Raw genomic sequence first — 50,422 nt, 5'->3', positions numbered from 1 at the left:
ATCGTCGTTGAAAACATTGTACCCAAGAGGGATTAATTTGACCCTTTTACTTTTTACACAATTATACGGACTTAATCCGATGATCCTAATTTTTGATTAAAAGTTTCTTTTTAGATAAATTTAAAGTAATGCTTGAGGAGGGTTTAATATGAAATGTGGTGCAAAATGCTTTTTAGTGGAGATGGAAGTGAATGGAGTAGTAGAGGTTATACCGGTGAACGCCCGATCACCAATTGAGGCAAGAAAAACTATTCGTTTAGAATATGGGAAAGAAACTAAGGTTCTCACAGTTACTCCCGAAAAAAGTTAGCCAATAATTTATAGATTATTTTTCTGAACGTTATATTAAATGACGCAAAAAATGAGCTGGACCACGTACTCCAAGCTCATTTTTTGATTGTGGTGTTTTAATAAAAACACAGTTATTCAATTTAGTCGACCTTTTTAGTAAAAGCCCAGATAAGACTAATTATTACTGAGCTTAATATAGTTGCCATTAATAAGGAAAATAAACTTACAAATAAAAATGAACCATAATCCTCTAATTCCTTAAACGGATTATCTGTAATGAAAGAATCACTTATCAGAAATACTAATAAAGTTGGGATAAAGATATAGGGAAATAATTTCTTGAAATAGCTGTTGAAATCTAGATATTTAGAGTTTTTTGTTTTGCTTATCATATAAAATCCCCCATAGATAAACTACACCGTTGAGTGTCGCTCCAGAATTGAGTAATGCCACTTATATTCATTACTTTACATATATTAACTTATTCGACATAGTCGGATAAAACCTTCCTCTTCACCATAAACTTCAAAGTTAACCATTTACCCATTACAGAGATTGTTAGGAATCATAGTTTAAGTGAAGCATCTAACAATTAAAACTAAAAACTACCTTTTTCCTCTAAATATATTGAGTCTCCTGAAAATTCTCTTTTATTCGTTAATTATTGTGATATGATAATTTCATCGTAAATTTTAGTCACGGGGGATTATTATGAAAGTTTTTTGGAGATGGATGTTTCAGCTAGGTGTTGCGTTTATTGGTATTGTACTGATTAGTGGATTACCGTTGTTAATTACAGGCTTCCAGCAAGGGGAGTTTTGGTGGAAAGAATATAGAGACCACCTATTTGGATTGTTTCCTTTAAGTAAACTATTAGAAAAATATGCGGGTTTGCATATTGGAGAATACATCCAATATTCTCTCGAGACTTTATTTTTGGCACTTATAGTGGCTGTTCTGTTAGCGCTATTTTTTACTGTGATCACTATGTTATGTAAAGAACGAGTTAGACAGCGGATTAAAACTATTTTTTTCTTTTTGGAATCAATTCCGGATATATTGATTATAATGCTCATTCAGCTTCTAGTAATCATCATTCATAGGCATACAGGAGTATTTGTGAAGATAGCCGTTACAGGTGGGGAGAAAATTTATTTGCTTCCAGTAGTATGTTTGATGATTCTTCCTATGATTCAGCTTTACCGATTAAGTATGCTTACTTTTGAGGCAGAGGAACGGAAAATGTATACAGAGCTTGCAAGATCGCTTGGATTCGGCAAATTGATTATTTTACTCATACATATGTTTAGAAATGCGATTATTAGTATCTTTTTTCAATCGAAAAAAACGATGTGGTTTATGCTTTCCAACTTATTTATCCTAGAACGTATGTTTAACATGCCAGGTATTATGTTTTATTTGAGTGCCAATATAACTGGAGAGTTATTTTTTATAACAGTGTGTAGCTTCTTTTTCCCAGTGTTCCTCCTGTATAGCTTTGGTGAATGGTATTTTCTACGTCATGTGAACAAGGGGAGAGCAATAGGATGAAGCAAAAATCAGTGTGGAGACAGCCTTATTTTGTGTTTGGATTTATTATATTAGCCTTCTTTTTATTAGGCAGTTTTATATTTGAATGGATTTTTGGACCAGATCCGAAGCAAACCTACTTTTTAATGGAGAATGGCAGAGTTATAGAAGCTGCGCCACTATCCCCTAGCTGGATGCATCCACTTGGGACGGATCAGTATGGCTATGACATGTTTGCTAAAATCATGCTTGGTGCAAAATATACCATCATATCGGCAATGGGTGTTGCAGCTGTCCGAATGCTCATCGCAGTACCGTTAGGGTTTGCAATCGGTACTTATTGGCAGAAGAGACGTACGCTTATTAACAGTGCTATTGATCCTCTACATTATATTCCCATGACGATCTTTTCTTATCTAATGCTTTACCCTGTGTTATGGGAGCCGATGGAGGGATTTTCTACAACAGTATGGGAGCGAATTATTATTCAAGTGGTATTAATGGCAATCATTACGGTACCGATAGTAGCTTCACTTATAGGTAATGAGGCTAACCTTCTCTATCAGGAGGAATATGTTTTAGCTTCTAAAACACTGGGTGCCGGCCGACCAAGAATTATTACTCGTCATCTATTTCCAATGATGAGAGAGAAGTTATTTGTTTTATATGGCCAACAGGTAGTAGAAACATTAGTGGTGTTCACACATCTAGGATTGTTGCAATTATATATTGGAGGTACGGCAGTTAGCTATGATCCTATGTTTGGAGACCCTCCAAAATCGATTGCCTATGAATGGGCTGGACTTTTTGGATCATCTTTCCGATATCTACAAGGTGTGCCTTGGCTCCCACTAGGTCCTGCTATATGCTTTGCCTTAGTTATCTTAGCAATTTCCGCCATGATAGAAGGTTATACTCGGGCTGTGAATGGACAAGTCAGAATACCAAAGAGAAAGAAAGTGGCGTTTGTATCTGAGGACATCGTGGAATGGAATAAGCAACAGCTGCAAGAAAAAATGCAGCTTTTACAAGAGGGTAAGGAAAAGCAGAAAGTCTAGGAAAACCTATTAACCTCCTCTCATGTAAGCCAGAGGTCACTACGTAGAATGAATGAAGCTAGGCTCAGAACAAAGACAATCCTATGTTGTAACTAATGAGTTTACTTCAGAGGCGCAAACATAGTAAACACATAGTAAAGTGCGCTTGAATTCATAATGTAATTCACAGTGCGTTTTTACTGATTTAATTTTTGGGATTTAGTAAGTCAATTACACACGAAGGGCAATGGATATTTATGTTAAAATGATATCACGGATACTGGAAAGATTGTAAAATGGTGTTCTTGCGCTAATCGGGCAGGTTAATAAAATGGGGGTAAATTTTTGAAGAGAAGCAAAGTACTAATTTTCATTATATCTGTGATTTTTTTATTGTGCTTAGTATGGATTTTGTTTCCTAATAAAAGTGCAGAAGTAAAAAGTTTCAACTATGAGATAGAGGAAAACAATGATGACCTTATTTTTGAAGTTAACTTTCAATTCATTAATTATACAGGTGATTTTAGTTATGCAACTATTGTTTTAGACAGTTTTTTTTATCAGCGACTTAAGAATCCAGAATCTGTTGAACCCATTTTTTTAAACGGTTTAGTATCTGGTTCTACAACAATAATTATTAACAAAGAGGATTTAACTCCAGACTTTATTGAATCGTTAAAATCAAAGGAAAGAAATCCTTTTCGTGCTATAAGTATCGGGGAAGAAATTATTTTGTAATAAATCAACTAATTGAGGCATTCGTTAAAAAAGATAGAAAAGATCTGTGACATAACTAGTCAATAAATTAAAAGACGTGAGATCAGCAACTTGATTTCATGTCTTTACTTTTTTAAGATAACTGATTTCTAATAAAAAATAATTCCTCTCTTCTCATTGGTTGGAGCAAAGCGACGAGGAGATTGAAATCGTGCACCGCAGAAAGCGCCAGCCGTAGCGGAAAAAAGCTATATTGTATTTTGAAGAGACTTTTGTTGCAACCTTTTTTATCTTTGAAATATACTGTGATTCATTTTGTGAAATACTGTGTTATTAAGACGGTCATTTTACGTTTTGCACCTCACAAGTAAACCCGTAATTGTAATGAGTTTTTAAATTTAAAATGGCCATCCGAGCAAAGGTCAGCCAGTCCGATACACCTCCTCCTCCAATGGTCTACATTACCATTGAATAAGAACGTATGTTTGTAATATACTAAGAAGAACAAATGTTTCTTTTGGGAGGAGAAGCTTTTATGTATGAGGGCTTAGAAAATCGAAGCATTATTTGTATAGACATCCGAAGCTTTTTTGCAAGCTGTGCTGCGGCAGAGGCGGGGCTTGATGTGATGAATACGCCTATTGCGGTTATTGGAAACTTGGAGCAGAAGGGAAGTATTGTGCTTGCTGCTTCACCTCCGATGAAAAAAAGGTTTGGTGTTAAAACGGGGTCCAGATTATTTGAAATACCAGACGATCCATCCATCCATCTGCTAGAGCCGAAAATGGAGTTTTTTGTTCGGGTTTCAATGGAGATAACACGTTATTTAAATCAGTTTGTCCCAAGTGAATCTATTCATGTGTACAGCGTGGATGAATGCTTTGCTGATTTAGGAGGAACCGAAAAGCTTTGGGGACCAATTGAGCGTACAGTCAAACGTATTCAGGATGGCCTGCATTATCAGTTTCAGCTTCCATGTGCAGTGGGATTGGGGCCGAATATGCTTGTGGCAAAGCTGGCACTTGATTTAGAGGCCAAAAAAACTGGCTTTGCCAAATGGACATATAAAGACATCCCTAAAAAGCTGTGGCCTGTTTCCCCGTTAAGTGAAATGTGGGGGATAGGATCACGATTGGAAAAAACGTTAAATAATATGGGGATTTTCAATGTAGGGCAGCTCGCAAACACTTCCTTGGATCTACTGGAGGAAAAATTTGGAGTGATGGGAAATCAGCTGTACCACCATGCCTGGGGGATAGATCTCTCGGAACTGGGAGCACCCATTGTAGATGGTCAAATAAGCTATGGAAAGGGTCAAGTATTGTTTCGCGACTATCGAACGAAAAAAGAAGTAATGGCAGTCATACTGGAAATGTGTGAGGACGTGGCAAGGCGAGCAAGAGAAGCTAATATGGTTGGACGCACTATCCATCTATCGGTCGGTTATAGTAAGGAGGTTTTTGGTGGTGGATTCAATCGTTCACGCTCTATAGATGAACCAACGAATGCGACCATGAAAATCTATAAAATATGCGAGCAGATTTTTGATGACTTTTACGACCGCAGTCCGGTAAGGAAACTATCCATTTCGATCACCAATCTAGAGCCAGAGAACTCGATGCAGCTAAGCCTTTTTGAGGAAGGGAAGTGGAAGGAACGAAAGCTTGGGAAAACGATGGATTATCTTCGGAACAAGTATGGTTCAACCGCTGTTTTACGTGCAGTTTCCTATACGGAAGCTGGAACTGCTGTTAAGCGGGCGGGCCTACTTGGAGGACATAAGAAATAAAAAAAGGAGGACTTGGACGTTGGTCACAAGCCTCCTTTTTTACATACTAGAACCACTATTTTAGTCTAGCTTAATCATGATAGTGTCATAAGGCATTACTTTCATACTTGGCTTAATGCATTGGTCATTTACCAAAATAGAACCGCTTTTTATTTTATCAACGACAACAGTCCTACTCCAATCAGGTATTTGTTGAGAAAGAAGAGAGTCAATACGATACACTCCTTCTATAGATTTAATCATTATATGAACTTCCGGTACTCGATTTTCTAGATAAAGATGGACGGGTATTTCTGTCAAAATGCTTTTTTGATGTACAGGCTCTCGTCCATAAACCCTCTCATGCTTACGAAAAGCTTTATAAATGTCTAGCTTTTTATTCCAAGTGTGGTTTTTTTCACATTTGTAAATAGCAAATCGGTATATATGCTTCCCATTAGAATTATGTCTTCGTATGTTAGTGTCGGTAAACGTAGAGTTTCTCCCACACATTTTGCAATGCTTTACCTCTGAACGAACTGTTTGCTTCTTTAGAATTTCCCAATCATGACGTATAACGGTCATTTCCTTCACCTCTATAAGATAAAGGAACAATTGCATCCGTTTGGACATTGGTAGAATCGTTATTAATTTGTACAACAAAAAAGAGACCCCAAAAGGATCCCTAAAAGCATACGAAACTACTGGTGTGCTCTTGTTCCTTTGTAATGGTAGATGGGCAGACTAATCCCTTGGTTAAAATAATCAGGAAAAGTGCTATCCAATTTAGTTGATCCATTACAAAGTAAATGTTGGCATAAGAGTTTTGTATCCTTTCTCCAAACAGATTTAATCGTATTGTAGCATAAATTTTTTATTTTTAGAATAGTTAAATTAATTGACTCTGTTAAAGGCTAGAGTTGTTTTTTCGTGAAGCGATTTAGTTTGTGAATGTTACACTTAAGCTAACGCAGCGGTTTAGTTAAACAAGAGGTCCTTTTTATAGCTTTAAAGAATATACATGTAACAATAATTATAAATGGGGGATGTAATGGAGTTTAGTGGGAAGGTAGGTTTAAGTGTTGGTTGGATAACATTGTTTTTAATGGGTATTGACTTATTTGTAGTATCTCCTTTACTACCGTTCATTTCGGAAGCCTATAATGTTAGTTCAGCGATGACTGGATGGATGGTAACAGTTTTTGCAGTCACATATGCTTTTTCCGCTCCTTTCTTTGGATGGCTTTCAGATAAAAATGGACGGAGACCATTAATTACATTTGGCTTATTGTTGTTCGTTATTTCTAACATACTAACTGCTTTTGCTCCTTCATTTTTTTGGTTAATTGTTAGTCGTATTTTAGCTGGTTTATCCGTTGCTTCAATTACTCCTTTGATTTACGCAATCATTGGAGATGCTGCACCACCAAATCGGACAGGGACATGGCTTTCGATTGTTGTTTCAGGACACTTAACAGCTCTTTGGGCAGGAGCTCCATTCGGTATGTTATTAGAGCATTTTCTCGGTTGGCGTTCAGTATTTGTTATAATGGCTGTTATAGGAGCTATATTGGCAGTAGTAAATTTCAACACCTGGAAATATGTTCCTAGAATCTATTTAACAAGGAATCTATTTGAAGGAAATTTGCTAAGAATACTTGGTTCGGTAAGTGTTACAACCTTTTGGGCGATTTCAATGTATGCTCTTTATGTTTACTTAGGAGCTTCTCTTTATTCTGAAAATAGATTCTCATCAACAGAAATCGCATTAGCTATAACTTTTTATGGTATCGGAGCTGTTTTAGGAAGTCTTATAAGTGGACAATTAACAGATAGATTTGGAGAAAGGAATATATCGAAAGTTACGCTCATGTTCTTGACTCTAATATTTGTTTGTTTAGGTATATTCTTCACATCAGGTGATTGGATCTATTTCTTCTTGTTCTTATGGGCTTTAGTTGGGTATGCAGGATTTACTTCATACCAAGCAAGATTAGCGGTTGAATATTCAAACGAACGAGGAATTGTCATGGCGTGGAATAATACCGCTTTGTATATTGGTATTACCCTTGGCTCAATGATTGGTGGTTTTGTCATTTCTAAATGGGGATACTCTTTCCTTCCGTATGTTTGTAGCATTGCAGCAGTTCTTAGTTTTGTCCTTAGTACCCAAAAAGTCAAAGAAACAAAAAAGGCATCAGCTGTTTCAGATACATGACCTCCGAATAAAGTCTTTTTGTTGAACTAACGGGTGCTTAATAAAAAATCAATATCAAAGCAAAATGAGCCAGGAGGAAATATCCTAGCTCATTTTTTATGTGTATTTAAAATCAACCTTTACCTTTAACATAGCTAATTAATTTAACTGTTTGGTCATTAAAAGGTGGGGAATACCATCCTCCATGAAAGGATCGGAGGCTGTGTGATAACCAAGTTTCGCGTAGAAGCCCTCGGCGTGCGTTTGACCGTGAAGCTTAACCTTAGAAAGACTCATATCCTTCGCTATTTCCTCTAGGGAATGGATAATGACTTTTCCTAATCCGAGTTTACGGAATGGCTCTAAAATGCAGATGCGTTCTAGCTTTCCTACTCCATCGACCGCTCGAATACGACCCGTGCCTACTGCTTTATGATCGATAGACACTAAAATATGCTGGCACTGCCCATCCCACTGATCAAATTCATCAAATTCATCCTCTAAAGGGACACCCTGTTCTTCAACAAACACACTTTTTCTGATGTCAAAAGCTTCTTGTAATGAAGCATCAGATGCAATCTTTTCTATGTACATTATCATCATTCCTTTATAAATCAATATAAATCTATTATTTCATAAATTGAATCTATTTCCCAATTCGAGTTTTCAGTTAACGCTGTTTTTAAGAAGGTTTTTAACCTACGAATAGCGCATACTAAATTTAATCGTGAAAGTATTCTTCTTACAAGGAAGTGGAAGCTTAGTTGTTCACTAACCCTAAATATTACTAGATAAGGCTGCCAACTTCTTCAGGCAGCTTTTTCATTTTGATTGGGGATTGCGGGAAATTGGACTTAAACGGCGTTAAACACAATGGAAGTCTTTGGGGATAAGGAAGGTATTTTGCACATAAACAAAGAATTATTAAAACTAGGGGGTGAAAGCTCTGTATTTAATTGTCGCGCTAATAATAGTAATAACCTTTATAGTTTCAACTTTCTTATCCTTGTTTGTGTTAAAAAGGTGGGGTCGACGGAAGGCAATGCTGACAAGCTGTATAGTAAATGTGTGCTTTTTAGGAATAGCCGCGGCTAATTTGTATGCAATGGATGCTAAGGTATTTGTGAAGCTCACAAATAGCTCTTTAATTATCCTGTTATCCGTACCTATTCTCACATGGATCAATTGCTTCGTAATCATGCAAAAAAGTAAAAGATAGTAGTATTTTTATCATTATTTCAGAGCAATGGATAGACAGGAAGGGGGAGATATTTAGTTGAATGAAATTGTAGAAAACCAAATAGACATACATATTTTTAAGTTACTAGAGCTTGCCACGTCAACGGACAAAGTAATAGAAGAATATAATGCTTATCAACAAATAGAAACAAGAATGCTTTATGGCTGGAAAACCAATGACGTCTATGTTGCATGTATAGGAATAGAAATGATAGAGAGACATCATGCAGAAATAAAGCATATAGCAGTTACCCCAGATAGTCGAAAACAAAAGCTAGGAAGCAGGATGCTAGATTATGTCGTGCAGGAGTTAGGGCTTCATCGATTAACCGCGGAAACAGACTGTGAATCGGTAGGTTTTTATCGGCGATGTGGATTTACTGTTTCGAGTCTTGGTGAAAAGTATCCTGGGGTAGAGCGGTTCTTGTGTGTGTGGGAAGAAAAGATCCTTGTTCATCAAACGAGATAGTGTGTCTAAGCATAATAAACGTATGAAGCAGGAGACAAAAACCAATATACAATCAAGTTAAATAACGGAGGAAAGCTAATGTTTTTTGAAATGACGGTCCAGATAAGAGTATCCGATTTCCAAAAAGGTCTTCAATGGTATAAAACGTTATTAAAAAGAGAGGCAGAGCTTATTCCACATGATGGGTTTGTGGAATGGGAAGTAATCTCAGGATGTTGGCTTCAACTTTCAGTAGGCGTTCCAGCAAAGGGGAGCGGTCCATTGCGTTTAGCTGTGAAGGATTTGGAAGCAGAACGTGAACGAGTGATGAAGGAACTTTGTGTAGAATACTTCGAAATTCACTCGAGGGAAGAAGTTGGGGCCAAATGGGCTACTTTTATGGATCCATGGGAAAACCAAATTGGCTTTTTTGAATACATGGATAAACAGGAAGAAAAAGAGCGAATACAGTTGTTGAATAAGAATCAAAGTAATTAATAGCTCGTCTTAAGGAAGAGGGATTTTTTAAATGAACATTAGTATTGAAAGGCTAAAGATGGAGGATATAGAAGAGCTATATCTTTTTGAATCCAAAAACAGGACTTATTTTGAACAGACCGTACCTTCAAGGGGTGGAGATTACTATCACCACGAAATATTTATGAGGAAGAATATTGCTTTGTTAGAGGAACAAGCAAGGGGAGAATCCTATTTTTTTCTCATCAAGGAATCCGAATCTATAATAGGGCGTATTAATTTAATAGATATTGACAAACAACAAAAAAAGGCGGATTTGGGCTACAGAATTGGAGCAGAGCACACAGGGAAAGGGATTGCTAGTCTAGCAGTAGCAGTGTTGCTACAAACCATTTCATGGGAAGAAATTAATCAAGTGAATGCTAAAACCACAGCTAATAACATCGCTTCACAAAAGGTTTTAGAGAAAAACGGATTTCAAAAGGTCCAAGCTAAGGAATTTTACATAGCCGGAGAAAGTATAGAGTTCGTTCATTATACGTTAATAGGTGGACATATTTGATTCCCGATCAGCGCTAAGCAATCTATACATAATAACTTTTACAGATCAGTAGCTTAACGCACCTACAATTAATAGTGAAGTCAGTTCCTAGTGTAATCCTCAAATAATATAAAAAAATATAAAAATCCTTTCACCCTCTTATATAAAAGAATGAAAGGATTTTCTTAGTTTAGAAGAGGGACTCATGCCTCATAGATCATCTTTTTTGTCATGCCGCCGTCAACTGTTACATTTGTGCCTGTTACAAAGTTGTTAGCAGGATCCGTCAAATATAGACAGGCCTTAGCGATATCACTTGGTTTTCCTACACGACCCGAGAAATGCTGAGCATGGTCTACCTCCCGGAGGTCATTATAATCCCCAGTTTCAATCCATCCGGGAGATATACAATTAACTGTAATATTGTCCTTAGCTAATGAACTTGCTAAGGAATGGGTCAGTGAAATAATGCCGCCTTTAGTAGCAGCATAGGACTCGGAGTTGGGCTCGGACATAAAAGCTCTTGTAGAAGCCATCGATACGATGGAGCCACCGAACTCATTAGTTCTCATAATTTTGGCTGCTTCACGACTACAAAGGAAAACACTTCGTAAATTTGTATGAATGACGTCATCCCACTCATCCAACGATAAGTCGTAAAGCGAGCTCGGTTGAAATTTCCCTGCATTGTTAATCAGTATGTCAATCGTTCCGAATTCTTTAGTAGTTTGTTCCATTAGATTTATAACGTCTTTTTCCACTCGGACATCCGTTTTTATAAAAAGACAAGAGTACCCCTGCTGTAAAAGAGATTCCTCCGTTTCTCTACCAAGCGATTCATTGCTATCAGCTAAAATCACGTGAGCACCGTTCTCTGCGTAAACTTGCGCAACTCCTCTGCCAATACCCTGAGCTGCTCCAGTAATGATTACTACCTTGTCATCAAACATTTTAATGCCGCCTTCCTATGTTTTTTTATTGTTTAGGAAATTATAAAATTGTGAACCTGTCGGTAAATTGATGTCTAGCTTCATCGCCTTGCCCCTCGGGGTCAAATGGATAAAAGCTCCGGTGGCTGTGGAAATGCCTCCTCGCTTTTTCCCATTTGCCTGTCGGGGCAGAGACAGGCGATTGCGCTTTTCTTGATGTCTAGCTTCATCGCCTTGCCCCTCGGGTCAAATGGATAAAAGCTCCGGTGGCTGAGGAACTGCCTCCTCGCTTTTTCCCATTTGCCTGTCGGGGCAGAGACAGGCGATTGCGCTTTTCTTGTTAAATGTATCATAGTTATAATTTCTTGTACGAACACAATTGATATTATTTAATAAAATATTTCTGTTTCCGAATTATTTTGTTTTTCCATCTTTCGTAATGTTCAAACATTTGCTAAACTAGTAAAGTCTTAATTTGTAATATGGGGGAAATATAGTGAAAGTATTCTTGGAGTTGGGCTGGTATTTTAAACAAAGGAAAAAGCAATATTTATTTGGCGTTTTAATGCTTCTATTTGTTGCATTTTTGCAGCTTTTTCCACCAAAGATTATTGGGTTAGTAGTAGACGAGATTCATGCGGGGACACTTACTAACGAGTTTTTATTTAAATGGCTTACTATTTTAGCCTTAGCAGCAATAGGGATGTATGTTCTACGTTATTACTGGCGTATTATGATTTTTGGTTCTTCTATTTATCTCGCTAGGTTATTGAGAGAAAAGCTATTTAATCATTTCACCAAAATGGCTCCTTCCTTTTACCAGAAAAAACGGGTTGGAGATTTAATGGCACATGCGACAAACGATTTGTCTGCAGTGCAACAGACGGCTGGATCAGGTGTTTTAACCTTGGTGGATTCCTTGGCAACGGGGGGCTTTGTTATAGCTGCAATGGCAATTACAATTAACTGGAAGCTTACCATCATTGCCTTACTGCCATTACCGTTAATGGCCATTTCTACTAGTTATTATGGAAAGCTGCTCCACCAACGTTTCCGTTTTGCACAGGAGGCTTTTTCTAGTTTAAATGATAAAGCTCAAGAAAGTATTTCCGGGGTAAAAGTCATTAAAACATTCGGACAAGAAAAAGAGGATACAGACGATTTTGTTAATCTATCAAAGGAAGTTGTCGCTAAAAATATGCATGTAGCCAAGGTAGATTCTCTATTTGACCCAACGATTTCTTTAGTCGTGGGAATGTGTTTCTTCTTGTCTATTGTGTTTGGAACACGTTTTATATTAGCTGATGAGATGAGTATTGGAGACCTATTTGCTTTTACATCCTATTTAGGATTACTAGTTTGGCCGATGCTAGCATTTGGCTATCTATTTAATATTGTAGAGCGTGGAAGAGCTTCCTATGATCGAATAAGAAATATATTAGAGGAAGAAATTGAGATCGATGACCATGCAGGAGCACTGAATGTAAAGCCTAAAGGTGATATTCAATTTAATATTGAAGATTTCAAATTTACTGGTGACGATCGTGTTGCTTTGCACAATATCCAATTTACCCTAAAGCAAGGTGAAACATTAGGAATTGTAGGGAAGACTGGCTCTGGGAAAACAGCAATTTTAAAATTGTTAATGAGAGAGTTTGAGGGGTATCGCGGTACTATTATGTATGGCGACCATTCCATAGTTGCCTATAAGAAGAGAGCTTTGAGAGAGGCGATTGGTTATGTTCCTCAAGATCACTTCCTATTCTCTACGACCGTTGCTGGTAATATAGCGTTCGCAAATGCAGATGCAACGATGGATGAAATCTATGAAGCAGCAAGATTGGCCAATATCCACGAAGATATCCTTCAATTTACGGACGGCTATAACACGATAGTAGGAGAGCGGGGAGTATCGTTATCAGGTGGACAGAAGCAGCGTATTTCTATTGCCCGTGCCTTGATGATGAAGCCAGAATTACTAATACTCGATGATTCTCTTTCAGCTGTTGATGCGAGAACAGAGGAAGCAATATTAGAATCATTGAAGAAAAGTCGTACAGATGAAACGACTATTATTACTTCCCATCGTTTAAGTGCCATTGCGCATGCTCATCAGATTATTGTGATGAATGAAGGCACTATTATAGAAAAAGGGACGCATGAAGAGCTAATGGAGCTAAAAGGAATGTATTATGAAATGTATCAATTACAGCAATTAGAGAATCTTGTGGAAAAAGGGAGGGACGTCTGATGAATGAAAAACAGCCAACACTTACAGGGAAAGATCAATGGCTAGTTCTTAAAAGACTGCTAACCTACTTAAAACCACATAAAAAAATGATTGCTTTTGCATTGTTTTTATTAATATTAACGGTTACTGGAGATATCCTTGGACCATATTTAATAAAAACGTTTATGGATAATTATTTAACACCTAGAGAATTTCCTACTGGACCACTCGTTGGTCTGGCATTGGGATATATATTTATCCAAATTGGAAATGTTCTCGTAAGTTACTTCCAGTTGTTAAAGTTCCAAGAGATTGCATTAAAAATCATTCAACAGATGCGTATTGATGTCTTTTCGAAAGTCCATCGCCTAGGAATGCGTTATTTCGATAAGACTCCTGCAGGTAGCATCGTCTCTAGGGTTACCAATGATACCGAGGCAATTAAGGATATGTTTGTTAGTGTATTAGTAGGCTTTGTACAAAGTGGGTTCCTAGTTATTGGAGTCTATATTGCTATGTTCTTATTGAACGTAAAGCTTGCATTAATTACTACCATTTTGTTGCCTATTTTGTTTGTCATCATCATCACCTACCGTCGATACAGCTCGGTAGTTTACCAGGACTTGAGAGAACGACTAAGTCAGTTGAATGCGAAGCTGGCAGAGTCTTTACAAGGGATGACTATGATTCAAGCATTTAGACAGGAAGATCGGTTGCAGGATGAGTTCAATGATATCAACGAATCACATTGGAAGGCTGGAAGAAGAAATATAAAACTAGACAGCCTGTTACTGCGACCAGCAATCGATATGGTATATGCTTTAGCAATTATTATTCTCCTCAGCTATTTTGGAGTCACTTCCATGGATAATATCGTGGAGGTTGGGGTGATCTATGCTTTTGTTACTTATATAGATAGATTTTTTGAGCCAATCAACCAAGTGATGCAAAGGTTATCGATTTTTCAATTAGCCATTGTTGCTGCCTCTAGGGTATTTAAGCTGTTAGACGAGAGTGATTTGGCGCCTACACAGAAAAACGTGGAAACAGCTACGATTGACAAAGGGAAAATAGAGTTTCAAAATGTTACTTTTTCCTATGATGGAAAAACGGATGTCTTAAAGAATATCTCATTTACTGCTGAGCCAGGCCAAACTGTAGCATTAGTAGGCCATACTGGAAGCGGGAAAAGCTCAATTATAAATCTACTTATGCGTTTCTATGAATTTGAACATGGAGATATAAAAATTGACGGGTACTCTGTGAAAGATTTCCAGACTGCTGAAATTCGAAACAAGATGGGGTTAGTGCTTCAAGATCCATTCCTTTTTTATGGGGATATTGAGAGCAACATAAGACTTCACGGTCACGATTTGACTGACGAAGAAGTGAGAGAAGCAGCTGAATTCGTGCAAGCCGATAAGTTTATAGAAAAATTACCAAATGGATATAAGCAGAAAGTGTCGGAAAGAGGGTCTACGTTTTCGAGTGGTCAAAGACAGCTAATAGCGTTTGCAAGAACTATCGCAACGAATCCTAAAATCCTTGTTTTAGATGAAGCAACTGCAAATATCGATACTGAGACTGAGGTTGCCATCCAAAGCAGCTTAGAAAAAATGCGTAAAGGAAGAACGACTATTGCTATTGCGCATCGTCTAAGTACAATTCAAGATGCAGAATTGATCCTCGTTCTTCACCATGGGGAAATAGTAGAAAGAGGCACGCATCAGCAATTATTGAATGAGAAAGGTCTATATCACAAAATGTACCTGCTTCAAAATGGGGTAGTCGAGGATATAGCATAAAAAATTCAAAAAGCTGTCACAAGCTTTAATAGGGTAAAAGTAAAGGAAATTTGATACGATAGGAACAGTAATTTGGAAAGGAAGACTGCCGTGAGTACAGATCTTAACTTACTACTGGCGTTCGGTGCTGGGTTTTTAAGCTTTATTTCCCCATGCACTTTACCGTTGTATCCTGCATTTTTATCCTATATAACTGGTATGTCACTAGAAGAAATTAAAACAGATAAAAAGCTAATGCAAAAAAGAGGCATGCTACATACATTATTTTTCTTGCTTGGTTTCTCAGCTATATTTATCGCATTAGGGTTTGCCACATCGTTAATTGGTACATTTTTTATCCAGTATGATGACTTAATCCGTCAAGTTGGTGCAATTTTTATTGTTGTATTTGGATTAATAGTCGTTGGAGTTTTTAAACCGGAATTTTTAATGAAAGAAAAAAAATTACATTTTAAAAACAGACCATCTGGGTACCTAGGGACTTTTTTAATAGGTATGGCTTTTGCAGCAGGTTGGCAGCCTTGTACTGGTCCGATTCTAGCGTCTGTATTATTACTAGCTGGATCTAATCCTGGTTCAGGCGTCTGGTATATGCTTGCATATGTTCTAGGCTTTGCAATCCCATTCTTTGTTCTGTCCTTCTTTATCACTAGATTGAACTGGATTCGTAAAAATAGTAATCTGATTGTTAAAGTCGGTGGCTATATTATGATTGCTTTAGGGATTCTATTGTTTTTCGACGGATTAACTTATATAATTCGTATATTAAGCCCTATTTTTGGAGACTTTACTGGATTTTAAATAAGGAGGCAACGATATGCCGACAGTTTTAGTAGTGGATGACGCAGTATTCATGCGTACAACGATTAAACGAATGCTAGATGATCATCCATTTGAGATAGTGGGCGAAGCCGCTAATGGGCTTGAGGCTATCGAGCAATATAGAAAGTTAAAACCAGATGTAGTCACAATGGATGTTACTATGCCAACGATGACGGGACTCGAAGCAGTAAAGCATATTATTGCAGAATTTCCAGAAGCCAGGATAGTAATGATTACTGCACTTGGGCAGCAAAAGCTTATTGTCGATGCGTTGGAATACGGAGCAAAGGATTTCATCACTAAACCGTTTGATCCGGACCAACTCATCAATGTGTTACGCAATGTAACAGACATATATTAAATCTACAAAATGAAGAAACTAAAAGATATGGGGAATACCAATGTTAGAAAATATTCCGGCCAATGTTATGATTATTGTCTCAACAGTCATTGCGCTAGGTATGGGGATTCTAGTAACAACCTTACGGGCAAAATCAGCAAAAAAACCAGCAAGTGCTAAAAAAATATTATTGCCCCCTTTGTTTATGTCAACCGGGGCATTAATGTTTGTGTTTCCCTTCTTTCGAGTAACATTAGCGCAAATAGGTGAAGCTTTGTTAATCGGAATGTTATTTTCTATTGTTCTGATATGGACATCTAAGTTTGAGCATAAAGATGGAGAAATCTATCTGAAACAGTCAAAAGCATTCATCTTCATATTAATCGGGCTTTTAATCATTCGTTTAGTTGGTAAGATTGTTCTTAGTTCTACAATTGATGTGGGAGCATTAAGTGGAATGTTTTGGATTTTAGCATTTGGGATGATTGTCCCTTGGAGAATTGCAATGTTCATACAGTTTAAGAAAATGCAAAAACAGCCAATATAAAAACGAGCATCCTTTTTACGGGGTGCTCGTTTTTTTTCGATCCTCTGACAAAGCAAAATACTTTTCAAATGGTGAAACATCTACTTCCATTTCCTTGAGTTTCTTACGTAAAAACTTATGATCTCTTTTAGGAGTAGCGATGATATAGCCACGTATCAACAGTTCCTGTGTGATAGCCTTGGCATTTTCTTTTAAAGCAATTTCTCCAATTTTCCCAGCTATTTTTTGTTTTGCAACAGGTCTGAATAAATCAGGTACTGGAGTAACTAGCTCATTTAATAAAGCTTTTTGTTCATCGTTCCATAGGTGTATCGTTTTATCTACATAATATTCTTCCCAGTCGAGATCAGATTTACCATCTCTTTTAGGCATCGATTTGAGGAACTTTCGGAACATGAAAAATCCGCCTATTCCCATCAAAGACACTAAGACAACAACCCAAAAAAGTATAAACCACATAAACCATCCTTCTAACAATCTCTTCACCTCATTCTTCTATCTATTAGTATAAGGTGTTTGAAATAATTTTTCATCAGGAATGTATCCTTTCGAGTAAAAACTTTCTATATAGAGAGTGAAGGGAGGTGATTCAGATGGCTAATTTAGAACACAAGCATTCCGTATTAAGAATTACTTTTGAAGCTGGTATGGGTGAAAATGGTAAGTTAAAAACAAAGTCAAAAACGTATCGAAATGTAAAAGCTAGTGCTACTGCAGACCAATTAGAAGCTGCGGTAATAATTCTCTCAGGCTTATCCGCAAGTCCATTTATCATAGCAGAGAAAGTACAAACATCTAATTTAAACTAAAAATAGGGAGGGTAAAACATGGCTAAAACATTACAACTTCAATTTGAAACAGATAATGGGAAGGAATTGACCTTATCAGTAGACGAGCCTCGCGAAAATCTAACTCGTGAGGAAATAGAAGCAGGGATGCAATCACTCATTAACAGCAACACTTTTCATGTAGATAGCTTTAGTCTAAGCGGTATTAAAGGTGCTAAAGTTGTGGAACGTAATGTCAATTCTATAATCTAACATGGTTAGGGGGGTATTAAGAGAGAACTGCTCTTAATACCTTTTCAATTTTGAACCGGAGATTGGAAAAATAGCAGAGAGCATGTTTGAAAAATGGCTTGGATCTTCTAGTAAATAGTGTTATAGTCGCTTGTACTTTTGGAGAAGATGAAAAGGAGGTTATCCCTATGGACCAGTGGCTTTCAGTTATTCAAGATGTAGGCTTTCCTATTTTTGTGTCATTCTATTTAATGCACAGAGTAGAGAGCAAGCTTGAAGAAATTAAAAATGCACTGTTATCCTTGAGCAATGTATAGACACAAAACTGTTGAAATCTAAAAGACAGAGTAGTTGAACGCAATATCCACATTGGTTAAGATTAGGCTAGGATGTTATAAAGGAGTCATACAATGAAAAAAATATTGGGTATTATAATGATAAGCTTAATGGTACTAGCAGGTTGTGGAAGCAGTGACTTTAAAGCCCAAACAAACTGGGAAATAGAAGAATTTGAGTTTGACAATCAACGAGGCGAAGAAACTTCTTTAGAGGATTTAAAGGGAACGGTTTGGTTGGCTACTTTTATCTTTACGAATTGTGAAACAATTTGTCCGCCAATGACCTTTAATCTTGCAGAAATACAAGGAATGCTAAAGGATAAAGGTATAGAGGATTATAAAATTGTGGGATTCAGTGTAGACCCTGAGGTGGATACGCCGGAAGTTTTACAAGAATACTTGGACATGTTTGAAGTGCCTGATCAAAGTAACTGGGAGCTTTTAACTGGTTATTCTCAGGAATATATCTCCCAATTTGCCGAGCAATCGTTTAAAGCACTCGTTCGAAATAATCCAAATGATGACCAAGTAATTCACGGATCTCGTTTTTATTTGATCGATCAAAACGGTGTTGCAGTTAAAAATTACACCGGATTCGAAGACGTACCTAAAGAAGAAATTGTAATTGACATGGAAACATTGATTGAAGAAGGTAAATAAATTTATACTTAAAACCTATTAAAGATTCCTTGGAGTTTTTAATAGGTTTTTTTATTGCCTAATTAGAGTGAGCTTTCAGCTCAAGTTCAAATCAAACTATTTTTAACAACCACAGGCTTTTAAATTCAACAAAAAAAGAGGCTACCTCCAATTTTTGATATTAATCAAAGCTTGGGGCAGTCTCTTTTTTTAGAAATGATTTTTTAAATCCGTGTTAGCTTCATTAAAATTATTTACGCATACTTTTCAAGATTAAACTTAAAATAGCAACTAGGATAATAGCACCGATTAATGCTGGAATAATTGCCATGTCCCAAATTACTGGTCCCATATCAGGGAAAATCATTCCACCGATCCAAGCACCAATGATACCAGCGATAATGTTTCCTATAATTCCACCAGGAATATCCTTACCAAGAATTAGTCCTGCTAGCCAACCGATGATCCCACCGATGATTAAGTATAAAATTAGTCCCATTTTCTTTCATCTCCTCAAATATTTATTATTTCGATTACACTCTTTGTATAGCCAACATGAGAAGACGTTAAACCTCATACTTTTTAATTTAAATATTCCGTCTTTAGTTTCCCGGAAAATTCATGATTTACTTCTCGAATAGCATACTGAGAAACACACAAGCTAAAATAACATAATCATATTTCTCAATATAGTTTCTAAGAGTATAATGAAAAACACTAGGATAATTGGTTACCGACTTCTATAAAAGGACTTAACTATGGAATAGAAAACGATTAACACACCATTCTAATAAAAACCAAATAATAGTGATTCCATGGTGATTGCCTTAATCGCATACCAATACCGAGCGTGTCCGATTATACGAAAGGGAAACAATTAATTCACCTTTTGAAAAGTACATAGATATTAGAAGTAAAATAAGCGAAGTATAACGAGAGAAAAGAAATTAGATTGTAAGGTTGTATAGTGGGTATAAGTATAGATATATACAAAACATAGTGTAGTGGAGGTAAATAATGTTTCTTGAAAAAAACAATACAATACGTGCAGAGCTTTTTAGACTTGTAGATTCATTAAGCGAGGAGGAGTTCAATCAAAAACCTGATCAAAACTCTTGGTCACCAAAAGAGATTATGGAACACTTGGTTAAAATGGAGAATACGATTGTAAAAGGGATTAAGTCGGAGTTAGCTGATCCTAATAGTCCGCATGCGAAAAAAAAGCCGATTCAGGTTTCGACCCTTCGTTTGATCAAAGTTAAGGCACCAAAGTATACCGTGCCGAAGCCCGATTACGAGACAAAAGAGGTGATGAAAAGTCAATTACATGCAGCTAGAATGGAATTATTAAAAGTATATGCTAATAATGATTATCAAGTTTTTCAAGATAAGTCACTAAAGCATCCCTTATTCGGCAGGGTACCGCTAGTGCAATGGTTTCCATTCGTTGGTTTACATGAAAAAAGACATTTAAAGCAATTAGAGAAAACAATTAAAAAGATAAAAGGTCATAAGAATTAATTATTACTTATAATAATTTTAATGTAATTTACTTATCGCTAGAGTTAAGTTATGATTAATGGTGGAGAAAAGTTACTTGAATAGAGTCTTTTCAATAGATATTAGGAGGAATACAAATGGCAAAAGATAGCTTACACAATAGCCGTACTTCTTTCACGCTAAATGGAAAAGAATATACTTATTATCGTTTAGCTGCTTTAGAAGAAGCAGGAATCGCAAACGTATCACGTCTACCATACTCAATTAAAGTATTACTAGAGTCTGTGTTACGTCAACATGATGGATATGTAATTAAAGATGAGCACGTTGAACAATTAGCAAAATGGGGTAAAGATGCGGATCCAGAAGCAGAGGTTCCATTTAAGCCTTCTCGAGTTGTCCTACAAGATTTCACAGGAGTACCAGTAGTAGTTGATTTAGCAGCATTACGTTCTGCGATGAACGAAATGGGCGGAAATCCAGATAAAATCAACCCTGCTATTCCAGTTGACCTTGTTATCGACCACTCCGTACAAGTAGATAAATACGGTACTGCATCAGCTTTACAAGCAAACATGGATCTTGAGTTTGAACGTAATGCAGAACGCTACAATTTCTTGAAATGGGCACAAACTTCATACGATAACTTCCGTGCTGTACCTCCAGCAACTGGTATCGTTCACCAAGTTAACCTAGAGTACTTAGCACCAATCGTTCATGTGAACGAAAGTGCTGACGGAACACTAGAAACATTCCCTGATTCAGTAGTAGGTACTGATTCACATACAACAATGATCAATGGTCTTGGTGTACTTGGATGGGGTGTAGGTGGTATCGAAGCTGAAGCAGGAATGCTTGGTCAACCTTCTTATTTCCCAATCCCAGAAGTTATCGGGGTAAAATTAGTAGGAGATCTTCCAAATGGAACTACTGCAACTGACTTAGCGCTTAAAGTTACTCAAGTACTTCGTCAACGCGGTGTTGTTGGTAAATTTGTTGAGTTCTTTGGTCCTGGTGTATCTAAATTACCACTTGCTGACCGTGCAACAATCGCTAACATGGCTCCAGAATATGGTGCAACATGTGGATATTTCGCGATTGATGAAGAATCTCTTGAATACTTACGTCTAACTGGCCGTGAAGAAGAGCATATCGAAGTTGTTGAAGCTTACCTAAAAGCAAACGACATGTTCTTTGATCCAGCTTTAGAGCCTGTTTATACAGATGTAATTGAAATTGACCTTGGAGATATTCAAGCCAACCTTTCAGGACCAAAACGTCCACAAGATTTAATTCCTCTTACTGATATGAAATCTCGTTACCGTGAAAGCGTAGTAGCTCCTCAAGGTACACAAGGCTTCGGATTATCAGAGAAAGAATTTGATAAATCTGCAACTGTTAAATTTGAAGACAAAGATGTTGTTATGCCAACTGGTGCTGTGGCTATTGCTGCAATCACTTCTTGTACAAACACATCTAACCCATACGTAATGCTTGCAGCTGGTTTAGTTGCGAAAAAAGCAGTAGAAAAAGGATTGAAAGTTCCTGCTTACGTAAAAACTTCATTAGCACCAGGTTCTAAGGTTGTTACTGGTTATTTACAAGATTCAGGACTAGACAAATTCCTTGATGAAATCGGATTTAACACAGTTGGATACGGTTGTACAACATGTATCGGTAACTCTGGTCCATTATTGCCAGAAATCGAGAAAGCAATTATTGACGAAGATCTTTTCGTAACTTCAGTTCTTTCTGGTAACCGTAACTTTGAAGGCCGTGTACATCCATTAGTAAAAGCTAACTACTTAGCTTCACCACCATTAGTTGTTGCTTATGCTCTTGCTGGTACTGTTGATATCGATCTTCAAAAAGACTCATTTGGTAAAGATGCAGATGGCAATGAAGTATACTTTGCTGATATCTGGCCATCAACTGAAGAAGTTAACCAAGTGCTTTCTAAAGTAGTTACTCGTGAGCTATTCCAAAAAGAATATGCACGCGTATTTGATGAAAACGAAGCATGGAATGCAATTGAAACTTCAACTGAATCATTGTATTCATTTGATGACAAATCAACTTACATTCAAAACCCACCATTCTTCCAAGGATTATCTAAGGAGCCAGGTTCAATTGAAACACTTGCTGGACTTCGCGTAGTTGCGAAATTCGGTGACTCTATTACAACTGACCATATCTCTCCAGCAGGTGCTATCGGTAAAGATACACCAGCAGGTAAATACTTGCGTGAAAATGGCGTAGAAATTCGTGATTTCAACTCATACGGTTCACGTCGTGGTAACCATGAAGTAATGATGCGTGGTACATTCGCTAATATCCGTATCCGTAACCAAATTGCTCCTGGTACAGAAGGTGGATACACTACTTACTGGCCAACGGGCGAAATCATGTCTATCTATGATGCTGCTATGAAGTACCAAGAAGAAGGTACTGGTTTAGTAGTAATCGGCGGAAAAGATTACGGGATGGGATCATCTCGTGACTGGGCAGCAAAAGGAACAAATCTTTTAGGTATTAAAGCTGTTATTACAGAAAGCTTTGAACGTATTCACCGTTCAAATCTTGTAATGATGGGTGTTCTACCACTTAACTTCTTACCAGGAGAAAATGCTGAAACATTAGGATTAACTGGTAAAGAGGAAATCAGCATTAACATTGCTGAGGGAGTTAAACCTCGTGATATTCTGAAAGTAACAGCTAAAGCTGAAGATGGTTCTGTAAAAGAATTCAACGTGCTTGCTCGTTTCGATTCAGAGGTTGAGGTAGATTACTACCGTCATGGTGGTATCCTTCAAATGGTATTACGTAACAAAATGCTAGAAGCTTAATAAATAGATTAAAGAACCTAAATCTGAAATGATTTAGGTTCTTTTTTTTGTAATAATTATCAATATTTTCTACATAAGAACATATGTCCGTATTATAAACTAAATTATAACCATCGTGGGATTTTATGGAAATGGATACTTTCGTAGAGATAGGCGTTAACTTTAGCGGGGAAGTGAAGCAGATAAGAGATCCAACGCACGCGAAAGCTTCCACCTAGAGTAAAAATATCGAAACTGCTAATCTTTCTTTGAAAATTGACGATATAATGGTACACAAAGGTGTATAATGACGGGGCAGTTTAGTGGAAGAAGAGGTAATATAATATTCCATTTAATTGTTAAAGGAAGTGAAAAAATGTTAATGTATTATGCGATACTAATTATCGGGGTTTTGTTAGTAATAGTGGCATTATTTACATTTATTGCAATGTATAGTGGTAAAGATTACACAATATTAAATGTAGGTAAAATCCTTTTAGCCTTATTACTTGGTGTTTTATGTTTAGTGATTACTCTCCCAAGCCTTAAATATGTTGTGCTAAAGGAATATGATGTCGTTAGTGGGAAATGTGTTATCGAAATAGATTCATCAGGTCGTACTTCTGAAGCGGACTTAAAAATGCTTAATATAGATGAAGTGTTTAGTTTCAGAGATATTCCTGCACTTGATGCTTATGGAAAGTCAATTCCTTATTATTGCGAGGTGACAGTTACAAAAGACCATGAGTTTGGAGTTAGTTATAAAATATATGATGCTAAAACACGAAAGTTAATATTAACAAGCAAATAGCTTATGTTTGCTGTTATAAATGTTCTTATTCAACTAAACCAGCTAATAGTTTGTCAATATGTTTCTATTAAAACTTTAAAAAACACATGATATACTAAAAAATGGTATGACAAATAATCTTCCAAAATTTTAAATTGGAGGTTTTTGGTATATTTAAATATTTATATGTATCAGGCTAAATCTTGAAATGTGGTTTTGTTTTTTAATAAGGCAAAGATCCAATGTAATAGTTTATTAACACAAGCTATCATGGCTACTTTATAGGGTTTTCCTTCCTCACGTTTCTTATCATAAAACTCACGTAATTTCTTGTTACCGGGAATCACTATATCGTCTGTTTTAGTCTTCCGACAATCCCGTATTGCACAACGTACAGCCATAAATAAGGCATGTCTAAGCCTACTTGACCCTCGTTTCGTAATTCGATTCTTGGACGCTGAAAACTTGCCGGACTCGAATACGCTAGGGTCAACTCCAGCGAATGCTACAAACTTTTCACCGATACCGGGGGTAGATTGGATGATAGTATATTCTTCAATTTCTTTAGCGAGGGCATCTATTTCTGACTCTAATTTTGATAGATGCTCTTTGTATTGAAGAAGAATATTTATATACATATCAAGACTTAAAATATGACTCTGGTAAACTGTTTTCTGCTTAGTGAACTACGAGGTGCTTTACTTCAAAAAGGTATAAAGTCTTTATTACTGTCGAATTATTTAATAATGTATTATTAAAAGGGGAGTAATTTATGAGTGAAACAAATCGAAAGAGATTTAAATATTATTTGAGGATTTTAGTTACATTTACTATAACATTTCTTTTATGTTATATACTTAAAGCTCCCGTACAATTAGTCACTGTATTAATAATTGTATTATTATTTAATATTCTTTTAGTTGAAATGAAAATAAGAAAAGAACAAACTTATTTTTGAGTTTATTGTCGACCAACTAACGGGTACTTAACTTCAAGAAGGAGTGAGTCTATTTCTTATTGAACTTAACGGAACAGGTAGCGTTAGTAAAGAGGAAATCAAATTTAAATGAGCTAGGAAATTTCCTAGCTCATTTTTTGTCTAAAATCAACCTCAACCTTTAACATAGCCTTATTCTTTAACAATTCTCTACATGAGCTAAGTCTGGTATAGGGTACTTCACTTCCGAAAAGTTATGGATTAGCAACTCTTCTTTTATCATTTGACCTGTTCTTTTATCTATAGTCTTTCTCCAAATCTCGTTTTGACGAAAGTTTTTCCCGTTTTGTTTTAAAAATTGATGATTTCTTTCATCAATATGATAGGAATATGGCATTTCTTCTTTGGAGAAAATGGCACCCTTCAAGTGTTTATCAGTTACCCAAACCTTTATTTGAAATGAGCTAGGTGTCGGATTATAAAATCGTAAATCAACGTAATTGTAAAAAACACTGGCTCCACTACCAAAAGGAAGCGTACGTCCCGAATCAGGAAAAGGATCAAAGCTATGATGATGTCTTTCGGTAACAACAAGAGGTGTGTGTAGCACCATCCAATATAAGAGGTTTGCAAGCTGACATATCCCACCGCCAATTCCCTTCTGCACCTCTCCTCTGGAGAGCTGCATACCTTCAATATAGCCTTTTGCTTTTGTAGTTTTTCCAACAAGTCTCCAAAAAGAAACAATCTCACCAGGTTTGATGATGATTCCATCTATTTTACTAGCAGCAATCTTCAAGTTTGTTATTTTATTTTCTTGCAATTGAGGGTCGCTTTCACCTAATGTCCTTCTCAGCAATGATTGGTGTTTTTTGCAAGTGTATGGAAATGTGGTTGACAGTAACTTGCTGGTAGCTAGCTTTTGCCCATCTTTTAAATTGATTAGTGCTCTGACTAACCTTTTCTGCTGGATTCGTATGTGATAGAAGAGTGGATGGAATTCAGATAGTCTCAATTTTATTTTCCTCCCTGCTTTTTACTTGAAGTTTTTATCATGAAAAAGCAATATAAGTTATTTACTTATTTTCTCCATTCAGGCTGTATAATAGAAAAAATGAAAGCATCATGTGATTCGTTATCTTGATAAAGATAGCCTTTTAAGACACCTTCTTTTTCAAAGCCCAATTTTAAAAGTAAAGAGAATGATGCCTCGTTTTGAGGAAAGGTTACTGCTCCTATACGAAAAAGTTTTAATTCATTAAAGCAATAATCGATTACTGCTTCTACAGCTTCAGTCACAATTCCTTTTCTCCAATGGGCGGGCAATAGCTCATAGCCGATCTCCGTTCTTTTGCTATTTAAGGATAGGTTATTTAACCCTACTGTACCTATTAATTCTCCTGTTTCTTTCCAAACGATTCCCCACCGCATGGATCTTTTTTGCTCAAAGCCATTTGCAAAGGAATTTACCATTGCTGCTGCTTGGTCGACGCTAGTTAATGGGGACATTCCGTAATATTGAATGACTTCTTCATTGGAAAAAATGGAGTAAATGCTAGCCACGTGCTCTTCATTTATTTCTATTAAATTTAATCTCTCTGTCATTAATACTGGAAAATTCATTTTAATATCCCCTTTTCTAAAATTCATATAATTTAGCATAACTGTAATTATCTATCTATTCAATTAAATTTTATGTTAGGATATGTTTAAATAAACGGTTTCTTTAGGGGGGATTAGATGGAACAACCAACAATATTAGTATCTAAGCTTACACCACCGATTCCTTCTTCTAATTACATGAGAAGGTCCTCTCTAATTAAAAAGCTAAAAAGTAAAGCAGATAAAAAGGTTTGTCTTTTACATAGTGGTGCAGGATTTGGAAAAAGCTCTGCGCTTGCTCAATATTTCTACGATACAAAGGAAGCGTTTTCATGGTATTCAATATCAGAGGAGGACGATAATATTCTTCCTTTTCTACGTTATCTAGTGCATAGCATACGAAGAGTGGTTCCAACGTTCGGGAGTAGTCTACTAGAAGACAATATTCATTTCATATACCCAAAGGAAACCGAGCTGACTAGGTGGTATTCTCTATTTTGTAATGAACTAGCCCTAATTAATACACCTTTTACGATTGTCTTAGATGATTATCATTTAGTTGACCATGTATTCCATATAAATTATGTAATCGAAAAAATAATAGAATTTCTTCCTCCTACTATTAATCTCGTTATAGCTTCTCGGATTCGACCGAAGTGGACTGTGTTACTCAAGCTTAAGTTAAATGGTCAACTAGTTGAGCTAAAAGAACAGGACTTTATGTTTAGCGAGGAAGAAATTCAAGTGTTCTTTGAAGATTATCATGAAAAGTCGATTACTAACGTTGAAGCGGAAAATGTATTAAAGCTAACGGAGGGATGGGCGATTGCCATCCAATTGATTGCTGTTCAATTAGTAGAGTCTCAGAAAACGATAGCTGATCTTACTAATTTTGCGCTTAATGATTTGTTTTCCTATCTTTCTGAAGAAGTGTTTTCTAATATGTCACCAAAAGATCAGCTTTCTTTATTGAATTTCAGTATATTTCCTGTTTTTTCTGCTGAAGAAATAGATGAATTCTTTGGAAAGGAAGAATTTGCTCAGTTTGAGATGTTAACCTCTAGTCATTCTTTTATACAAAAGTTAAGTGATTCCAATACGTATAGGTTTCACGCTTTGTTTCAACAATTTCTAGAAGATAAGTGGCTCCAAACGAATTCTATCGGGTTTTATGAAACACATAAAGAAGTAGCTAATTTTTTTAAAGAGAAAAATAATATCGTCCAAGCTATATATCACGCCGTAAAATCTAAAAACGAGCAATTTTTAGCTGAGATGATTATTCCGAACGCCAACTCAATGATTTTGGCTGGTCAATTCGATTGGCTGCTGGAGTTGATGAAGGACCATTTATCTCCTTCTACTAGAGAACATTTTTATGAACTCTATTATTTTGAGGGAGAATGTCATCGATATCGAGCGTTTTATGAAAAAGCGAGGAAATCATATGAAAAGTGCTTAGCAATGGCTCAGGCAAAGCAGAATATTCTTTTCATGAGCAGAGCTAATGCAGGGATTGCCCATATTTATCTAGATACGATTCAACCAGCATTAGCAAAATCATTTTTAGAGGAAGCTATTAAATGGGCAAATGATAGTAAAGAAATATCAAATGACGAGCAGAATTCTCTAAAAAGACTCCATGCGGAGAATCTAGTTAATTTAGGCAGGTCGAAAGATGCTAGCGAGTGGGTTACAAGGGAAAAATTAGACCCATTTATTTTAAGAAAGGGTAACTTGGATGCCCGAATTTATTTAAGAACTGGAATGTTAAATGATGCTGTGCGAGTTTTAGAGCTGAGACTAGAGGATGAACTAGCAATACCTGATTCTCATCGTGAAACTGCCTTACTGCTCTCCTTCATTTACTCATTGACAGGGGACACTGAAAAAGCGAAAAAAGCAGCAAACAAAGGAATTGAAACTGGCATTAAGGAAAAATCGGGCTTTGTTGAAGCGGTGGGATGGATTAGAAAAGGTCATGCGGAAATATTACATAATCCATTTGACCTTCATACTCCTGAAGCACTTTATTTAAAAGCTGTTCAGCGAATGGAAGATTTGAATGTTTCAAGAGCTAAAGCAGAGCCTTACTTGGGACTTTCCATTTTAAAGTCCAGGCAAGGAAAATTTCAGGAAGCTATTAGTTATGGTGAAATGGGATTACGTGAAACAATCAGAAGTAATGATTATTGGTTATCTGCATATATAATGCTTGGACTGTCCATTGTTTATTATGAAAATGAAGATTTAGATAAGGCAGAAGCAAGGTGTCAGGAGGCAGCAGCATTATTTTATGAAAATGGAGATATATATGGAGAAATGACCAGTAATTATTGGCTTTCTCGTATTTATGCTGACCTTCACTTGAAAGAGTTATTTGTAAGTTCCATGGTTACATTCGCAAAAATATGTGTTGAAAATAACTTTCTTTTCTTTTTACTGAAAGAAACAGTATTTGGTCCAGTCGACTTACAGATAAATTTTCCCCTTATAAAAAAAGGCTTACTTCTAACAGAAAATAAAAATACTTTTTTACAAACGCTGAGAGAAAAATTAGTTATACGAGAGGAGATCGTCTATCCTGGATATTCTTTAAGACTTCAACTTTTAGGCTCCTTTACTTTATATATGGGAATTCATGAAGTAGAGGAAAGAAGGTGGCAAAGGGAAAAATCGAAGGAGCTTCTTACTTATTTATATTTGAATAAAAGTCGTTTTGTACCTAAAGAAGAATTAATAAGAAGCTTATGGAAAGAAAACGCCGATGAAAAATCATCTGATCGAGATTTTAAGGTTATTTTAAATGCATTGCTAAAAGTTATCGAACCAAGTAGGGAAGCTAGAGGAGAATCATATTTTATAATCCGAAAGCAATCGATGTATAGATTAAACCCAGAGGCAGTGGTGAAAAGTGATTTAGAAACTTTTTATGATTACGCAACACTCGGTATGCTTGAAAAAGATGCTTCCTTAGCATTAGAGCATCTATTGAAGGCAGTGAGACTTTATAATGGCAGCCTTCTAGAAGGAAAGCCAGCGATTGAGTGGATTTCCCATGAGCGGGAGAAAACAGAACAACAGTATATATTGGTATTAGAAAGATTAGCGCAAACGAGTACACGTTTGAAGGACTTTGAGAAGACAATTTACTGGTCACAGAAGCTTATCCACTTAGATCATACGTGGGAAGAGGCCTATCGTTTACTCATGTTTGCTTATTATCAGCTACAAAATAGAACACAGGCTGTTAAATGGTATGAACGCTGTGTAGCAACTTTGCATGAGGAGCTTCACGTAGAACCTATGCAAACGACTATTCAAATGTATGAAATGATTATTAATTATGGGTAAAATTTATTCATCTAATTTATAGGAGGAGAATTGTTGAAATTAAGTAAAGTAATTCTTATTACTTTTTTAAGTATGTCTTTGTCCGCTTGTAATATAGCTCCAATTACTGTAGTTACAAATTCTGTTTCATCATTTGGTTGTCCAGACGCAGAAATTGAATGGATTGATATGGTTATGATTAATGACATCAAGTATATGCATCATTTTCCTGAGCCGTCTGATGAAGAAGTGACCTTATCTATCGAAACAGGTAATAAACTTGGTGAGGTTACCTATAAGTGGCAGGTAGTGCATGTAGTAATCATAAGATGACAAACGGCGATGCGACCTACGCGGAGAAAGAGTCACCAATTTACGAGATAAAGGGAATTCCAGCATCTTTAGCGGTGCAAGTAAATGACAGGGTATTTGTAGTGGAAACCAATAAAAAAGCAAAAATGGCGGGAGAACTCTACCCGTTAGTAGGGTTGGTCAGCAAAATATATATTGAAAGTACAGAGGATGGAAGAAGAATTCACGAGTTCAGTCCGGAGTCGGTTCAACAGTTTATTGATACATGGAATACATTAACACTAGAAGATGTTGAATCTATAGAAAGGGATGGTTCTAGAGTCTTTTTGCAAATCGAGTTACACAATGGCATTCATTTTAGACAAGTTTACTGGCGTGAACCCAATACCTTTAGCAATGGTGCGATAGGCACGATCAAAATGAAAGAAATTATCGATTATGAATTATCCACTATCGAATAAAACTTAAAAAGGCTTCGAAAATTTACGAACAGTAAAATTTTCGAAGCTTTTTCATTTTACTAGCCTGTCATTTTTTCACCCAAGAACTTTGTAACTTATATGTAACTCCTATTTTGTACAGTTAAAACGAAGCATGAGAGCGCTTACAAAATAATTGGGAGGTTAAAAACATTGAAAAAATGGATTCTATTTCTAACGCTATTATCGGTTGTATTTTTTAGTGCAGCTTGTAGTGATGAGGCTGCTGAAACTAATGAGGAGTCAGGTGGAACTACTCCGGTTTCAGGCGAGGTGCAGGAAGGCGAGACTATTAAAATTGGTGTACTTGCTTCGTTGACTGGAGCACTTGAGTCGTACGGGAAGCAAACTAGAAACGGTTTTGAACTTGGTTTAGAGTATGCGACCGGCGGGACAATGGAGATAGCTGGCAAGAAAATTGAGGTTGTTTACGAGGATACAGAGACTAAACCTGAGGTTGCTGTTCAAAAAGCCACGAAGCTTTTGGAAGAGGATGAAGTAGACTTCTTAGTTGGTTCCTCTAGTTCTGGGGATACGTTAGCTGTACTGCCACTTGCAGAGGAATATGAAAAAATTATGATCGTAGAACCTGCTGTAGCTGATAGTATCACGGGTTCTGAATTTAATCCATATATATTCCGTACGGCTCGTAATTCTTCTCAGGATGCAGTGGCAGGAGCAGCAGCGATTGCTAAAGAAGGAGTGAAGATAGCGACCTTCGCACCAGATTATTCCTTCGGCTGGGATGGAGTCACAGCGTTTAAAGCAGCAGCTGAAAAGCTGGGGGCAGAAATCGTATTAGAGGAATACGCTGACCCTGCTGCAACAGATTTCACATCTAATCTACAAAAGGTAATTCAAGCAAAACCAGATTATCTTTTCGTCGTTTGGGCTGGTGCTAACTCACCTTGGAACCAAATCGCTGACTTAAAGTTACAGGATAAAGGGATAAAAATCTCTACTGGTGCACCAGATATCCCTGCTCTTTCTATTATGGAGCCGTTAATTGGTATGGAGGGTTTCTCGGTTTATTATCACACATTACCAGACAATGAAATTAATGATTGGTTAGTTGAGGAGCATAAAAAACGTTTCAATGGAGATGTCCCTGATCTTTTCACTCCTGGTGGTATGTCAGCAGCCATTGCTATTGTAGAAGCATTAAAAAAATCTGAGGGTAATACAGATGCCAACGAGCTCATTAAGTTGATGGAAGGTATGTCATTTGAAACTGCAAAAGGAAAAATGACGTTCCGTGCGGAAGATCATCAGGCACTTCAATCTTTATATTCTATTAAGCTAGAAAAACAGGATGGCGTCCCATACCCCGTTCCTGTTCTGATTCGAGAATTGTCACCAGAAGAAACGGAGCCACCAATTATAAACAAGAAGTAACGATATTAAAAAATTGAAGAAACTGACTGCCTAATAGGATTAGGAATGAAACTAACCTTGTTATAGATCTTTTCTAAAGCAAGGTTAGTGTTTAAGAGAGGAGTCAATTCGAATGGAACCTATATTAAGAACGGAAAACCTGACGATTAAATTTGGAGGTCAAATTGCAGTAGATCATGTGAATTTTGTTATGCCAGAAAAGCATTTCAAATCCATTATTGGGCCAAACGGAGCTGGAAAGACAACTTTTTTTAATTTAATTAGTGGTGAATTGAAGCCAACAGAAGGAGATGTATTTTATAAAGGTCAATCTTTGGCTAAGTATTCTTCTATCGAGAGGACGCGACAAGGCTTAGGTAGATCCTTTCAAATTACAAATGTATTCCCAAATCTAACTGTCATGGAAAATGTAAGGCTTGCGGTGCAATCGAAACAAAAAGTCCGTTATCAAATGCTTCGTCATTTTAGTAGCTACCATAAATTTCAGGAAGAGGCAGAACAGCTGCTGGAGATGGTTTTGCTGTCTAAAAAAGCATATGCCTTTGCTAATGAGCTTTCTCATGGGGAAAAAAGAAAATTAGAAATTGCCATGCTTCTTGCTTTAGATACAGAGGTGCTGCTGTTGGATGAGCCGACCGCCGGTATGTCTTTAGAGGAGGTTCCAGCAATATTAGATGTGATCAAGCAGATTAAACAAAAGGGAGACAAAACCATTTTGTTGATTGAACATAAGATGGATATGATTTTGGACCTCTCCGACTCTATTATGGTTTTGTTCAATGGAAGGCTGCTTGCAGATGGTAGCCCTGATGAAATCATGAACAATGAAACCGTTCAAAATGCATATTTGGGAGGTTTATACGATGAGCACCTTGCTTAAATTAGAGAACGTTCACACTTATATTGGTCAATATCACATTTTGCAGGGAGTCTCTTTTGAAGCGAGGGAAGGAGAAGTGAGTGTACTGCTTGGTAGAAATGGAGCTGGGAAAACGACCACTTTAAAAACGATTATGGGCCTTACCCCCGCCTCCAAAGGAATCATAAAATACGATGACTCATCAATTGCCTCGCACGCTACTCATCAGATTGCCTCAAGTGGTATCGGCTATGTACCCGAGGATCAAGGTATATTCGGAGCATTAACCGTTGAGGAAAATTTAAAAGTAGCCATGAGAAAGGAGGATGATGCAGCAAAAGAAAGGCAGGAATATGTCCTAGAGCTATTCCCAGATCTTAAAAAGTATTGGAAGAAGGATGGGGGGCATTTATCCGGAGGACAAAAACAAATGCTTTCGATGGCTAGGGCTTTCGTTAATGAAAGTAAACTTCTCTTAATAGACGAACCTTCAAAAGGTCTTGCACCGGTCGTTATTGAAAAGGTGATGGAAGCAATAATAGAGATGAAGAAGCAGACTACTATTATCCTGGTAGAACAAAATTTTATGATGGCAAGTAAAATTGGGGATACATACACACTAATCGATGATGGAGAAACTGTTCAATCAGGACAAATGAGTGAGCTAATCCAAGATGAAGAATTGAAGAGAAAATACCTCGGTATCGGGTAAAGGAGGAAGCTATATGGAGTTGATCATTAATTTATTGATAAACGGATTGGCAACTGGCATGTTGATATTTTTATTGGCAGCTGGATTAACCTTAATATTTGGGTTAATGGATGTCTTAAACTTTGCGCATGGAGGCTTATTTGCCTGGGGTGCTTTTTCTGGAGTATGGTTTTACAGTTTGACCGATAGCTTTACCTTAGCTCTGATAGGAGCTGTTTTAACTGGAGCTTTATTGGGATTTATAACAGAAAAGCTAATTATCACACCTGTTTACGGAAACCATGTACAGCAAATATTAATTACTCTAGGTTTCATGATTGTTCTTTCTGAAATGCTGAAGGTCGTTTTCGGACCAAACCAAATTCCAGCAAAAGTACCTCCTCTGTTAGCTGGAAGCTGGGAGGTTGGGGATGTCATCATTATTAAATATCGTTTATTTATCATCACCATTGGATTCATCGTGTTTGGTATTTTCCAATTCATTTTAAAACGAACAAAAATCGGTCTAACTGTACGCGCTGGTGTGATGAACAAGGAAATGGTGCAGGCGTTAGGAATAAATATAAAAAAGGTTTTTTTATATGTTTTTATGACAGGTGCAGCACTTGCAGCATTAGGTGGTGCTTTGATGGCACCATATTCAGGTGTGGTATACGCTGAAATGGGCATGGAGTATGCAATATTAGCCTTCATAGTAGTGGTCATTGGAGGGATGGGTAGCTTTCCAGGATCATTAATGGCAGCTATTTTAGTAGGTTTGTCAGGGAGCTTCATGGCGTATTATGTTCCTGCTCTATCACTTGCGGTAAATATGCTGCTAATGGCAGTCGTATTAATCTTCCGTCCGCAAGGTTTGTTTACTGCGAAAGGATGATACAAGGATGAAGTTAAAATCTACATTTCAAGTTAAACATGGCGTATTGTTGCTAATTATCGCTGCATTTACCATATTTCCATTTGTCTCAGATTCTAGAACATGGACTATTCTGCTGACTCAAATATTCATCTTTTCCATATTAGCGATGAGCTATGATATTCTGCTCGGTTATACAGGAATTGTATCCTTTGGTCATGCTATGTTCTTCGGTATGGGAGCATATTCCACGGCTATTATGTTAAACCACTTTGAGTCAACAGTCGGAATATTTATACTATCAATTGCTGTAGGGATGGTTATTGCAGGGGTTATTAGCTTTTTAGTTGGATTGTTAACGCTACGTCTAAAAAGCCATTTCTTTGCCATGCTTACAATGGCGGTATCCGGACTATTTCTTGTCCTTGCAGAAAAGTGGAGAACTCTTACCTATGGAAATGATGGCTTTACATTTAGAGCTCCTGAAATTTTTAGAGATCGCATGGTGTTCTATCTATTGGTTTTGGGGTGCCTCGTCCTAGTTTATCTATTCCTAAGAAGATTTGTTAATTCTCCTCTAGGTAAAGTGTTGATTGGAGTTAGAGAAAACGAGCAAAGAACAAAGTCACTTGGATACAACACGCTCTATTATAAGGTAATCGCTTCAGTAGTTGCCGGAGTAATTGCCAGTCTAGCAGGATCGTTATATGCGATATCGTTACGCTTTGTCAATACCAGTGTACTGACGATGGATATCACACTTGATGCATTATTAATGACAATTATAGGCGGTGTGGGCACACTTATTGGTCCTATTATAGGAGCAGGAGTTATTGAATTAGCACAGCATTATCTTTCTGGGCTAGCTAAGGAACATCCGATTTTTGAAAGATGGATCATATTCTTCGGTATTATTTATATTCTCGCCGTTATTTTCTTCCCTAGAGGCATAGTTGGAACCATTCAATATGCTTTCTGGAAACGGAAAAACAAAAAAAGTAATGTGGAAGTGGCTACTAAAAGGAGGGAGTTAGCAAAATGACGATAGGGATTGTCAGTACTGGAATATATATTCCAACAGATGTAATGACTGCTGAAGAAATCGCTTTCCGTTCCAAACTCCCTATTGAAGTAGTCAAAAACAAAATGGGTATTTCAAAAAAGCCAATTCCAGGGAAAGATGATCATACAGTTGCAATGGGAATATGGGCAGCGGAGAAAGCATTGCAAAAAGGAAATGTGGATCCCAAATCTATCGATCTAATAATCTATATTGGGGAAGAGCACAAGGAATATCCCCTTTGGACAGCTGCCATTAAGATTCAAGAAGAGCTTGGCGCCTTTCACGCGTGGGGTTTTGATGTGGCGCTTCGTTGTGGAACAACTATTATGGCAATGAAAGTTGCAAAGAGCATGATGCTCGCTGACCCTTCTATCCAAACAGTTTTGCTTGCGGGAGGTTATAGAAACAGTGACTTTATTGACTATACAAATGATCGGACGCGATTCATGTTCAACCTAGGTGCAGGTGGAGCAGCAATGATTTTAAAAAGAGATTACGAGAAAAATACTGTTTTGGAGACGGATATAATCACGGACGGCTCTTTTTCAGAGGATGTATTGGTGCCTGTTGGAGGAACTAAGCAACCTTTATCACCTGAGCATTTGGAGAATGGTTTGTATCGATTAGATGTAATGGATCCCGAGGGTATGAAGGCAAGGCTAGAACAAAAATCGATGGACAATTTTTTAAAGGTTGTTAGGAATGCGCTTTTGAAAAGCGGATACAGTGACATGGATATCGATTATCTTGCCATCCTTCACATGAAAAGGTCTGCACATGATTATGTCCTAGGTGAGCTGGGTTTGAATACGGAACAATCAATTTATTTAAGTGATTATGGGCACGTCGGACAGATGGATCAAATTATATCATTGGAATTAGCTGAAAAATCAGGGAAAATAAAAAGTGGAGATATTGTCGTTCTAGTAAGTGCTGGCATTGGCTACGCATGGGGAGCAATAGTTATTAAATGGGGAATGGAAGGGAGAAACATATGATCATGACATTACAAAAAGTAACATTGGCAAATGGGGAGTCAATTACTTATAGGGAAAGAGCAGGGGGTAACCGGATCCTCGTACTTGTTCATGGCAATATGACGTCATCAAAGCATTGGGATCTACTAATGGATGCTTTGGATGATTCATTTACTGTAATTGCTTTGGATATGAGAGGTTTTGGAGGCTCTACTTATCATACACGAGTAAATGGGATAAAGGATTTTTCAAATGATTTAAAAGGTTTTGTTGACCACCTTTCCCTTAAGAAGTTTGACTTGATTGGCTGGTCTACTGGGGGCGCAGAATGTATGCAGTTTGTTGCTGATTTTCCTGGATATTGTGAAAAGCTGGTTCTATTGGCGTCAGCATCCACAAGAGGATATCCATTCTTCGGTACGAATGCAGATGGCACACCTAACTATAATGAAAGGCTACAAACGATTGAGCAAATCGAGGAAGACCCATCAAAAACGAAGGCGATGCAAGGATTGTATGATACAAAAAACAAAGAGGGCTTAAGGGCTGTATGGAATGCTGCAATCTATACACAAAGTAAACCGAATGAGCAATTATATGAAGAATATCTAGACGATATGCTGACACAACGAAATTTAGCTGATGTGTATCACAGCTTAAATATATTTAATATTGGTAAAGAGCATAATGGAGCCGCAAAAGGAACAAACCAGGCTAAGGATATAACTATACCAGTTCTTGTTCTTCGTGGAGATCGAGATTATGTAGTATCAGAGCAAATGACACAAGAAATCGTTGCAGATTTGGGTGACAATGCTACATACATCCTTTTAGTTAACTGTGGCCATTCTCCCTTAATTGATGATTTGGAGCAATTGCTAAGTGCTGTCGAACCATTTTTAAAGGGGGAAAATTAATTATGAGACTTCAAGATAAAGTAGCAATTATTACTGGAGCCGCTAACGGTATTGGATCCGCGGCTGTTCAACGGTTTGTTGAAGAAGGAGCAAAAGTAGTTTTGGCTGATTTCGATCAACAGGCAGGCACATCTCTAGAAAATGAATTAAGAGAACAAGGTTATTCGGCATTCTTTATCCAAGTGGATGTGGCAGATCGTAAAAGTGTTGATGCAATGGTGGAACAAACGATTGAACGGTTTGGAGAGATTCATATTTTGATAAATAATGCAGGGATCACTCGTGATGCCATGCTAACTAAAATGACAGAAGAAGATTTTAGTAGAGTGTTAGATGTAAATCTAAAGGGCGTATTCAATTGCACGCAGGCTGTTGTTCCACACATGGTAGCAAATCAGTATGGAAAAATTATTAATACTTCCTCCGTTAGTGGAGTTTATGGAAACGTAGGTCAGACCAATTACGCTGCTTCAAAGGCTGCGGTGGTAGGAATGACGAAGACATGGGCAAAAGAACTAGGTAGAAAAGGCCTCAATGTGAATGCAGTAGCCCCCGGGTTCACTTTAACGAAAATGGTAGCGAAAATGCCTGAGAAAATTATTGAACAGATGCAGTCTGTTGTGGCTCTCCAACGTTTAGCAGAACCACGCGATATTGCAAATGCATATTTGTTTTTAGCCTGCGATGAATCTAGTTATGTTCACGGGCATGTACTACAAGTAGATGGCGGTATCATGATGTAAGGAAAGGGCGTTGCCAAGATGTTATCTGAACAAGCATGGATTTATAAAAGGGCTATCCTCTCTCCAACTAAGAAGGCTTTAATAGATAGTAGTAGCGGCAAGGAATGGACCTATGAAACATTATGGGAACAAGTTAGTGGATGGGCGAACTATTTTGAGCAACAAGGATATAAAGCTGGGGAGAGAATCGTGGTTCTTTCTCATAATAGAATAGAACTATTTGCATTATTGTTCGCCTGTGGTTTGAAAGGACTTATCTATGTGCCGTTAAATTACCGGTTAAGCACCAAAGAATTACAATATATACTAGACGATTGTTCGCCGGTGGCCGTCATTTACGATGACGAGCATAGATACTTAAGTGCATTTTTCCCTACCTTTAATACAATTATTTTGTCGAGTATAACACTCTCCAATAATAGTGACTTCCATCTGAACACGGATTGGAAACCGGATGATCCTTGGCTCATTATTTATACAGGCGGGACAACTGGAAGTCCTAAGGGAGCAGTACTATCCTTTGACAATGTCAATTGGAATGCGATTAATACAATCATCAGCTGGGGATTAAACGAAGAGGACTGTACATTAAACTATATGCCTATGTTTCATACTGGAGGACTAAACGCATTATGCATACCTATTTTAATGGCGGGGGGTACCGTGGTCACAGGCAACAAGTTCCAAGCAGAGGAAGCTTTAAAATACTTGGACTCCTACAAGACTACTCTGTCTTTGTTTGTGCCGACGATGTATCAAGCAATGTTAGAAACAGAGTATATCAATAAGTCGCTGTTCCCTACAGTTAAGTGTTTCTTATCAGGTGGAGCGCCTTGTCCTCACACAATCTATAATAAGTTTGAAGAGATTGGAATTTTGTTTAAAGAAGGCTACGGTTTGACGGAGGCAGGACCAAACAACTTCTTTGTCCGTCCTGAAAAAGCTATGCTTAAAAAGGGGACGGTAGGCAAGTGTATGCAATTCAATGAAGTAAAAGTAATAAATGAAAAAGGAGAACCTTGTCAAGCAAATGAAGTAGGTGAGCTATACGTTTCAGGGAGACACGTTTTTAAGCATTATTGGAATAATGATGGAGAAACAGAAAATACATTTGAGGGAAAATGGTTAAAAACTGGAGACCTTGCAATCTTTGACGAGGATGGTGATTTCTTTATAGTGGGTCGTAAAAAGGAGATCATTATTTCAGGAGGAGAGAATATTTATCCTTTAGAGATCGAGCAACGCCTTGCAGAGCATCCAAATGTAAAGGAAGCAGCTGTACTTGGGTTAGAGGATGTAAAATGGGGAGAGTGTGTGACTGCATTTATTTCTTATGCTAATTCAGCTGTGTCAGAGCAGGAGCTAATCGATTATTGTAAAGTTACACTAGGAAGCTATAAGGTTCCTAAGAAGATTTATTTTCTAGAAGAATTGCCGAGGACAGATGTAGGTAAAATTAATAAGAAACTATTAAAAGAGATGGCTTTAAAAGCTGTGGAGTAACACTTTCCAGCTTTTTTTGCTATCTTTTTGTATAATAGAGGTTGAGGTGACTAAGAAATGTTTATAAGTGATAAAGAAATTGAAGTACGATACGCAGAGACCGATCAAATGGGAGTAGTGTATCATGCAAACTATTTAGTTTGGTTAGAGATGGGACGAACTCAGCTTATACAAGATTTGGGTTTCTCTTATGCAGGTTTAGAAAAGGATGGATACTTATCACCAGTAACCAATGTAAATATTAATTATAAAACACCGGTAAAGTACGGGGATAAAGTAAAAGTACGAACATGGATTGAAAAGCATGGAAGACTAAGAACAACCTATGGTTATGAAATTGTACATACAGATGGCACATTGTCTTCTACGGCAACAACGGAGCATGTCATCGTTCGAAAAGAAGATTTTAGACCAGTATCACTTGCGAAGATAGATGCAGCTTGGGATAATAAATATAAAGAAATCGTGAAGGAATCTTAACTGTGGCTTTTGGTATTAATAGAGATGAGCTAAAAAATTGGAAACAGTCAGTGGAAAACAAGGAAATCGCTTTTCTTACTCACTATTGGTTGGATGAACGCTTTCCAGGATGCAAAACGGTTACTAAGGTTGGATGTAGCGATATTAATAAGCTCATCGAATGGGGAAAGCAGTATGACTTAAAGGAAGAATGGATTGACTATAAGGAAGGTTACCCCCATTTCGATCTTTTTGGTAAATATGAACATGAGATTATGAAAAAAGAGAATTTGTTGGAGCAGCTAGAAAGGTTTCGTTAAGAAAAATAATCTCTTTTGAATATGTAATCGTATAAAAAAGGTCACCAGAAAAAGGTGACCTTTTTTTACGTATTACTTGTTCTACACATTTTGGTTAACTTTTTTATTGAGGAGACCATTGATCAGGAGGATGCCAGCCATTAATGAAAAGAAAGCAATCACGTAGTTTAGAATATTTTTCTCAATCTCCAGTACGTTTAGAAGATATAGAAAAATAATGCTCCAGACGATGAAAAGAGTTATTTTCGTAATGACCACCACCTGGCTCTCATTTAATTCTTTTTTATGGACATTTTCATTTAGTTGGATGCTCTCTCGTCTTTTAAAATACTTGACGTAATTCAATCTGACCTTCGCCATATCCTTGAGGGTCAGGCATTTGCATCGCCCACTCAACCGCTTCTTCTTTGGACTCCACTTCAATCAGTATAAATCCTGCAATTAGATCTTGTGTTTCCGTAAATGGACCCTCCGAAACAACTGGCTTTTCTCCAGGGATAGGGAATGAAAGACGAATCCCATTGGAACTTGGATGTAGTCCCTTCGCCATAACCCTTACGCCTGCCTTAACTAAATCCTCATTGAATTTTGTCATGGCTTCCATAAGCTCAGGGCTTGGGAGATTTCCAGCTTCAGAATTCTTTGAGGCTTTAACGATTAACATAAATAGCATGATAAATTCCTCCCACTTTTTAGAAAAGTCATATTCCAAACAATTAAATATTAGTGAAAACTATAATATCTCAAATTGTACTATAATTCTAATTTTACCACAATAAGGATTATTGTTGGTTTTTAGAAAATCAGCAGGGTAGTCAGTATAAAAATTAAAATGCCTAAAAAACTTACAATGGAATGTCTAATATCAGCTCTTTTTTTCAATGGCTATGTAAAAGGTAAAGATTGATAAAAATACACATAAAAGATGAGCTAGGATATCTTCTCCTGGCTCATTTTACTTTGAGATTGTTCTTTGCTAACACAACCCGTTAGATGACTAAGTATCTTCATCATATATAGTCTATATAATACTCCATCCATATGATAAAATTTACCAGAAAAGGAGGCTGCATTATGATTTCATTTTCATACAAAGCAATGGGCTTTGTTTTCCTATTTTTATTAGGATTTATTTATTCATGTTTGCGAATTGGACAACTGACGGGAGAAGTATCCGAAGCAGTAACCACACATATACTTTTCAAATTACTTTTTTCTATCTTTTTTATAATAAGTTTAATTATATTTATTTATGGGTGGAAGAAGGATAAGTAAATATATGCCTTAAAATATTTAACACAATAATGCTCCTTCCTCCTTAAACTAAATTTTCGACGTTAGTTTAAGTGTAACATTCTAAACAAAACCATCGCACGAATATCAATCCAAGCCATTTACATAGCCTTTTCAATAAAAAAGGCAGTAACGCTTTGAAAACGTTACTGCCTTTGGCTATCTAGCTTTTTTTATATGAGTATTCAAGCTCGTTTGATTGGTCATTAAAGGATACATAAAGGTCATGCCCAGTGAAATACCATTCATCTCTCTCCTCTATAAAGAACATGATATCTTCATGTAAGAGAGTCACAGATGGTTCGAATGGAGTATCCTTTGTCACACCTAATGAGAAAGCCTCTTGTATCGGACTTGAGCCTCCATATCGAGCATAGAAACGAATTTTGTCTCCTTTTTCTGCTTCCATTTCCTCGCGGAACCATTTTAAAGCATCATCAGAGATATTGATTTTCATGCGAACCACCAAGCTTTCTTTAAATTTTACGATATTTTTCATGGGTTTAGTCTAAAGCTTTTCAATAGGTTCCGCAAAGAATTTGTTTAACTCTTTAGCTGCAGGATGCTTCAATTCAATAGTTAAATCCATTTGACCTTTGGCTCAGTTCCATTTTTAATGCGCTCTATATTCGAACGATGACGATAGAAAATAAAGATAGCAAGTAAAAATACGATTACGATTAGTGGCCAATCTTCTTTGACCGTAAAATAGTAAACAATAGAGTAGATGAGTGCAATGATCGCTAAACACATAGAGGTTAGAGATACCATTTTTGTTATTTTTAATATAATAAAAAATCCTACAACTAAGATTACAAATATCGGCCAGTTATAGCCTAATAGGATCCCGCCTGATGTAGCCACTGCTTTTCCACCTTTAAACCCAGCGAACACAGGATAAATATGTCCAATGACAGCAACTACACCTAAAATAAGAGGATGCACGTTTGTTGAAGCAAAAAATGGAAGCAAACCTAACAAAGTGGCTGCTGTCCCTTTAAGAATGTCCATAATTGTTACGGCCAACCCAGCCTTTTTACCGAGCGTTCGGAAAGTGTTAGTTCCACCTAGATTGCCACTACCATGCTCACGAATATCAATGTTATAAAATAGCTTTCCAACCCATAGACCAGATGGGATTGACCCGATTAAATAAGCAAGCAAAAGTAAAATGAGTATTGTCATAGTGTGCTCCTTCTATATCTATCTATTAATAATATAATAACTTTCTTATTTTACCATGTAGATGAGTTGTTATTCAATGACAAGTAATGCAGTTCTAAAGGATAGTTCTAGCATAATCTATGCCAGATTATCCTGCAAAGTAAGCACAAACACGATTATTAAAAATTTTTAAATGGGTTCCTACTGAAAAAATCCAAGTTTATACGATATACTTAATATACAACTGTTCTTTTAACAACTGGATTAAAACATTGTTTAAAAGTAAAGAAGGAATTAACTAGGTGAATAGAGAATGCAAGAAAAGGGTAGATTGCATTCTAATTGAACTTTCACTACAATTGAAGTCTGGCCTGTCCTTCAGCGCTATTGACATAATGACAATCTGTTTGTAGGCTTAAATAGAAAGAAGAACAAACGTTTTGTTTTTTTGGAGGGAACGAATTGAGTAAAAACAATAATTTAACAAGCTATGGCGATGATGATATTCAGGTGCTTGAGGGCTTGGAGGCTGTAAGAAAAAGACCGGGAATGTATATTGGATCAACAGATTCTAGAGGTCTTCACCATTTGGTCTATGAAATAGTAGATAATGCGGTGGATGAAAGCCTTGCTGGATTCGGTGAACATATTATAGTTACAATCCACTCAGACCAAAGTATAACTGTAAGAGATTTTGGACGAGGTATGCCAACTGGTATGCATAAAACAGGCGTTCCTACTGCGGAAGTAATATTCACTGTACTACACGCAGGTGGTAAGTTTGGACAAGGCGGCTATAAAACTAGTGGAGGTCTACATGGTGTAGGTGCCTCTGTTGTTAATGCTCTCTCATCATATGTGGATGTAGTTATTCATAGAGATGGAAAAAAGTTTGCACAACGCTTTGAAAATGGTGGAAAAGTAGTCGAATCACTAAACCAAATAGGGACTACAAAAGAAACAGGAACATCCGTTCATTTCTTACCTGATAGCAAAATCTTCTCCACTACTAAATTTAACTATGAAACACTTTGCGAAAGACTTAGAGAATCAGCTTTCCTCTTAAAAGGATTAAAAATCGAATTATTTGATGAACGTACTGAAGCCCATGATGTGTTCTATTATGAAACAGGCATAGAAGCTTTCGTCGCCTATTTAAATGAAGAGAAAGATGTACTACATCCTGTTTTTTATATGGAAGGTAGTCATGAAGAAATTGAAGTAGAGTTTTCTTTCCAATTTAATGACGGTTACTCGGAAACCATCTTATCCTTTGTAAATAATGTTAGAACAAGAGATGGCGGTACACATGAAACAGGTGCTAAATCAGCATTAACACGTGTATTCAATGATTATGCCCGAAAAACAGGATTATTAAAGGAAAAAGATAAAAACTTAGATGGCTCGGACATTCGAGAAGGAATCTCCGCTATCGTATCTCTTAGAATTCCCGAGAATCTATTGCAGTTCGAGGGGCAAACAAAAGGGAAATTGGGTACTAGTGAAGCAAGAAGTGCGGTAGATTCTGTTGTGTCTGAAAAGCTACAATACATCCTCGAAGAAAACTCCGAGTTATCCGCCTCTTTAATCCGAAAAGGGATTCGTGCTCAGCATGCTCGAGAAGCAGCAAGAAAAGCGCGTGAAGATGCTCGTAATGGAAAAAAACGAAAACCATCCGAGTTATTATCAGGTAAACTTACTCCTGCTCAATCTAGAAATGCGAAGAAAAATGAGCTATATCTAGTAGAGGGTGACTCTGCTGGTGGTTCTGCTAAGCAAGGTAGAGATCGAACGTTCCAAGCAATCCTACCGCTTAGAGGAAAAGTTATTAATACAGAGAAGGCTAAGCTAACTGACATCATGAAAAATATTGAAATTGCTACGATTATCCATGCAATTGGTGGTGGGGTTGGAGCAGATTTCAAGATAGAAGATATTGCATACGACAAAATCGTCATTATGACAGATGCCGATACCGATGGAGCACATATACAAGTATTATTACTTACGTTCTTCTATCGATATATGAAGCCATTGATTGAAAACGGCAACATCTATATTGCCATGCCTCCTTTATACAAGGTATATAGAGGGATGGGTAAAAAAGAAGTCTCCGAATATGCTTGGACTGAAAAAGAGCTTAATGCTGCCATGGAGAGAATCGGAAAAGGTGTTATGCTTCAACGTTATAAAGGTCTTGGAGAGATGAATGCCGATCAATTATGGGATACAACTATGAATCCTGAGACGCGAACTTTAATACGCGTGACGATTGAAGATGGGGCACGTGCCGAGAGACATATCACAACATTAATGGGGGATAAAGTAGAACCTCGAAGAAAATGGATAGAAGCCAATGTTAACTTTAGTTTAGATGATGATTCAAACATCTTAGAAAATGAAAGAATTCACACGGAGGATGAATTAGTATGACACAAACCGAAAGATATCAAAATTTACCGTTAGAAGAAGTAATAGGTGATCGGTTTGGACGTTATAGTAAATACATCATTCAAGACCGCGCTTTACCTGATGCTCGCGATGGACTAAAGCCAGTTCAACGTCGTATTTTATTTGCAATGCTTCAAGAAGGAAATACAAATGACAAAGCCTTCCGTAAATCAGCTAAAACGGTTGGAGTAGTAATAGGTAACTATCATCCTCATGGTGACTCCTCTGTCTATGAGGCAATGGTTCGTATGAGTCAGGATTGGAAACTACGCCATATGCTAGTCGAAATGCATGGGAATAACGGTTCAGTTGACGGGGATCCACCTGCTGCTATGCGTTATACTGAAGCAAGACTTTCCTCCATCTCACATGAGCTATTAAGAGATATTAACAAAAATACGGTGGATTATATTCCTAACTTCGATGATTCGGATATGGAGCCTATGGTTCTTCCTGCTCGTTTTCCTAATTTACTAGTAAACGGTGCAACTGGAATTTCCGCAGGATATGCGACAGATATACCTCCACATGCTCTACATGAGGCACTTGATGCAGTTTTAATGCGCATGGAGAATCCAGCATGTACTGTGGACGAACTCATGACCGTTATTAAAGGGCCAGATTTTCCAACAGGTGGGATTATCCAAGGCGTAGAGGGGATTAAAAAAGCTTATGAAACGGGCAAAGGCAAAATCGTTGTTCGCTCTAAGGCTGAAATTGAAACCATCAAAGGCGGTAAAGAACAAATCGTCATAACTGAAATTCCATATGAAATCAATAAGGCTAATCTAGTCAAAAAAATTGACGAGCAACGATTAGACAAACGTTTAGATGGAATTGCAGATGTTCGAGATGAATCAGACCGAACTGGATTGCGTATTGTAATAGAGATGAAAAAAGAAATTGATGCTCATGGTATATTACAATACTTATTTAAAAATACAGATTTACAAATCACCTATAATTTTAATATGATCGCCATTCATAATCGAAGACCAACTATGATGACATTGCCTTTATTACTTGATGCATATATCAATCATCAAAAAGAGGTTGTTACTCGTAGAACAATTCATGATCTGAATAAAGCTCAAGAGCGCCTCCATATTGTCTCAGGTTTGATGAAAGCCTTATCTATTTTAGATGAAGTTATTAAGACGATACGTGCTTCTAAGGATAAAAAAGATGCCAAAAACAATCTGATTAAATCCTTTGACTTTTCTGAGGCACAGGCGGAGGCAATCGTTTCCTTGCAGCTATATCGTTTAACTAATACAGATATAACGGAGCTACAAGAGGAAGAGAAAAAATTAAATCTGCTAATCACGAGTTTAGAAAACATACTTGCGAAGGAATCTGTTTTGATGAAAACCATCAAGAAAGAACTACAGGTTGTTCGTAAGCAGTTTGCTGAACAACGTAAATCAGTTATCGAAAATGAAATCGAAGAGATAAAGGTTACTTTAGATGTGCTTATACCATCTGAAGAGGTTATCGTTACGGTTACAAAGGATGGCTACATTAAACGAACAGGCATGAGATCCTTTAACGCATCCAGTGGACAGGACTTTGCTATAAAAGAGTCTGATTATCTTCTTTATCAGGAGTCCATCAATACGCAGCATCACCTGCTATTGTTCACTTCTAAAGGAAATTACATTTATCAGCCGGTGCATGAATTACCTGATATTCGCTGGAAGGATCTTGGACAGCACATATCTAGCATTGTTCCTCTTGATACAAATGAGACCATTATCAATGTTATTGGAATTGAATCATTTGATTTAGACTTATGTGTTTTAACTGCAACAAAAGAAGGTCAGATCAAACGATCACTTCTTTCGGATTATGTAGTGCAACGCTATGCTAGACCTATAAAAACGATTAAACTCAAGTCAACGGATGAGGTTATATTAGCTCAGCTAGTAGCGCCATCAGATGAAATACTTATGACAACGCATTTAAGTTATTCTGTTCGCTTCTCTTTAGACGAAGTGCCAATAACAGGAGTAAAAACTAGTGGCGTTAAAGGGATCAATCTTAAAGAGGATGATTATGTCGTAAGTGTAAACGTAATATCACAACAAAGTACGGAAGACATTATGCTGATCACTCAGCGTGGTTCCATTAAACGAATGCACCTTTCTGAAGTCGAGCCAGGAGCTCGGGCAAAAAGAGGACTTGTGACACTTAGAGAATTAAAAACTAACCCGCATCGCGTGTTTGCAGTTGTTCTAGCTAACAAGTCAGAAGGCTTAGTAGTAGAAACGGTAAAAGGACATCAGGAAACGATTGAAGTGAATAGCTTCCGTCCGACAGATCGTTATTCTAATGGCTCATTTGTGATAGATACAGAGAAGGATGGGCAACTTCTAAGAGCTTGGAAGAAGCCAGTAGAACAAGAATCCTAAAAGAGGGAAAAAGGATATGTGGAGAAATAGAAACGTTTGGATTGTTCTAATAGGGGAATTAGTTGCTGGCTTAGGACTTTGGAGCGGTATAATAGGAAACCTGGAATTTATGCAGGAAAAGGTCCCCTCTGATTTCCATAAGTCCTTGCTGCTTGCTAGTGGTTTACTTGCAGGAATTCTTGTAGGCCCGCTAGCAGGGAGAATCATCGACCAGTCCAATAAAAAAAAGGTATTAATCCTTTCTGGTATCGGTCGACTATTTAGTGTGTTATTTATGTTTGTTGCTATTGCTACAGGATCCATTTGGTGGATGTTATTATTTCTAATAAGTCTGCAGGTATTCGCGTCCTTTTACTTTCCAGCTTTACAGGCTACTCTGCCGTTAATTGTTAAGGATGAGGATTTACTTCAGTTAAATGGTTGGCATATGAATGTTTCCACTATTGCTAGAGTAGCAGGTACTGCAATTGGAGGTCTTGCATTAGTTTACTGGCCCATCCAATCTCTGTATATTATTTCAATGATTGCTTATGCAGGTATTCTTGCATTTACTTTTATGCTCCGAATCGACGAAACTGCTAAAGAAAAAATACTAGTGAGTAATGGACCTAGAAGAGATGGTTTTAAAGAGGTTTTTCCTATGCTTAAAGGGAATATGCCTGTCATGCTTACACTACTCCTAACCTTAATACCTGTTTTATTTTTAGGTTCCTTTAACTTGATCGTCATTAATATTAGTGAGATTCAAGATTCATCTTCTATAAAGGGAGTCATTTATGCAGTCGAGGGTGTAGCCTTCATGATTGGTACCCTTGCTATTAAGTATATTGGGAAAAGATATAGCACTAAATCTATTCTCTTCACTTTCGTATTTGTCATTGGTCTTGCTGAGATATCTATGTATTTTGTTGCAAACCCAATATTAACACTAGTAAGCTTTGCTTTGTTTGGTTTCTCTATTGGCTGTTTTTATCCAACAGCATTAACCATTTTCCAAAAGCAAGTTCCGAAAGAGTATCATGGTCGATTCTTCTCTTTTCGAAATATGCTGGACCGAATTTCGTTCCAAATTGTTTTGTTATCGACAGGTGCCATGTTAGATTTAATTGGTCTTCCGTACATGATGGTCATATTCGGTGTATTTAGTATAGGATTAACAACTATTTTTCTTTTGCAAATTCAAAAAAGAAAGCTATCGTTTCAGATACCAACTGCATGAACATAATAAAAAGCATTTCCATCGGGGTATAAACCTTGTTGGAAATGCTTTTTATGTTTGTTATGAAGGTGATGCAATTTTTCCTTTTTAGTCTTAGTTTTTCTAACATGAGTGCTGAATTCAATGTCATTTCTCAGCGATGATACATCTTTTCCAGTTGTTCTTAGCTGATGAAGTCTTTTTTTCTTGGCATGTGATTTAGTCATATGAATCTCTCCCTTTATAATAGTTTACATCTTCCATATTAGAGAGATTGATTGTAAAATTCAATCTTTATCGTAATTCTATAGAATGTGGTATAAGTAATAGAGAGCACTATATTTATTTAAGCATACATACTACTTTGGAGGTCAAACTTATGAAAAAAATATTAAGCTTAATTGCGATCTGTTTATTTCTATTTGGAGGGAAAGCTTTTGCTCATACAGGTTTAGAAAGCTCAAATCCTTCGGATGGCAGTACAATCACAGATCCAATAGAAGAAATAACACTTACTTTTTTAACTAAGATAGAACAAACTAGTTCTTTTAAGATAAAAGGAACAAATAATAAAGAGATTCCGGTAAAAGACATTGTTGTGGTCGATGATCTAATGACTGGAACAGTAGAAGGTATGGATAATGGAGAGTATACACTAACATGGAATATCATAGGTGCTGATGGACATCCGATTCAAGGAGACCTATCATTTACCGTAAATCTTCCTGTTGTTGAAAATCCAGTGGAGGTAACTGAAGAAGCTGAGACTGATGTTGAAGAAACTGCTCCTATCGTAGAGACAAACGAGGTGGGAAGTGACTCATCCTCCAACGGTTTCTTTATATGGATGATTATCGGTTTAGTAATTGTTTTAGCGGCTAGTTTTTGGGTGATAAATGGGCGAAATAAAAAATGATGGTGCTTTTATCAACCATTAGCGAAGCCTTTCTATATGCCTGCTTTGCATTGTTAATGGGGAGCTTTATATTTTCACTCATCCCAGAAGATCTAAAGCCAACGATTGTAGTTTCTAAAAAGGCAAAGTTAATGGCAGTTGCTGGTATAGCAGTATTTTCCTTTATGCCAGTATTCAATATAATGATTTATTTGCTAGAGGAATACAGTTTTCTCTATGTATTAGAATCAGTATTATTGACGTTTGAAATAGGTAAGGCTTGGATCGTAATGATTGTGATCACCATTTTTCTAGCAGTCTTTATTTGTTTATTTGACGATAAAAATTCACCTACCTATCCTATTTTGGGGATTGGATTACTGCTTGGGATGGTCGCAGCAATGAGCTGGACTACACACTCACACTCTGTCTATGGTATACAAGGCTTTATCACGCATTTTATCCATTTTGGGACTGTGACTGTTTGGATAGGCGTATTAACAATGGTAGCTTGGTT

Annotated in this window: 53 protein-coding genes and 1 pseudogene (1 of these 54 running past the window's edge); 41 read left to right on the top strand and 13 right to left on the bottom strand. The window is 37.0% G+C overall.

Annotated elements, in window-relative coordinates; translation table 11 throughout:
* The first annotated feature begins 148 nt into the window (after positions 1-148).
* Positions 149-310 (top strand): hypothetical protein, encoded by a 162-nt coding sequence (locus HF876_RS06290; protein ID WP_169359217.1) that lies wholly within the window; start codon positions 149-151, stop codon positions 308-310.
* Between the two features lie 121 nt (positions 311-431).
* Here the strand turns inward: HF876_RS06290 and HF876_RS06285 are convergent, their stop codons facing one another.
* On the bottom strand, positions 432-683 hold the full coding sequence (locus HF876_RS06285; RefSeq protein ID WP_169359216.1) for a hypothetical protein: 252 nt from the start codon (positions 681-683) through the stop codon (positions 432-434).
* 319 nt (positions 684-1,002) lie between these two features.
* On the opposite strand from HF876_RS06285, the gene HF876_RS06280 reads away from it, so the two are divergent.
* The 4 genes from HF876_RS06280 (at position 1,003) to HF876_RS06265 (ending at position 5,364) form a co-directional block, all read left to right on the top strand.
* Complete coding sequence (locus tag HF876_RS06280) at positions 1,003-1,842, top strand: ABC transporter permease subunit (protein WP_169359215.1); 840 nt, start codon at positions 1,003-1,005, stop codon at positions 1,840-1,842.
* Positions 1,839-2,879: an ABC transporter permease gene (locus tag HF876_RS06275; protein ID WP_169359214.1), complete on the top strand. Its 1,041-nt coding sequence runs from the start codon at positions 1,839-1,841 to the stop codon at positions 2,877-2,879. The genes HF876_RS06280 and HF876_RS06275 overlap by 4 nt, the downstream gene beginning before the upstream one ends.
* 324 nt (positions 2,880-3,203) lie before the next feature.
* Positions 3,204-3,596: a hypothetical protein gene (locus HF876_RS06270; RefSeq protein WP_169359213.1), complete on the top strand. Its 393-nt coding sequence runs from the start codon at positions 3,204-3,206 to the stop codon at positions 3,594-3,596.
* A 514-nt stretch (positions 3,597-4,110) separates the two neighbouring features.
* The gene (locus HF876_RS06265) at positions 4,111-5,364 is read left to right on the top strand and encodes a Y-family DNA polymerase (RefSeq protein ID WP_169359212.1); all 1,254 of its coding nucleotides are present in this window, start codon (positions 4,111-4,113) and stop codon (positions 5,362-5,364) included.
* 60 nt (positions 5,365-5,424) lie between these two features.
* Here HF876_RS06265 and HF876_RS06260 read toward each other — a convergent pair whose 3' ends face one another.
* The gene (locus HF876_RS06260) at positions 5,425-6,006 is read right to left on the bottom strand and encodes a DUF1062 domain-containing protein (RefSeq protein ID WP_481900280.1); all 582 of its coding nucleotides are present in this window, start codon (positions 6,004-6,006) and stop codon (positions 5,425-5,427) included.
* A gap of 388 nt (positions 6,007-6,394) precedes the next feature.
* On the opposite strand from HF876_RS06260, the gene HF876_RS06255 reads away from it, so the two are divergent.
* Positions 6,395-7,561, top strand: a complete 1,167-nt coding sequence (locus tag HF876_RS06255; protein ID WP_169359211.1) for an MFS transporter — start codon at positions 6,395-6,397, stop codon at positions 7,559-7,561.
* Positions 7,562-7,699: 138 nt separating this feature from the next.
* On the opposite strand, the gene HF876_RS06250 is transcribed toward HF876_RS06255, so the two are convergent.
* Positions 7,700-8,134, bottom strand: a complete 435-nt coding sequence (locus HF876_RS06250; protein WP_169359210.1) for a GNAT family N-acetyltransferase — start codon at positions 8,132-8,134, stop codon at positions 7,700-7,702.
* Positions 8,135-8,816: 682 nt separating this feature from the next.
* On the opposite strand from HF876_RS06250, the gene HF876_RS06245 reads away from it, so the two are divergent.
* The 3 genes from HF876_RS06245 (at position 8,817) to HF876_RS06235 (ending at position 10,266) form a co-directional block, all read left to right on the top strand.
* Entirely contained in the window at positions 8,817-9,248 is a 432-nt protein-coding gene (locus HF876_RS06245) for a GNAT family N-acetyltransferase (RefSeq protein ID WP_169359209.1), read from the top strand.
* A 78-nt stretch (positions 9,249-9,326) separates the two neighbouring features.
* A complete protein-coding gene (locus HF876_RS06240; RefSeq protein ID WP_169359208.1) occupies positions 9,327-9,725 on the top strand; it encodes a VOC family protein in 399 nt (132 codons plus the stop codon).
* Between the two features lie 31 nt (positions 9,726-9,756).
* On the top strand, positions 9,757-10,266 hold the full coding sequence (locus HF876_RS06235; RefSeq protein ID WP_169359207.1) for a GNAT family N-acetyltransferase: 510 nt from the start codon (positions 9,757-9,759) through the stop codon (positions 10,264-10,266).
* A 182-nt stretch (positions 10,267-10,448) separates the two neighbouring features.
* Here the strand turns inward: HF876_RS06235 and HF876_RS06230 are convergent, their stop codons facing one another.
* Positions 10,449-11,195, bottom strand: a complete 747-nt coding sequence (locus HF876_RS06230) for an SDR family NAD(P)-dependent oxidoreductase (RefSeq protein ID WP_169359206.1) — start codon at positions 11,193-11,195, stop codon at positions 10,449-10,451.
* A 475-nt stretch (positions 11,196-11,670) separates the two neighbouring features.
* Between HF876_RS06230 and HF876_RS06225 the strand changes: the two genes are divergently transcribed.
* From HF876_RS06225 to HF876_RS06205, 5 genes are all read left to right on the top strand, one after another.
* Positions 11,671-13,425: an ABC transporter transmembrane domain-containing protein gene (locus tag HF876_RS06225; RefSeq protein ID WP_169359205.1), complete on the top strand. Its 1,755-nt coding sequence runs from the start codon at positions 11,671-11,673 to the stop codon at positions 13,423-13,425.
* The gene (locus tag HF876_RS06220) at positions 13,425-15,209 is read left to right on the top strand and encodes an ABC transporter ATP-binding protein (protein WP_169359204.1); all 1,785 of its coding nucleotides are present in this window, start codon (positions 13,425-13,427) and stop codon (positions 15,207-15,209) included. The genes HF876_RS06225 and HF876_RS06220 overlap by 1 nt, the downstream gene beginning before the upstream one ends.
* A gap of 90 nt (positions 15,210-15,299) precedes the next feature.
* Positions 15,300-16,010 (top strand): cytochrome c biogenesis CcdA family protein, encoded by a 711-nt coding sequence (locus tag HF876_RS06215; RefSeq protein WP_169359203.1) that lies wholly within the window; start codon positions 15,300-15,302, stop codon positions 16,008-16,010.
* 16 nt (positions 16,011-16,026) lie between these two features.
* A complete protein-coding gene (locus HF876_RS06210) occupies positions 16,027-16,392 on the top strand; it encodes a response regulator (protein ID WP_169359202.1) in 366 nt (121 codons plus the stop codon).
* 40 nt (positions 16,393-16,432) lie between these two features.
* On the top strand, positions 16,433-16,918 hold the full coding sequence (locus HF876_RS06205) for a CcdC family protein (RefSeq protein ID WP_169359201.1): 486 nt from the start codon (positions 16,433-16,435) through the stop codon (positions 16,916-16,918).
* Positions 16,919-16,933: 15 nt separating this feature from the next.
* Here the strand turns inward: HF876_RS06205 and HF876_RS06200 are convergent, their stop codons facing one another.
* Entirely contained in the window at positions 16,934-17,377 is a 444-nt protein-coding gene (locus HF876_RS06200; protein ID WP_169359200.1) for a DUF2621 domain-containing protein, read from the bottom strand.
* Between the two features lie 134 nt (positions 17,378-17,511).
* On the opposite strand from HF876_RS06200, the gene HF876_RS06195 reads away from it, so the two are divergent.
* The 4 genes from HF876_RS06195 to HF876_RS06180 all read left to right on the top strand — a co-directional run bounded on the left by HF876_RS06195 (position 17,512) and on the right by HF876_RS06180 (position 18,935).
* Complete coding sequence (locus tag HF876_RS06195) at positions 17,512-17,727, top strand: DUF1659 domain-containing protein (protein WP_169359199.1); 216 nt, start codon at positions 17,512-17,514, stop codon at positions 17,725-17,727.
* A gap of 18 nt (positions 17,728-17,745) precedes the next feature.
* The gene (locus HF876_RS06190) at positions 17,746-17,958 is read left to right on the top strand and encodes a DUF2922 domain-containing protein (protein WP_169359198.1); all 213 of its coding nucleotides are present in this window, start codon (positions 17,746-17,748) and stop codon (positions 17,956-17,958) included.
* A gap of 167 nt (positions 17,959-18,125) precedes the next feature.
* Positions 18,126-18,254, top strand: coding sequence for a YvrJ family protein (locus HF876_RS06185; protein WP_169359197.1), 129 nt, complete (start codon positions 18,126-18,128; stop codon positions 18,252-18,254).
* Between the two features lie 93 nt (positions 18,255-18,347).
* Positions 18,348-18,935 carry an SCO family protein gene (locus HF876_RS06180; RefSeq protein ID WP_169359196.1) on the top strand — a complete coding sequence of 196 codons (588 nt, stop codon included), beginning with the start codon at positions 18,348-18,350 and terminating at the stop codon, positions 18,933-18,935.
* Positions 18,936-19,164: 229 nt separating this feature from the next.
* Here HF876_RS06180 and HF876_RS06175 read toward each other — a convergent pair whose 3' ends face one another.
* Complete coding sequence (locus HF876_RS06175) at positions 19,165-19,413, bottom strand: GlsB/YeaQ/YmgE family stress response membrane protein (RefSeq protein ID WP_169359195.1); 249 nt, start codon at positions 19,411-19,413, stop codon at positions 19,165-19,167.
* A 518-nt stretch (positions 19,414-19,931) separates the two neighbouring features.
* Between HF876_RS06175 and HF876_RS06170 the strand changes: the two genes are divergently transcribed.
* The 3 genes from HF876_RS06170 (at position 19,932) to HF876_RS06160 (ending at position 24,050) form a co-directional block, all read left to right on the top strand.
* Positions 19,932-20,435: a DinB family protein gene (locus tag HF876_RS06170; protein WP_169359194.1), complete on the top strand. Its 504-nt coding sequence runs from the start codon at positions 19,932-19,934 to the stop codon at positions 20,433-20,435.
* A gap of 116 nt (positions 20,436-20,551) precedes the next feature.
* Positions 20,552-23,260 (top strand): aconitate hydratase AcnA, encoded by a 2,709-nt coding sequence (gene acnA / locus HF876_RS06165; protein WP_169359193.1) that lies wholly within the window; start codon positions 20,552-20,554, stop codon positions 23,258-23,260.
* A gap of 355 nt (positions 23,261-23,615) precedes the next feature.
* Entirely contained in the window at positions 23,616-24,050 is a 435-nt protein-coding gene (locus HF876_RS06160; RefSeq protein ID WP_169359192.1) for a hypothetical protein, read from the top strand.
* 170 nt (positions 24,051-24,220) lie between these two features.
* Here HF876_RS06160 and HF876_RS06155 read toward each other — a convergent pair.
* The 3 genes and pseudogenes from HF876_RS06155 to HF876_RS06145 all read right to left on the bottom strand — a co-directional run.
* A pseudogene (locus HF876_RS06155) lies at positions 24,221-24,706 on the bottom strand (transposase); the annotation flags it as partial.
* 459 nt (positions 24,707-25,165) lie between these two features.
* Positions 25,166-25,981: a VanW family protein gene (locus HF876_RS06150; protein WP_169359191.1), complete on the bottom strand. Its 816-nt coding sequence runs from the start codon at positions 25,979-25,981 to the stop codon at positions 25,166-25,168.
* A gap of 65 nt (positions 25,982-26,046) precedes the next feature.
* A complete protein-coding gene (locus HF876_RS06145; protein WP_169359190.1) occupies positions 26,047-26,589 on the bottom strand; it encodes a GNAT family N-acetyltransferase in 543 nt (180 codons plus the stop codon).
* 117 nt (positions 26,590-26,706) lie between these two features.
* Here HF876_RS06145 and HF876_RS06140 point away from each other — a divergent pair, with 117 nt between their 5' ends.
* The 14 genes from HF876_RS06140 (at position 26,707) to HF876_RS06075 (ending at position 40,493) form a co-directional block, all read left to right on the top strand.
* The gene (locus tag HF876_RS06140) at positions 26,707-29,922 is read left to right on the top strand and encodes a BTAD domain-containing putative transcriptional regulator (RefSeq protein ID WP_169359189.1); all 3,216 of its coding nucleotides are present in this window, start codon (positions 26,707-26,709) and stop codon (positions 29,920-29,922) included.
* 33 nt (positions 29,923-29,955) lie between these two features.
* The gene (locus tag HF876_RS06135) at positions 29,956-30,234 is read left to right on the top strand and encodes a hypothetical protein (RefSeq protein WP_169359188.1); all 279 of its coding nucleotides are present in this window, start codon (positions 29,956-29,958) and stop codon (positions 30,232-30,234) included.
* The gene (locus HF876_RS06130; RefSeq protein WP_169359187.1) at positions 30,201-30,674 is read left to right on the top strand and encodes a hypothetical protein; all 474 of its coding nucleotides are present in this window, start codon (positions 30,201-30,203) and stop codon (positions 30,672-30,674) included. The genes HF876_RS06135 and HF876_RS06130 overlap by 34 nt, the downstream gene beginning before the upstream one ends.
* Before the next feature lie 171 nt (positions 30,675-30,845).
* Positions 30,846-32,087 (top strand): substrate-binding domain-containing protein, encoded by a 1,242-nt coding sequence (locus HF876_RS06125; protein WP_205964022.1) that lies wholly within the window; start codon positions 30,846-30,848, stop codon positions 32,085-32,087.
* Between the two features lie 112 nt (positions 32,088-32,199).
* Positions 32,200-32,967: an ABC transporter ATP-binding protein gene (locus HF876_RS06120; protein WP_169359186.1), complete on the top strand. Its 768-nt coding sequence runs from the start codon at positions 32,200-32,202 to the stop codon at positions 32,965-32,967.
* Positions 32,951-33,658 carry an ABC transporter ATP-binding protein gene (locus HF876_RS06115; RefSeq protein ID WP_169359185.1) on the top strand — a complete coding sequence of 236 codons (708 nt, stop codon included), beginning with the start codon at positions 32,951-32,953 and terminating at the stop codon, positions 33,656-33,658. The genes HF876_RS06120 and HF876_RS06115 overlap by 17 nt, the downstream gene beginning before the upstream one ends.
* A gap of 13 nt (positions 33,659-33,671) precedes the next feature.
* A complete protein-coding gene (locus tag HF876_RS06110; RefSeq protein WP_169359184.1) occupies positions 33,672-34,532 on the top strand; it encodes a branched-chain amino acid ABC transporter permease in 861 nt (286 codons plus the stop codon).
* 7 nt (positions 34,533-34,539) lie between these two features.
* Positions 34,540-35,553, top strand: a complete 1,014-nt coding sequence (locus HF876_RS06105) for a branched-chain amino acid ABC transporter permease (RefSeq protein ID WP_169359183.1) — start codon at positions 34,540-34,542, stop codon at positions 35,551-35,553.
* Positions 35,550-36,572, top strand: a complete 1,023-nt coding sequence (locus HF876_RS06100) for a 3-oxoacyl-ACP synthase (protein WP_169359182.1) — start codon at positions 35,550-35,552, stop codon at positions 36,570-36,572. The genes HF876_RS06105 and HF876_RS06100 overlap by 4 nt, the downstream gene beginning before the upstream one ends.
* Before the next feature lie 2 nt (positions 36,573-36,574).
* Positions 36,575-37,468 carry an intracellular short-chain-length polyhydroxyalkanoate depolymerase gene (phaZ, locus tag HF876_RS06095; protein WP_205964021.1) on the top strand — a complete coding sequence of 298 codons (894 nt, stop codon included), beginning with the start codon at positions 36,575-36,577 and terminating at the stop codon, positions 37,466-37,468.
* 2 nt (positions 37,469-37,470) lie between these two features.
* Entirely contained in the window at positions 37,471-38,211 is a 741-nt protein-coding gene (gene fabG, locus HF876_RS06090) for a 3-oxoacyl-ACP reductase FabG (RefSeq protein ID WP_169359180.1), read from the top strand.
* Between the two features lie 18 nt (positions 38,212-38,229).
* Complete coding sequence (locus HF876_RS06085) at positions 38,230-39,714, top strand: class I adenylate-forming enzyme family protein (RefSeq protein WP_169359179.1); 1,485 nt, start codon at positions 38,230-38,232, stop codon at positions 39,712-39,714.
* Positions 39,715-39,771: 57 nt separating this feature from the next.
* Positions 39,772-40,194 (top strand): acyl-CoA thioesterase, encoded by a 423-nt coding sequence (locus tag HF876_RS06080; protein WP_169359178.1) that lies wholly within the window; start codon positions 39,772-39,774, stop codon positions 40,192-40,194.
* 2 nt (positions 40,195-40,196) lie between these two features.
* Entirely contained in the window at positions 40,197-40,493 is a 297-nt protein-coding gene (locus tag HF876_RS06075) for a hypothetical protein (RefSeq protein WP_169359177.1), read from the top strand.
* A gap of 322 nt (positions 40,494-40,815) precedes the next feature.
* Here the strand turns inward: HF876_RS06075 and HF876_RS06070 are convergent, their stop codons facing one another.
* Positions 40,816-41,166, bottom strand: coding sequence for a YciI family protein (locus HF876_RS06070; RefSeq protein WP_169359176.1), 351 nt, complete (start codon positions 41,164-41,166; stop codon positions 40,816-40,818).
* 401 nt (positions 41,167-41,567) lie between these two features.
* Between HF876_RS06070 and HF876_RS06065 the strand changes: the two genes are divergently transcribed.
* Entirely contained in the window at positions 41,568-41,768 is a 201-nt protein-coding gene (locus HF876_RS06065) for a hypothetical protein (RefSeq protein ID WP_169359175.1), read from the top strand.
* A gap of 181 nt (positions 41,769-41,949) precedes the next feature.
* Here HF876_RS06065 and HF876_RS06060 read toward each other — a convergent pair whose 3' ends face one another.
* Together HF876_RS06060 and plsY are read right to left on the bottom strand one after the other, a co-directional pair.
* Positions 41,950-42,243: a HesB/YadR/YfhF family protein gene (locus HF876_RS06060; protein WP_169359174.1), complete on the bottom strand. Its 294-nt coding sequence runs from the start codon at positions 42,241-42,243 to the stop codon at positions 41,950-41,952.
* Between the two features lie 122 nt (positions 42,244-42,365).
* On the bottom strand, positions 42,366-42,971 hold the full coding sequence (plsY, locus tag HF876_RS06055; protein WP_169359173.1) for a glycerol-3-phosphate 1-O-acyltransferase PlsY: 606 nt from the start codon (positions 42,969-42,971) through the stop codon (positions 42,366-42,368).
* Positions 42,972-43,412: 441 nt separating this feature from the next.
* Between plsY and parE the strand changes: the two genes are divergently transcribed.
* Genes parE through HF876_RS06040 form a run of 3 tightly spaced genes read left to right on the top strand, consistent with a single transcriptional unit; the run spans position 43,413 to position 49,031 of the window.
* The gene (gene parE / locus HF876_RS06050; RefSeq protein ID WP_169359172.1) at positions 43,413-45,383 is read left to right on the top strand and encodes a DNA topoisomerase IV subunit B; all 1,971 of its coding nucleotides are present in this window, start codon (positions 43,413-43,415) and stop codon (positions 45,381-45,383) included.
* Complete coding sequence (gene parC / locus HF876_RS06045; protein WP_169359171.1) at positions 45,380-47,812, top strand: DNA topoisomerase IV subunit A; 2,433 nt, start codon at positions 45,380-45,382, stop codon at positions 47,810-47,812. Before parE ends, parC begins: the two co-directional genes overlap by 4 nt.
* Positions 47,813-47,828: 16 nt before the next feature.
* A complete protein-coding gene (locus HF876_RS06040) occupies positions 47,829-49,031 on the top strand; it encodes an MFS transporter (protein ID WP_169359170.1) in 1,203 nt (400 codons plus the stop codon).
* Here the strand turns inward: HF876_RS06040 and HF876_RS06035 are convergent.
* The gene (locus HF876_RS06035) at positions 49,013-49,237 is read right to left on the bottom strand and encodes a hypothetical protein (RefSeq protein WP_169359169.1); all 225 of its coding nucleotides are present in this window, start codon (positions 49,235-49,237) and stop codon (positions 49,013-49,015) included. The genes HF876_RS06040 and HF876_RS06035 overlap by 19 nt on opposite strands.
* A gap of 152 nt (positions 49,238-49,389) precedes the next feature.
* Here HF876_RS06035 and HF876_RS06030 point away from each other — a divergent pair, with 152 nt between their 5' ends.
* Together HF876_RS06030 and HF876_RS06025 are read left to right on the top strand one after the other, a co-directional pair.
* The gene (locus tag HF876_RS06030) at positions 49,390-49,926 is read left to right on the top strand and encodes a copper resistance CopC family protein (protein ID WP_169359168.1); all 537 of its coding nucleotides are present in this window, start codon (positions 49,390-49,392) and stop codon (positions 49,924-49,926) included.
* A protein-coding gene (locus HF876_RS06025; protein ID WP_169359167.1) for a copper resistance D family protein crosses the window boundary here: on the top strand, positions 49,923-50,422 show its 5' portion. Its footprint extends 607 nt past the window's final position; the window shows 500 of its 1,107 coding nt (coding positions 1-500); the start codon lies at positions 49,923-49,925; the stop codon falls past the right edge of the window. The genes HF876_RS06030 and HF876_RS06025 overlap by 4 nt, the downstream gene beginning before the upstream one ends.

It is taken from the genome of Psychrobacillus sp. BL-248-WT-3, from assembly GCF_012843435.1.
GTDB lineage: Bacteria > Bacillota > Bacilli > Bacillales_A > Planococcaceae > Psychrobacillus.
This window is presented reverse-complemented; position numbering and strand designations above follow the sequence as displayed.

Coding starts and splice junctions, on each gene's coding strand:
- HF876_RS06290 (WP_169359217.1), top strand. CDS start 149: ATGAAATGTGGTGCAAAATGCTTTTTAGTGGAGATGGAAGTGAATGGA.
- HF876_RS06285 (WP_169359216.1), bottom strand. CDS start 683: ATGATAAGCAAAACAAAAAACTCTAAATATCTAGATTTCAACAGCTAT.
- HF876_RS06280 (WP_169359215.1), top strand. CDS start 1,003: ATGAAAGTTTTTTGGAGATGGATGTTTCAGCTAGGTGTTGCGTTTATT.
- HF876_RS06275 (WP_169359214.1), top strand. CDS start 1,839: ATGAAGCAAAAATCAGTGTGGAGACAGCCTTATTTTGTGTTTGGATTT.
- HF876_RS06265 (WP_169359212.1), top strand. CDS start 4,111: ATGTATGAGGGCTTAGAAAATCGAAGCATTATTTGTATAGACATCCGA.
- HF876_RS06255 (WP_169359211.1), top strand. CDS start 6,395: ATGGAGTTTAGTGGGAAGGTAGGTTTAAGTGTTGGTTGGATAACATTG.
- HF876_RS06250 (WP_169359210.1), bottom strand. CDS start 8,134: ATGTACATAGAAAAGATTGCATCTGATGCTTCATTACAAGAAGCTTTT.
- HF876_RS06240 (WP_169359208.1), top strand. CDS start 9,327: ATGTTTTTTGAAATGACGGTCCAGATAAGAGTATCCGATTTCCAAAAA.
- HF876_RS06235 (WP_169359207.1), top strand. CDS start 9,757: ATGAACATTAGTATTGAAAGGCTAAAGATGGAGGATATAGAAGAGCTA.
- HF876_RS06230 (WP_169359206.1), bottom strand. CDS start 11,195: ATGTTTGATGACAAGGTAGTAATCATTACTGGAGCAGCTCAGGGTATT.
- HF876_RS06220 (WP_169359204.1), top strand. CDS start 13,425: ATGAATGAAAAACAGCCAACACTTACAGGGAAAGATCAATGGCTAGTT.
- HF876_RS06210 (WP_169359202.1), top strand. CDS start 16,027: ATGCCGACAGTTTTAGTAGTGGATGACGCAGTATTCATGCGTACAACG.
- HF876_RS06205 (WP_169359201.1), top strand. CDS start 16,433: ATGTTAGAAAATATTCCGGCCAATGTTATGATTATTGTCTCAACAGTC.
- HF876_RS06200 (WP_169359200.1), bottom strand. CDS start 17,377: ATGTGGTTTATACTTTTTTGGGTTGTTGTCTTAGTGTCTTTGATGGGA.
- HF876_RS06195 (WP_169359199.1), top strand. CDS start 17,512: ATGGCTAATTTAGAACACAAGCATTCCGTATTAAGAATTACTTTTGAA.
- HF876_RS06190 (WP_169359198.1), top strand. CDS start 17,746: ATGGCTAAAACATTACAACTTCAATTTGAAACAGATAATGGGAAGGAA.
- HF876_RS06185 (WP_169359197.1), top strand. CDS start 18,126: ATGGACCAGTGGCTTTCAGTTATTCAAGATGTAGGCTTTCCTATTTTT.
- HF876_RS06180 (WP_169359196.1), top strand. CDS start 18,348: ATGAAAAAAATATTGGGTATTATAATGATAAGCTTAATGGTACTAGCA.
- HF876_RS06175 (WP_169359195.1), bottom strand. CDS start 19,413: ATGGGACTAATTTTATACTTAATCATCGGTGGGATCATCGGTTGGCTA.
- HF876_RS06170 (WP_169359194.1), top strand. CDS start 19,932: ATGTTTCTTGAAAAAAACAATACAATACGTGCAGAGCTTTTTAGACTT.
- acnA (WP_169359193.1), top strand. CDS start 20,552: ATGGCAAAAGATAGCTTACACAATAGCCGTACTTCTTTCACGCTAAAT.
- HF876_RS06160 (WP_169359192.1), top strand. CDS start 23,616: ATGTTAATGTATTATGCGATACTAATTATCGGGGTTTTGTTAGTAATA.
- HF876_RS06145 (WP_169359190.1), bottom strand. CDS start 26,589: ATGAATTTTCCAGTATTAATGACAGAGAGATTAAATTTAATAGAAATA.
- HF876_RS06140 (WP_169359189.1), top strand. CDS start 26,707: ATGGAACAACCAACAATATTAGTATCTAAGCTTACACCACCGATTCCT.
- HF876_RS06120 (WP_169359186.1), top strand. CDS start 32,200: ATGGAACCTATATTAAGAACGGAAAACCTGACGATTAAATTTGGAGGT.
- HF876_RS06115 (WP_169359185.1), top strand. CDS start 32,951: ATGAGCACCTTGCTTAAATTAGAGAACGTTCACACTTATATTGGTCAA.
- HF876_RS06110 (WP_169359184.1), top strand. CDS start 33,672: ATGGAGTTGATCATTAATTTATTGATAAACGGATTGGCAACTGGCATG.
- HF876_RS06105 (WP_169359183.1), top strand. CDS start 34,540: ATGAAGTTAAAATCTACATTTCAAGTTAAACATGGCGTATTGTTGCTA.
- HF876_RS06100 (WP_169359182.1), top strand. CDS start 35,550: ATGACGATAGGGATTGTCAGTACTGGAATATATATTCCAACAGATGTA.
- phaZ (WP_205964021.1), top strand. CDS start 36,575: ATGACATTACAAAAAGTAACATTGGCAAATGGGGAGTCAATTACTTAT.
- fabG (WP_169359180.1), top strand. CDS start 37,471: ATGAGACTTCAAGATAAAGTAGCAATTATTACTGGAGCCGCTAACGGT.
- HF876_RS06085 (WP_169359179.1), top strand. CDS start 38,230: ATGTTATCTGAACAAGCATGGATTTATAAAAGGGCTATCCTCTCTCCA.
- HF876_RS06080 (WP_169359178.1), top strand. CDS start 39,772: ATGTTTATAAGTGATAAAGAAATTGAAGTACGATACGCAGAGACCGAT.
- HF876_RS06070 (WP_169359176.1), bottom strand. CDS start 41,166: ATGCTATTTATGTTAATCGTTAAAGCCTCAAAGAATTCTGAAGCTGGA.
- HF876_RS06065 (WP_169359175.1), top strand. CDS start 41,568: ATGATTTCATTTTCATACAAAGCAATGGGCTTTGTTTTCCTATTTTTA.
- HF876_RS06060 (WP_169359174.1), bottom strand. CDS start 42,243: ATGAAAATCAATATCTCTGATGATGCTTTAAAATGGTTCCGCGAGGAA.
- plsY (WP_169359173.1), bottom strand. CDS start 42,971: ATGACAATACTCATTTTACTTTTGCTTGCTTATTTAATCGGGTCAATC.
- parC (WP_169359171.1), top strand. CDS start 45,380: ATGACACAAACCGAAAGATATCAAAATTTACCGTTAGAAGAAGTAATA.
- HF876_RS06040 (WP_169359170.1), top strand. CDS start 47,829: ATGTGGAGAAATAGAAACGTTTGGATTGTTCTAATAGGGGAATTAGTT.
- HF876_RS06035 (WP_169359169.1), bottom strand. CDS start 49,237: ATGACTAAATCACATGCCAAGAAAAAAAGACTTCATCAGCTAAGAACA.
- HF876_RS06030 (WP_169359168.1), top strand. CDS start 49,390: ATGAAAAAAATATTAAGCTTAATTGCGATCTGTTTATTTCTATTTGGA.